Below are 56543 nucleotides of genomic sequence, written 5' to 3'. Positions count from 1 at the left end.
AAGCGCGCTACGTCTCGCGCGAGCGGGCGCTCGATCATGTGGCCGGTTATTGCGTGGTAAACGATGTCTCGGAGCGCGCGTGGCAGATCGAATGCGGCGGTCAATGGGACAAGGGCAAAAGCGCGGATACCTTCGCGCCGCTCGGCCCGTGGCTCGTCACGCGCGACGAAATTCCCGATCCGCAGGCGCTCGACATGTGGCTCGACGTCGACGGCAAGCGTTATCAGCAAGGCAATACGCGCACGATGATTTTCGACGTGGCCACCGTCGTGTCCTATATCAGCCACTTCATGAGCCTGCAACCCGGCGATGTGATTTCCACCGGGACGCCGCCCGGCGTCGGCATGGGCCAGAAGCCCGCGCCGGTCTATCTGCGCGCGGGCCAGGTTATGCGCCTCGGCGTGGAAGGACTCGGCGAGCAGCAGCAGCGCACCGTGGCAAGCACGGCGCAGGCATCGGCATTCACACGATAAAGGGCGGGCGTCATGAATCAACTCGATCTGAAGAACCGCGTCATGGTGATCACCGGCGGCGCGCGCGGCATCGGTTATGCGGTGGCGCAGCGCGCCTTGCGCTCGGGCGCGGCCGTCGCGCTCTGGGATATCGATGCCGAACGGCTCGAACGTTCGCGCAAGGAATTGTCGGAATTGGGCAGCGTCTCCGCGGTGAAAGTCGAACTCACGGACGAGCATTCCGTGGAAGCCGCCGCGCAGCAAACCGTGAAAGATCACGGCGGGATTCACGCGCTCGTGAATAGCGCGGGCATTACGGGCGGCAATGGCCTGATGTGGGAATTGCCGGTCGAGGTCTGGCGGCGCGTGATCGACGTGAATCTGATCGGCAGCTATCTGACCTGCCGCGCCGTGGTGCCGCGCATGCTCGAACAGGGTTATGGGCGCATCGTCAATATTGCTTCGGTGGCGGGCAAGGAAGGCAATCCGAATGCCTCGCACTACAGCGCATCGAAAGCGGGCTTGATCGGTTTGACGAAATCGCTCGGCAAGGAACTCGCCACGAAGAATATTCTCGTGAATGCGGTTACGCCCGCGGCGGCGAAAACCGAAATCTTCGATTCGATGAAACAGGAGCATATCGACTATATGCTCGCGAAAATTCCAATGAACCGTTTCCTGATGCCCGATGAAGCCGCCGCGATGATCGTCTGGCTGTGTTCCGAAGATTGCGCGTTCAGCACCGGGTCGGTATTCGATTTGTCGGGCGGCCGCGCGACGTATTGAAGCGCTGAGCTCGCCAGCCGATGCGCCCGTTTTTCGGGCGTATCACCTTACCGCCGGATCAGGAGAGTTCGATGTCGAGCGAAGCATCGCAGGCGTCATTGCACGCGCAGTCCGCGGTCGGCAAGGCCATGCGCAGGCTGTTGCCGTTCCTGCTCTTGATGTATGTGCTCGCCTTTCTCGATCGCGCGAATATCGGTTTCGCGCAGAAGGCGTTGCAGCACGACACCGGTTTGTCGGATGCGGCATTCGCATTCGGCGCAGGCGTGTTTTTCGCGGGCTATGCGCTGTTCGAGGTGCCGAGCAATCTGCTGTTGCATCGCATGGGCGCGCGCATCTGGATGTGCCGCATCATGGTCACGTGGGGCCTGGTTTCGGCCGCGATGGCATGGGTGCAATCGCCTGCGTCGTTCTACGCGTTGCGCTTTTTGCTGGGCGTCGCCGAAGCGGGCTTCTTTCCCGGCATCATTTTTTACCTCACGCAGTGGTTTCCGCAGTCGTCGCGCGCGCGTGCAATCGGCCTGTTTTATTTCGGCGCACCGCTGGCGTTTATCTTCGGCGGACCTTTGTCGGGATTCCTGATTGATCTACATGGCGTCGGCGGGCTGGCGGGCTGGAAGTGGCTGTTTCTCGTCGAAGGCGCGCTGGCTTCGGTCGTTGGCGTGTGGGCGTTCTGGTATCTGACCGACCGGCCCGACGACGCGCACTGGCTCGACATCGACGAACGGCGCGCGCTGGTGGCGGCGTTGCGCGTCGATGCGGGCGAGGCGATGGCGCACGGTCCGCGCGATGCGCTCGCGGCACTCGTCGACAGGCGCGTGCTCGCTTATGCCGCGATTTACGCGCTGATCCAGATGAGCGTCTACGGCGTGGTGTTTTTCCTGCCGCAGCAAGTGGCTTCGCTGGCGGGCGCGAAGGTCGGCCTGAAAGTCGGGCTGCTCGCGGCGGTGCCCTGGCTGTGCGCCGTGGCGCTCACGTGGATCGTGCCGCGCCGCGCCGATCGTTTCGGCAGCCATCGTGCGTGGACCGTGCGTCTGCTCGTACTGTCCGGGCTCGGCATTGCTGTGTCGGGCGCGGCGGGCGGCGTGGGGTCTACGGCCGGCGCCGTCGTGGCGATGGCGGCGCTCTGTTGCGCGGCAAGCGGCTTTATCGCCGCGCAGCCGCTGTTCTGGACGTTTCCCGCACGCGAACTCGCGGGCACGGCGTCGGCGAGCGGCATCGCGCTCATCAACTCGCTGGGCGGCCTGGGCGGCTTCATCGCGCCGCTGATGCGCGCCGCCGCGGACAAGCATTTCAGCTCGCACGCGGCGGGCCTCGTATTGCTGGGATTCGCGAGCCTCGCCGCGGCGGTGCTCGTACTTATCGTCGTACCTCGCGCGGGCGCACGCACCGCGGCTGCCTTCGAGCGGGCCGCCGGGCGCGCGCGCTGAACGCACGGACATCCACTTTCAGGAGCAACGTCACATGGCCATGCCAACCATCAAGCAGGTGCGCGCGTTCACCGTCCGCGGCGGCGGCGCCGATTATCACGATCAAGCCGACGGTCACTGGATCGACGATCACATTTCCACGCCGATGGCGCGTTATCCCGAGTATCGGCAGAGCCGCCGCTCGTTCGGCATCGACGTGCTCGGCACGCTCGTGGTCGAAGTGGAAGCGAGCGACGGCACGGTGGGTTTCGCGGTGACGACGGGCGGCGAGATTGGCGCGTTCATCGTCGAGAAGCATCTCGCGCGCTTCCTCGAAGGCCAGCGCGTCACCGACATCGAAAAGATGTGGGATCAGATGTATTACGCGACGCTTTATTACGGCCGCAAGGGCGTCGTGCTGAATACGATTTCGGGCGTCGATCTCGCGCTGTGGGACTTGCTCGGCAAATTGCGTCAGGAACCGGTTTATCAATTGCTTGGCGGCCCGGTGCGTGACGAACTCGTGTTCTATGCGACCGGCGCGCGCCCCGATCTCGCGAAGGAAATGGGTTTTATCGGCGGCAAACTGCCTTTGCAACACGGACCGGCGGAAGGTGAGGAAGGCCTCAGAAAGAATATCGAAACGCTTGCGACGATGCGCGAGCGCGTCGGCGACGATTTTTGGCTCATGTACGATTGCTGGATGAGTCTCGACGTGCGTTACGCCACGCGTCTTGCGCAGGCCGCGCAGGAATACAAACTCAAGTGGCTCGAAGAATGCCTGCCGCCCGACGATTACTGGGGCTACGCCGAACTGCGCAAGAACGTGCCGCGCGGCATGCTGGTGACGACGGGTGAGCACGAAGCCACGCGCTGGGGCTTCCGCATGCTGCTCGAAATGGGCTGTTGCGACATCATTCAACCGGACGTGAACTGGTGCGGCGGCATGACGGAACTCATCAAGATCTCCGCGCTCGCGGACGCGCATAACGTGATGGTCGTGCCGCACGGTTCTTCGGTGTACAGCTATCACTTCGTGGTGACGCGCCACAACTCGCCCTTCGCCGAATTCCTGATGATGGCGCCGAAGGCCGACGAAGTGGTGCCGATGTTCACGCCGCTATTGCTCGACGAACCGGTGCCCGAACGCGGCCGCCTGAAAGTGCCGGACACGCCGGGCTTCGGCGTGCGTTTGAATCCCGATTGCAAGCTGACGCGCCCTTACTCGCACTGAACGCATTCAGGCGCCATTCGGGCGTCGTTCAAGCGCGCCTCGCTCGACATAACGAAAGGAGAATGCATCGTGCTGCTCAAGGACAAGGTGGTGATCGTCACCGGCGGTTCGCGCGGCATCGGGCGGGCCATTGCGCTCGCCAGCGCGCGCGAGGGCGCCGACGTCGCGATCAATTACTGGGGCGACAACGACGCCACATATGGCCGGCGTTCGGCGATTTCGGAAGTGCTGGACGAGATCGCGCGTCTGGGACGTCGCGCGATCGCGGTGGAAGGCAATGTGGCCGCGCCGCAAACGGGCGTCGATCTCGTGCGGCAGACGGTCGAGCAATTCGGCAAGGTCGACGTGCTCGCGAGCAATGCGGGCGTGTGCCCGTTCCATTCGTTTCTCGACTTGCCGCCCGCGGTGCTCGAACGCACCATCGGCGTGAATCTGAACGGCGCGTTCTACGTCACGCAGGCCGTGGCGCGCCAAATGAAGGAGCAGGGCACGGGCGGCGCGATTGTCGCGACGAGTTCGATCAGCGCGCTCGTGGGCGGCGGCATGCAGACGCATTACACGCCCACGAAAGCGGGCGTGCATTCGTTGATGCAATCGTGCGCGATCGCGCTCGGGCCGTATGGCATCCGCTGCAATTCGGTCATGCCCGGCACGATCGCCACCGACCTCAACGCGGAAGATCTCGCCGATGAATCGAAGCGCGCGTACTTTGAAAAACGCATTCCGCTGGGCCGTCTCGGTGCGCCCGATGACGTGGCCGAATGCGTGGTGTTCCTGGCTTCGGATCGCGCGCGCTATGTCACGGGCGCGTCGCTATTGGTGGACGGCGGCCTGTTCGTCAATCTTCAGTAATCCGTATGAATCACGAATTGCCCGCGACGGTTGCAGATTTCGTTGATTTCACCGATTTTGCGGCCGGCGTATCGTGAACGGGATCATCGACCTTGAACGGCTGCGAGAAACGGCGCAGCAGCCCGACAAAATGCTCGGCCGGTTCCGCGAGCGCTTCGTTCTTGCGCGTGAGCACGCCGAAACCGGGCAGGCTCTTGCCGATTTCGAGCGGCAGCACCACGAGCAGTTTGCCCCGCACGTGATCGCGCACGACGGACTCGGGCAGCATGGCCACGGCGTCGAAACTTTCGAGCAGTTGCAGCGTGGCGAAGATCGAGGCCGATTCGGTGAGATTCATCGGCGTGGCGAGACCGGCGCGCGCGAGTTCGCCTTCGAACAATTCGCGCGCGGGACTCGTGATGGGCTGGGCGACCCACGGCCAGTCCATCAGTTCGGCGAGCGTGATGTGCTCGTGGCGCGCGAGCGGATGGCGCGCACGCACGACCAGCACGAGGGTTTCGCGCGCGAGCGGCTCGAAGCTGAAATCGTTGTGCTGCAACGGCGTGGTGAGGCGTCCGAGCGCGAGATCGACGTCGCGGCGATGCAGCAGTTGTACGACCTGGTCGCTCGTTTCGCCGAGGATGCGCACGTGCAGCAGCGGGCGCTCGGTTTTGAGCATGGCAACCGCATGCGCGAGCAGATCAGGCGCAGCGCCCATGATGGCGCCCACGGTCAGCTGGCCGTGACCGCCGCGCCGCTTGACGTCGAGATCTTCGGCGAAACGCGTGAGGTCGGAGAGCGCGCGGCGCGCGTAGGCGAGCGTGACGACACCGAGCGCCGTGGGCTGCATGCCGCGTGCATTGCGTTCGAAAAGGCGAAAGCCAAAGGCTTCTTCGATGTCGCTGAGCATGCGGCTCGCGCTGGGCTGCGCCACGTTGATGACGTCGGCCGCCTGATGCACGTTGCGTGCGTCGTCGAGCGCGACGAGCAAGGCCAGATGTTTGAACTTGAGTCGGTTGACGAGCGAGACGACGGCAGTGTGATGGTTCATGGGTCCTGCGATCCGGTTTAAGTATCGCCCGATCCCAACATCGGATTGGTTGGCTATCGATGGGCGAATTATAGTCGTTCGAATCGCTGCGAAACATGGAATAAAGACGGGCCAGGGCAAACGCCAGGGCGCGCGCATAAACAGCGGAACAGCGGAACAGCGGATCGGCGCAAGCACGCTGGACGGAGACACGATCATGGAAACAATGGCGTTTCGCATGCAGCTCAATCCCGGCAAACGGGACGAATACGAGCGGCGTCACCGCGAAATCTGGCCGGAACTCGCACAGGCGTTGCGCGACGCGGGCGTGAGCGATTACTGGATCTTTCTCGACGAAAACACGCATGCACTGTTTGCCGTGCTCAAGCGGCCCGCGGATCACGGCATGGACCGTTTGCCCGAAACGGCCATCATGCGCAAATGGTGGGATTACATGGCCGACATCATGCAGACGGGCGAGGGCAACGTGCCCGTGGCGCATCCGCTCGTGCCGGTGTTTCATTTGCCTTGAAACGGCGCGTAGCGGCTTCGCGCCTTAGCGCCGCTTACCCGTCGTGCCCATTTTCACGCTGCCGTCATGATTCGCCTTGAGGAGCATGCCATGCAGGTCGTCGATCCGCACGTCCACTTCTGGGACCTCGACACGCATCACTATCCGTGGCTCGCGAAGCCGGCCACGTCGTTCGTGTGCGATGCGCGCGAACTCAAGCATAACTATCTGCCCGCCGATCTCGTGCGCGAGGCCGGCGATATCGACGTGCTCAAAGTGGTCCACGTCGAGGCGAATCACGACCCCGCCGATCCGGTGGAGGAAACGCGCTGGCTCGAATCGCTCGCGGATGCCGACGGCAATCCCGCACGCGGTTTGCCCAACGCCATCGTGGCCGCCTGCGATCTGAGCGCCGCCAATGCGGCGGCGATTCTCGCGCAGCATGCGGTATTCAAACGCGTGCGCGGCATTCGCCAGATTCTCAACGTGCACGCTAATCCGCTTTATGACTACGTGGGTCGCCACTATATGCGCGAGGCCGCGTGGCGTGAGCATTTCGCGTTACTGGAGCAGCACGGCTTCTCGTTCGATCTGCAACTGTATCCGGCGCAGATGGAGGAAGCCGCCGCGCTCGCACGCGCGTATCCGGGCATCGCGCTCATCGTCAATCATGGCGGCATGTTCGTCGATCGCAGCAGCGTGGCGGGCTGGCGCGCGTGGCGCGAAGGGCTGCGCCTGCTCGCGGCGTGCCCGAACGTATCGGTGAAGATCAGCGGGCTCGCGATGTTCGATCACACGTGGAGCGTGGAAAGCCTGCGCCCTTACGTGCTCGAAGCCATCGACGCGTTCGGCGCGCAGCGCGCGATGTTCGCATCGAATTTCCCGGTCGATCGTCTGTTCGGCAGTTACGCCGATTTGTGGCACGCCTACGCCGCGATTGTGAACGACGCCAGCGAAAGCGAAAAAGCCGCGCTGTTTCGCGGCAACGCCGAACGCATTTATCGCATCTAGCGACGCCGCGCTCGCGCACGCAAACCGGCGCGAGCGGCGAATCAGGAGACATGCGTGGAATCGAAAACCATGGCCGCCATGGCCGCAGACGTACCACGTCTCGAACTGCGCCGCGCGAGCAAATCCTTCGGGCGCGTGCGCGCGCTCGTCGACGGCTCGCTCGTGCTCAAGGCGGGCGAAGTGCATGCGCTGCTCGGCGAAAACGGCGCCGGAAAGTCGACGCTGGTGAAAATACTCGCGGGCGTGCATCGTCCCGATGGTGGCGAGTTATACGTCGACGGTGAAGTGCGCGAATTCACCTCGCCCGCGCAGGCGCGCGATGCGGGTATCGCGGTGATTTATCAGGAACCCACCTTGTTTTTCGATCTGTCGATCGCGGAAAACATTTACATGGGCCGTCAGCCCGTCGACAAGGTGGGGCGCATCGATTACGACACCATGCATCGCGAGGTCGCGGCGCTGCTCGCATCGCTCGGCGTGGATCTCAAGGCCGAACGCCTCGTGCGCGGTCTGTCGATCGCCGATCAACAGGTGATCGAAATTGCGAAGGCGCTGTCGCTCAACGCGAACGTGCTGATCATGGACGAACCCACGGCGGCGCTTTCGCTGCCCGAAGTCGAGCGGCTCTTCACGATCGCGCGCAAGCTGCGCGAGCGCGGCGTGGCGATTCTGTTCATCACGCACCGGCTCGAAGAAGTGTTCGTGCTCACGCAGCACGTGACCATCATGCGTGACGGCGCGAAAGTGTTCGACGCGCCCACGTCCACGCTGAATACGCAGGATATCGTCGCGAAGATGGTGGGTCGAGATCTCGCGACCTTCTATCCGAAAGCCGAGGTGAAGCCCGGCGACGTGATGCTGCGCGTACGCGGCCTGACGCGGCGCGGCGTCTTCAAGGACATCGCGTTCGATGTGCGTGCGGGCGAGATCGTCGCGCTCGCGGGACTCGTGGGCGCGGGCCGCAGCGAAGTGGCGCGCGCGATTTTCGGCATCGATCCGAGCGACGCCGGGCAGGTGCAGATCGCGGGCAAGCCGCTGAAAATGGGCATGCCGGCGGCAGCCGTGAAGGCGGGCCTCGCGCTCGTGCCCGAAGACCGGCGACAGCAGGGGCTCGCGCTCGAACTCAGCATCGCGCGCAATGCGTCGCTCACGGTGCTCGGTCGTCTGGTGCGATTTGGCCTGATTTCAGCGGGCCGCGAAGTGCAGCTCGCGGGGCAGTGGGGCACGCGGCTGCGTCTCAAGGCCAGCGATCTGAATGCGCCGGTGGGCACCTTGTCGGGCGGCAACCAGCAAAAAGTGGTGCTTGGCAAATGGCTCGCGACGGGGCCGAAAGTATTGATCATCGACGAACCTACGCGCGGTATCGACGTGGGCGCGAAAGCCGAAGTCTATGGCGCGCTCGCCGAACTCGTGCGCGAAGGAATGGCAGTGCTGATGATTTCGAGCGAGTTGCCGGAAGTGCTCGGCATGGCCGATCGCGTGCTGGTGATGCACGAAGGCCGCATCACGGCCGATATCGCGCGCGCCGACGCCAACGAGGAGCGCATCATGAGCGCGGCGCTTGGCCAGACCAACATTCATCTGGGGCATGCAGCATGATGGGTCATTCCACTTCTCCCCATCCCTTGCACGGCGGCGAGCCGCGCGCGCGGCGCAATAGTGCGTCGGCGCTGGTACAAGCGCTCGCGAAAAGCCGCGAGACCACGCTGTTCGTGGTGCTGCTGCTGATTATCGGCGGCACCTCGCTCGCGAAACCGCAATTCCTCAATTTGCAGAATCTGCGCGACGTGTTGCTCAACGTCTCCATCGTGAGCTTGCTCACGGCCGGCATGACCATCGTGATCCTGATGCGCCACATCGATCTCTCGGTGGGCTCGACGGTGGGTGTGAGCGCGTATGCGGTCGGCAGTCTGTACGTGGCGTTTCCGCATATGCCCGTGATCGTCGCGCTGCTCGCGGGGCTGGCGATCGGCGTGGTGGCGGGTTCGATCAACGCGTTGCTCGTGGCGGTGGGACGCGTGCCGTCGCTGGTCGCCACGCTCTCGACGCTGTACATCTTTCGCGGTGCGGATTACGCGTGGGTGCATGGCGGACAGATCAACGCGACGAGTCTGCCCGATGCGTTCTCGCGTCTCGCGACGGGCTCGCTGCTCGGCGTGCCGGTGCTCGCGCTGATTGCCGTCGTGCTGCTGATTGCGCTTTCGGTGTATCTCAAGCAATTCCGTCCCGGCCGCGAATACTATGCGATCGGCTCGAATCCGGAAGCCGCGCGACTCGCAGGTATCAACGTCGAACGCCGCGTGGCGATGGGCTTCATGATCAGCGGCGCGATTGCGGGACTCGCGGGTGCGCTGTGGCTCGCGCGATTCGGCACCGTGGATGCGAGCACGGCGAAGGGCATCGAATTGCAGGTCGTGGCCGCCGCCGTGGTGGGCAGCGTGGCGATCACGGGCGGCGTGGGCACGATACTGGGCGCGACGCTCGGCGCGCTGGTGCTCGGCGTCATCAGCATTGCGCTCGTCGTGCTGCACGTCTCGCCGTTCTGGGAGCAGGCCATTCAGGGCGCGCTGATCGTTGCGGCGATTACCGCCGACACGCTGCTTGCCCGCTCCGTCGCCAAACGCATGATGAGGAAACGCGATCATGGCTAAACCTGCTTCCAAACCCGATTCGGCCTTGCTCACGCGTCGCGCGGGTCTGCCGCTCAGTTGGGAAACGCTGCTGCTGGCGATACTCGCGATCTCGCTGATCGCGGGGCGCGTGCTCTCGAATGTGTTTCTCACGGGCGCGAATCTGAGCAACGTGCTTGCCGATCTCACCGAAGTCGCGCTGATGGCCTTGCCGATGACGCTCATTATCGTGGCGGCCGAAATCGATCTTTCGGTGGCGGCGGTACTCGGCGCGTCGAGTGCGTTGCTTGGTGTGCTCTGGCACATGGGCGTGCCGATGCCGCTCGCGATGGTGCTCGTGATCGTGGCGGGCGGTCTCGCGGGCCTCTTCAACGGGCTCGTGATCGTGAAGCTGAATCTGCCTTCGCTGGCAGTGACGATCGGCACGCTCGCGCTGTTTCGCGGCCTGGCGTATGTGCTGCTCGGCGACCAGGCAATTGCCGATTTTCCGCCGGCCTATACGTTGTTCGGCATGAGCAATCTGGGCAGCACGTTTATTCCGCTGCCGTTTTTGATCGTTGCAGTCTGCGCGGTGATTTTCACCTTGCTGCTGCAAGCCACCGCGTTCGGACGCAGCCTCTACGCGATCGGTGCGAACAGCACGGCCGCCTCGTTTTCGGGCATCGACGTGGCGAAAGTGAAGATTCGCCTTTTCGTGCTGTCCGGTGTGATGAGCGCGCTCGCGGGCATTGTCTATACGCTGCGTTTTACGAGTGCGCGCGGCGACAACGGTGAAGGCTTCGAGTTGTCGGTCATCGCGGCGGTGCTGTTTGGCGGCGTGAGTATTTTCGGCGGACGAGGCTCGATGTACGGCGTGCTGCTTTCGCTGCTGATTGTTGGCGTGCTGAAGAATGCGCTGACGCTCGCCGATGTGTCCAGCGAAACGCTCACTATTGTGACGGGCGCGTTGCTGCTCGCCTCGGTGCTGATTCCGAATCTGGCGGCGCGCTGGCGCACGCTGCGAGACCGTCGCGCGCTTGCGCGTCAGACTGCCTGAAACGTGAATTACAAGCACGCATGCGTAGTTTATGAGGTTGTTGATTCAAGCAAAACCCGCTGGGAAAACACGAAGCAAAAGCGAAGCAACAAGCGCCCGAATCGCTTCGGGCATCCATCGAGGAGACACGTTCATGATGAAGCTAGTACGTCACATGTGCACGGCCCTGCTGTGCGCGACGCTGTTGGGCGCGGGATTGACCGCGCACGCCGCCGGCATCAAGGAAGGCTTGAAGATCGCCTTCGTGCCGAAGCAGATCAACAATCCGTATGAAGTGATCGCCGATAACGGCGGCATGGATGCCATCAAGGAGTTCAAGGGCGACGGCAAGGTTGTCGGCCCGTCCGATGCGGGCGCATCGTCGCAGGTCTCGTACATCAATACGCTGACCACGCAGCGTCAGGACGCCATCGTCATTGCCGCCAACGACGCCAACGCGCTCGTGCCGTATCTGAAGCGCGCGATGGCGCAAGGCATCAAGGTCGTGACCTTCGACTCCGACACGGCGCCCGAAGGCCGGCAGATCTTCGTGAATCAGGCTAACGCGGAAAGCATTGGACGCGGCCAGATTCAACTCGTCGCGAAGTTGATGAACAACGAAGGCGAATTCGCCATTCTTTCGGCCACGCCGAATGCCACGAATCAGAATACGTGGATCAAGTGGATGCAGGAAGAATTGAAGAAGCCCGAATACGCGAAGATGAAACTCGTGAAAATTGCTTACGGCAACGACGACGACCAGAAGTCCTTCGTCGAAACGCAAGGTCTGCTGCAGGCGTATCCGAATCTGAAGGCGATTGTCGCGCCGACTTCGGTGGGCATCGCGGCGGCGGCGCGTTATATCTCGTCGTCGTCGAGCAAGGGCAAGGTGGCAGTCACGGGTCTCGGCACGCCTAACCAGATGCGCGCGTTCGTGAAGAACGGCACCGTGAAGGCGTTCCAGCTCTGGGACCCGGGCGCACTCGGTTATCTCGCGGCTTATGCGGCGGCGAATCTCGCCTCGGGCACGATCACCGGCAAGGAAGGCGATACGTTCGAGGCGGGCAAGCTCGGCAAGCGCACGGTCGGCAAGAGCGGCGAAGTGATTCTCGGACCGCCCACCACGTTCGACGCATCGAACATCGACAATTTCAATTTCTGAAAGATCGATTAGAGGAACACGTCGCGCGATTCAGTGCGATACAAACCGACCCGGCGATGCCGGGTCTTTTTTTCACGCCTTTTCCCCTGATTTCATGCTGCAATTGCGGCCCTTTTTATGATTGTTATCGACTGAGGAAAAGTGTTTTGTCTGACTAAAGAGAATGGCGCAAATAGTCGTCTTTTGCGCGGGCGGGTCCCTTCAGTTTTGCAAACGCCATGCCGATAGCATGGCGTGGCGTTGGCTGTCTGGCGATTCACGTCCGGCGCGCCGCACAAGGCAACTGCAAGGAATAGACGATGAAGCTCACCCTGAAGATTCCGCTCGCGTTTGCAGCGGCGCTGCTCTTGATGTTCGCGGGCGCGTTCTATGGAATCTACTCGCTGAATCAGTCGCTGACCGTTTACGGCACGACGGTGCAAAACAGCGTGGCGAACGAGCGCGCCGTGACGAACACGCTGCTCGCGTTCAAGGTGCAGGTTCAGGAATGGAAGGACACGCTGCTGCGCGGTAAGGACCCGGCGATGCTCGACAGGCATTGGTCTGCGTTTCAAACGCGCGAGCACGAAGTGGATACGCTCGCCGCACAACTCAAGGCGAGTCTGCCCGCAGGCGAAAGCCGCGATCTGATCGATCAATTCGCCAGCGCGCACGCAACGATGGGCGAGGGCTATCGCAACGGTTTCGCGGCATTCAAGGCGGCGGGTTTCGATCCCACGGCCGGCGATCATGCCGTGGCCGGCGTGGACCGCGCGCCCGCTGCGCTGCTCGATCAGGCCGCCCGCAAGATCGCCGCGGACAGCGCGCAGATTTCCGCCGATGCCGAGCAGCAGGCGCACCGCGCGACGGCGATCAGCGCGGTGCTGATGGTAGCCGCGCTGATCGTGTCGATGACGGGTAGCTGGTTATTCAGCCGCACCGTAACGAAGCCGCTCGCACGCGCGCTCGATTGTGCGAGCGCGGTCGCCGACGGCAATCTCGCGTTCGAGGTGCGGGCAAGCGGACGCGATGAAACGGCGCTGCTGCTGGGCGCGCTCAAGGGTATGCAGCGCAGCCTCGTGAACGTGGTGAGCCAGGTGCGTGGACACGCGGAAGGCGTGGCGTCGGCGAGCGGGCAGATTGCGGCGGGCAATCAGGGTTTGTCGTCGCGCACGGAAGAACAGGCGGCCTCGCTCGAGGAAACGGCCGCGAGCATGGAGCAGATCACGGCCACGGTGCGCCAGAACGCGGCGAATGCGAAACAGGCGGCGCTGCTGGCCAGCGACGCGGCGGGCACGGCAGTGCGCGGCAAGGATCTGATGGCCGAAGTGGTCGAGACCATGCGCGGTATTTCGACGAGTTCGGGCGAGATCGTCGATATCATCGCGGTTATCGACGGGATCGCTTTTCAGACCAATATTCTCGCGTTGAATGCCGCGGTCGAAGCCGCGCGTGCGGGCGAGGAAGGGCGCGGATTCGCCGTGGTCGCCTCGGAAGTGCGCACGCTCGCGCAGCGCAGCGGCGCGGCGGCGAAGGAGATCAAGAAGTTGATCGAAGCGTCGGCGCAGCGCATCGAAGCCGGCTCGTCGCTCGTGAACGACGCGGGCAGCGTGATCGAGGACATGGTGGGCGCCGTGCAACGCGTGACGACGATCATCGACGAAATCGCGACGGCTTCGCAGGAGCAAAGCACCGGCATCGAGCAGGTGAATGTGGCGGTCACGCAGATGGACGAAGTCACGCAACAGAATGCGGCGCTCGTGGAAGAGGCGTCGGCGGCCGCGCATGCACTGGCCGAGCAGGCGGTGGAATTGCGCGAGGCGGTGGGCGTGTTCAGACTCGCCTGATACCGCACACGTTCGGTTCGAATAAAAAAACGGCACGGCGATTCGATTCGCCTTGCCGTTTTGTATGTGTGGCGAGTGATCCGCGCATTCACGCCATTACGCAATAAGCGAATGCGATAGCGGCGGACTCACTGCATGCTCACCGCGCGCTCAATGCGGAGCGCGCGGCATCAGTCCCAATGACGATGCTTGTTGCCGTGGTGACGCTTGCCGTGATAGCCGCGCGAGTAATCGTCTGCGTACGAATTCGAGCGCGAGATATTGCCGCCGAGCGCCGAACCTGCGCCGCCGCCGAGCGCCGCGCCAACGAGGCCGCCGGTGCGGCCGCCCATGGCGTTGCCCGCCGCCGTGCCCGCGCCGCCGCCGAGTGCGCCGCCAATGATGGCGCCGGTGCGTTCGCGACGGTTCGACGTCACTGCGCCGCCCGCGCCGCCGCCCACTGCGCCGCCGATCACGGCGCCCGTGCTGCCGCCCACCGCGCCGCCCAGCGCTGCGCCGGCCACGCCGCCGAGCGCGCCGCCCAGCGCATTGTTCATGTCGCCGGCCATTGCCGGAATCGAAGCCGTGGCAGCCAGCGCTGCAATCGCCATCATCGGGAAGAATTTCTTCATGAGTGAGCTCATTGGTTTTAATACGGCGCTGAGTATAACTTCCAACCTGAAAGGCCTCTGTAACGCATGCAAGGTTCGGGGGTAAGAGGTGTAACAAAATGATCGCAAACCCCCGTGCTTTCGCGATTGCGTCTTACGCAAACTGAAATAAATGAAGGCTGTTTATTGGGGCGCTATAGACCGGTAAATTTGTCCGTTTGATGGATTTTTGCGCGCTGCAACAGGTTTGCACGCGCTTTACGTGATAATTGCCGCTGTTTGCTTCTCGCCCCAGATTGATTATGTCGACGCCTGAACGGAGCGCATCCGGTTACGCCTGGTGGGGCGTGCTGGTTCTGGCGCTATCCGCGTTTATTTTCAACACGACTGAATTCGTCCCGGTGGCGCTGCTCAGCGCGATCGGCGACAGCCTTCAAATGAAGGCGACCGACGTTGGCCTCATGCTGACGATTTATGCGTGGACCGTGGCCGTGGCTTCGCTGCCGTTGATGCTGCTGACGCGCCATATCGAACGCCGCAAGTTGCTGACCGGAGTATTCGGTTTATTTATTGCCAGTCACATCCTGACCGGCGTTGCATGGAATTTTCCCGTGCTGGTCGCCGGGAGAATCGGCATTGCGTGCGCGCATGCGATTTTCTGGTCGATTTCGGTTTCGCTGGTCGTTCGGCTCGCGCCGCCCGGTCAGAAAAGTCGCGCGCTCGGCATGCTCGGCATGGGCACATCGATCGCCATGGTGGCGGGCATTCCGCTTGGCCGCGTGATTGGCGAAACGCTCGGCTGGCGCGAGACGTTTCTGGCGATTGCGGCCGCCGCCGCCGCGACGCTGCTCATGCTGCGGTTCGCGTTGCCAAAACTCGAAAGCCAGCAGACCGGTTCGTTTAAAAGCCTGCCGGTGCTGTTCAAAAAACCGATGCTGGTATCGCTTTATCTGATCACGGTGCTCGTGGTGTGCGCGCACTTTACGTCGTACACGTATATCGAGCCGTTCATTCATCATGTGGGGCGCGAGAGCAACGACCGTATTACCTATTTGCTGATTCTGTTTGGCGCTGCCGGCATTCCGGCCGCGATCGGTTTCAATCGCGTGTTTCCGCAGCGTCCCGAACAATTCCTGCGAGCGTCTGTATTCGCAATTTGCGTCTGTCTGCTCGTGCTGTTTCCGTGCGCGCTCAATATCGTGACGCTGTCCGTGCATACGGCCGTGTGGGGTGGCGCCGTCGTGTGTTTCGGGCTGGCCATGCAGGCGTGGGTGCTGCGCCTCGCGCCCGATGCCGCCGATCTCGCGGTGTCGATCTACTCCGGCCTCTATAACGTGGGCATCGGCGCGGGTGCGCTGCTGGGCAACCATATTGCCAACGACTTCGGTATTGCGTGGCTCGGCACTTTTGGCGGCGTGGCGGGCGGCCTGGGTGCGGCGGTGTGTGCGTTGGCGTTGCGCCTGTATGGAAGTCATCATCCGCCGATCGATAAGGACGCGCACGCGATGCATTAAAAGGGCGTAATGCACCCATTTCCGTGTCGTGAATAACGACTCGACGACGCTCCCAGGACGCCCCAAGCGTGTGCTAACCTGTATATATATACAGTATCTGGCGCAGGATTCCACACGCAATCATGGGACGAAATCATCGTCATTTCCCTCCGCTCACGGCAGCCGAGCTGGCCGATATTTACGACCGGCATCCGCTGCCCGTGGTGCTGCGGCTGCTCTGGGAGATTCATCGATTGCGCTCGACCGTCAGCCGCGCGAATCAGGTCCGCATGATGATCGGCACGCGCGTGGGCACGGCCAATACGCCCGCGGGTATCTGGGAGCGCTTCGAGCAGGAACTCGACGCCGAGCCCTGTTTGAACGACCCGCTTACGCCGCGTCAGAAGGGGCTGCTGCACGAAGGCGAATCACAAGGGCGCTTACGGCGTCGGCGGCGCAACGGCGATTGAGCGGGCGTGCAGGGCGCCGTGAAAAGTGCTGCGAATGTTGCCGTAGGGTTCGCCGAAATTTGGTTGTAAGTGCCGGTTGCTAGAGTCGTCGCTGAAGTCGTGCCCTTCGTGGCTATCTGAACAAGAGCGACCCCTCATGAATAAAGCCCGCGCGTTCCGGCCCCTGCGTGTGTTCTGGCTGTTTCTTGTCGTGTTCTTCAGTGCGCCTGCCTGGGCGTTCCAGACGAAAATCGTCTCGATCCCAAGCGCCGCCATGCATCGTGCGTTCGACGCCACGGTGGTCCTCCCCGCCGATTACGGTCGCGGCAACGGCACCACGCGTTATCCGGTCGTTTATGTGCTGCACGGTTCCGGTGGCAATTACGCGGACTGGACCTCGAATACACAGATCGGCAAACTCGCGGACCGCTATCACGTCATTCTCGTGATGCCCGACGGCGGTCACGAAAGCTGGTATATCGACAGTCCCTTCGATCAGGCCAGCCGCTACGAAACCTATATCGGCACCGAAGTCGTGTCGTGGATCGACACGCATTTCCGCACGATCGCCACGCGTCAAACGCGCGCGATCACGGGCCTGAGCATGGGCGGCTTTGGTGCGCTGCGTATCGCGCTCGACCGGCGGGACACCTTCGGCGCGGCGGGCAGCATTAGCGGCGCGGTCGATCCGCGTAATAGCGAAGATGAACCCGGCATCGACCGCGTGTTCGGCAACCCTGCGCACCATGCGGACTTCTGGACTCGCAATGCCATCGTCGAAGACGCAAGCAATTTCGAACACGCGCACATCGCGCTCACGATCGATTGCGGTGTCAGCGACTTCTTCGTGCAATCGAATCGCACGCTGCACGAAAAACTCATTGCGTTGGGCGTGCCACACGATTACGCGGAGCGGCCCGGGGGCCACACCTGGACCTACTGGTCGAATTCGATTCGTTATCAGGTGTTGTTCTTCGCCACCGCGTTTCATCAGAACGGCTGGCATGGGCCCGCGCATCTGGCGTGAATCGCTGAATCTGATTCGTTCGCACACTCATCCTTCCTGCTGTTAATGTGTCCTCGAACGGGCCCCGTCATGCGGGCCCGTTTTTATTTCCGCATTCAACATTCATTTTCTCCGCGAGCTTCCGGGTTGATTCGCGCGGCACATCGTTTGCGCTAGCAAAGGTGTCCGCGCGTCGCGTTGCGCAATGTCTCTGATCGGCAGGCAGCGCGTCGCATATCGGCAAACAACATCGGCAAACAACGCGTTCAAGGAGAACGATGATGAGCAAACCGACGATCAAGGCAGCAGCATGGATTCTTGCGATGGCGATTTCCGGCGCAGCCTGCGCCGCCGGCGGTTCAGGCGGGGCTGGTGTGGGTGCGGGCGGCGGCACGGCGGCGGGCGCGGCGGGCATGGCGCCGAATACCGCCACGGGCAGCACCGGCGCGAACGGCGACACCAGCGGCTACGGCTCGCCTGGCAGCACGGGCGTGGGCGGCGGCATGGGCACCGGCACGGGCTCGACGCCGAACAAGGCACCCGCGACAGCGCCGGGCAGCAAAAACGGCAACAGCGGGAACATGCAGTCGATGCCGCAAAGCACCTCGCCGAACACGACCCAGTGATCCGCGTAACGCCTCACTCAACCTCAGGCATCCGGCTTGCGCTAGTCCATCCATGATGGCGTGAGCCGATGCCCCGGCGACACCGTCGAAGGAGTGCGTGATGACGAGCGAATTGAAGCATTGCAAGGTGGCGATACTCGCCGTGGATGGATTCGAGGAAGTGGAACTCACCGAGCCGCAAAGGGCGCTGACCGAAGCGGGCGCGCGGGTCGAGGTCATATCGAGCGAGCCTGGCGAAATTCAGGGCTTTCGTCACGTCGATAAAGGTACGCGCGTGAAAGTCGATCGCACGTTCGCCCAGGCGAAGCCCGACGACTACGACGCCGTGGTGCTGCCCGGTGGCGTTATCAACGGCGACGCGATTCGTCTGATTCCCGAAGCGCAGGCGTTCGTGAAATCGGCCAATGCTGCGCACAAGCCCATCGCGGCGATCTGCCATGGCGGCTGGCTACCGGTGTCCGCGGGCATCGTGAAGGGGCACACCATGACGAGCTGGCCTTCTCTGCAAGATGATATTCGCAACGCGGGCGGCACGTGGGTCGATCAGCGCGTGGTGCGCGACGGCAATCTCGTCACCAGCCGCAAGCCGGACGATCTGCCGGCCTTCAATGCCGAATTGATCGCGTGCCTCACCGCGTCGCTCAAGAGCGAGGGCGCGCGCGGGCAAGCGGGCCGTGAAGCCGGCAAGTCGCATCGCTGATTATCGATAAGGATGCCGTTATGAATATCCACTACCGCAACGATGCGCCGCAATTCGACGGTGCGAACCTGCTGATGCATTTCGTCGCCGAAGTGGACGGCGAACTGCTCGATTGCGCGATCACCGCCGAAGCACTCGAAGATCACTTCGGCGCGGAATCGGCGCTCGAAGGGCCGCTGCAGGACGCCTACGCGCGCGGCCGTGCGCGAATTCGCACGGTGTGCAGCGAGGCGATCGAACAGACCGGCGGCAGTGTGGTGCTGCATAGCGGACGCTTCCGCATGTCGGATTGATCGAGCAAGGAGAACGGCCATGTCTCTGATCGTTGCAAGCCGCTTTACGACGTTCAACGACGCCGAAGCGGCTATCGGACGGTTGCACAATAGCGGTTTCGTCGACGACGACGTCTCGCTGTTCTACGTGAATCCAGGCGGTCAACACGCTCGCTTTCCCGTGGGCGGCGACCGCTTTGCCGATCCCCAGTCACGCTGGGCCTCGCTTGGCGCAGGAGCGGGAGCAGGCGTAGGCGCGCTTGCAGGCGTGGTCATCGCCATCGTGCTTTCGCTCCTCTTTTTACGTTCGCTGCTCGTGCTGGCCGTCGCGGCCGGCGTGGGGGCCTATGTGGGCACGCTCGCGGGCGCGCTGCTGGAAACGCGAGGCGGCGGACGCGGTAAGCGTCCCGACATCAGTCATGACCCGGACGGCACGCCACGCGGACGCGAATCGGGCGTGCTCGTGGCCGTGCATGTGAGTGCGGAGACGCAGTGCGAAGCCGCCGACGTATTGGACGCGGCTGGCGGCGTGGAAGTCGAGCGCGCGCACGGCCGCTGGCAACAAGGCAAATGGGCCGACTTCGATCCGACTCGAACCGTCGAGCCCATGCATTCTGCGCCGCGATGATTGCGCGGCGGTGACTTTCTAAATCGCTTTATCGAAGACCGGAGGACGTCATGCTTCAATACGCAGTCATTTTCTTCATCATCGCAATCATTGCCGCTGTGTTCGGGTTCGGCGGCATTGCAGCGGGCGCGGCATCCATTGCGAAGATTCTGTTCTTCATCTTCATCGTTGTGTTTCTCGTTACGCTGGTGCTGGGTGTCGTGCGGCGCGGGTGAAGCTTTCCCGCCACTTCGTTTTGGAAAAAAGCCCGCAGAATCTGCGGGCTTTTTTCTTCGCGTCACACCTTGCGTAGCGTGGCGATCGCGAGTTCGCGAAACCAGCGATTGCCGTCGTCGTTGTCGAAGGTTTCGTGCCAGTGCACGGTGACTTCGACCTGAGGCATTTCCAGCGGCAGCGGAAAAATCGCGAACTGATCGAGTTCGTTGAAAAAACGCGCGACGCGTTGCGGCAGCGTCACCATCCAGTTCGTGCGCAGAAGAATCTGCGGTACGACGGAAAAATGCGGCACGCGCAGCGCAATCTTGCGATTGAGGCCTGCCGTACGCATCGAATCGTTGATCGTGCGGTGGCTGCTTTCGCTCGACACGACCATGATGTGCTGCATGTCGAGAAAGCGCTCGCGCGACATACGCCGCGCGGGCAGGCCGGCGCGGCGGCGCGTCATGCAGACATAGGGCTCGTCGAAGAGTAGCGCGTGACGCGTATGCGGCTTGAGCGCCGGGAGATTGCCGATGGCGAGATCGAGCTGGCCGAGGCGCAGTTGCTCGGTGACGTCGGCGACCGGCGACTGGCGCGCTTCGAGCGTCACGTTCGGCGCGACTCGCTGGAGCATTTCGCACAACGGCGGCAGAAAAAATTGCTCGCCCGCATCGGTCATCGACAAATGGAATTCGCGCGAACTGGTGCCCGGATCGAACGGTTCGGCATGCCGCAACGCTTCGCGTATCGAGGCAATCGCGCGCCCGAGCGGCAGGGCGAGTTGCTGGGCCGTGGGCGTGGGCAACATGCCATCAGGAGAGCGAACGAATAACGGATCGTCGAATAGCGCACGCAGGCGGCCCAGCGCATAACTGATGGCGGGTTGCGAAAGACCGAGACGTTCGCCCGCGCGCGTGAGACTGCGTTCCTCGAGGATCGCCTGAAACACGCGCACGAGGTTCAGATCGGCATCGTTGAAATCCGCCATATTTATGCACTTGATAATATTGATGAATTTGACAGATATCTTAGCCCAAACCTAGACTCGTCTCATCCATTTCAAGGGGACGGTCTTATGGGTTGCATGGACCAGGGTGCCGCGCTGTCGAGCGAGGCCCGGCAGTCGGCACAGCGTCTCGCGTTGCCGGCCTTGCTGCAAGCACGCGCCGCACGCGATGGCGACGCGCCGCTGTTCTCGGATCGACGCACGCGCTGGAGCGCCGCGCAGGCGCTCGAGATTGCGGCCAGGCGCGCGGGATCGCTGGCGGCGCAAGGGATTCGACGCGGCGACCGTGTCGCCCTGCTGTGCAGCAATCGCAGCGAATTCATGGAGATCGTGCTGGGATGCGGCTGGCTCGGCGCGGTGGTGGTGCCGATCAACACAGCTTCGCGCGGCATGCAGTTGGAACACATTCTCGCCAATTCGGGCGCGCGCTTGCTGGTCGCCGAAACGCAGTTAGTGAGCGCCGTGTACGCGCTCGACGCCGCGCGCATTGCGCTTGAATCGATCTGGCTGATCAACAGTCACGAAGACGGCGAAGCAGACGAAATAGCGCGACGCACCGCATCGCCGGTTCAACGACAAACGCTGCCGCCGCTCGCGGAGCCGATTGCCGCGGCCGATCTCGGGGACGGCGATCCGCTGGCGATTCTCTACACCTCGGGCACTTCGGGGCTCTCCAAGGGCGTAATTTGCCCGCACGCGCAGTTCTTCTGGTGGGCGCGTTACACGGCGGCCAATCTCGGCGTCGTGCGTGGCGACGTGCTTTACACCTGCCTGCCGCTATTTCATACAAATGCGCTCAACGCGTTTTTTCAGGCGTTGACTTACGACGCCGAACTGGTCGCCGATCGTCGTTTTTCAGCGAGCGGGTTCTTCAACGCACTCATCGAAACAAACGCGACCGTGACCTATGTGCTCGGCGCAATGGTGCCGATATTGCTGGGTCGCGCGGCGACGGCGCAGGAACGCGCGCATCGTGTGCGGATCGCGCTCGCGCCCGGCGTACCCGGGCATTTTCAGCAGGCATTCACCGACCGTTGCGGCATTGCTTTGCTCGACGGCTATGGATCGACGGAAACCAATTTTGTTCTGGGTGGCGGCATCGACGAGCAGCGCCCCGGTTTGATGGGCAAACTCGCGGCGGGTTTCGACGCTCGCGTGGTGGATGAAAACGACCATCCGCTGCCCGACGGCGTCGCGGGCGAATTAATCGTTCGCGCCGATACGCCTTTCGCTTTCGCGAGCGGGTATTTCGGCATGCCCGACAAGACCGTGGAAGCGTGGCGCAATCTCTGGTTTCATACTGGCGACCGCGTGGTGCGCGAAGCCGACGGCTACTATCGTTTCGTCGATCGCCTCAAGGATGCCATTCGCAGACGCGGTGAAAATATTTCTTCATATGAAGTGGAGCAGGTATTGCTGAGCCATCCCGCAGTGGAAACAGCGGCGGTGTTCGCGGTGCAATCCGAATTCGCCGAAGACGAGGTCATGGCGTCGCTCGTGCTGCGCGAAGGCGCGCTGCTCGAAGCGCTCGAACTGATTCGCTTTTGCGAGCCACGTCTGCCGTATTTCGCCGTGCCGCGTTTTCTCGATTTCGTCGGCGACCTGCCGCGCACGGAGAACGGCAAGATCCAGAAATACAAACTGCGCGAACGCGGTATCACCGCGACCGCATGGGATCTGGAAAAGACGGGCTATAAATTGAAGCGCACATAACGGGCGCTAAACAGCGCATTAAACAAGCGGCGAACGTTCGCCCGTCTCGCATCGAACGAGAACGGAATCATCCCGGCGCGCGGGACATGTGCGCCCCATAAATGCAGCACCCCATCGGATGTGCCGTCACTCGGCACTGGAGGCAGCATGGCAAGCACCTCGACCTGCCGCGCGGACGCGCCCGGCGCTTCACAAACAAACGCACACGAACACGGCGTCATTCACGCCGACGCCGTCGCGCGCGATCCACGCGCGCTGCGTCGCATCGTCATGGCTTCTGTCGCGGGCAACGCGCTTGAATGGTACGACTTTTTTCTTTACAGCACGGCGGCCGCGCTGGTATTCGGCGAATTGTTCTTTCCCAAGGGCACCGATCCGCTGATCGGCACGCTCGCGGCTTTCGCAGGCTTTGCCGTGGGTTTCGCGGCGCGGCCATTCGGTGGCGTGTTGTTCGGCCATATCGGCGACCGCTATGGACGCAAGGGCGCGCTCGTCTGGACGCTTTCGCTGATGGGCGGCGCGACGTTCCTGATCGGCCTGCTGCCCACTTACGGCCAGGTCGGCATGTGGGCGCCCGCGCTGCTCGTGGTGCTGCGCGTGGTGCAGGGCGTGGCGTCGGGCGGCGAGTGGGGCGGCGGCGTGCTCATGATCAGCGAATCGGCGCCGCCGGAAAAGCGCGGCTTTTACGCGTCGTGGAGCCAGATTGGCGTGGGTGGTGGCTTCGTGTTGTCGGCGGCCGTGTTCTTCGCCGTGCAGATGTTGCCGCACGACAGCTTCATGAGCTGGGGCTGGCGCGTGCCGTTTCTGCTGTCCATCGTGATCTTCGGCGTGGGCGTCTATATTCGCTCGACGCTGCCGGAAAGCGCGGAGTTCGCGAAGTCCGAAGCCGCTGGCAAGACCTCGCATATGCCCGTGCTCGATGCGATCCGCAAGCATCCGCGCGCGATTCTGGTGGCGATGGGCCTGCGCGTTGCGGAAAACGGCGGCTCGTATATCTTTCTCGCGTTCTCGCTCGTCTATGGAAAATTCATCGGCATTCCGGGCCCGGTGATGCTGGCGGGCGTGATGGTCTCGATGACGGTCGAACTCGTCACGATGCTGCTCTGGGGACGGCTTTCGGATCGCATCGGCCGCAAGCCGGTTTATCTGATCGGCGCGGTGGGACTTATGGTGGTCGCGTTCCCGTTCTTCTGGCTGCTCGACACCCAGGTGCCCGCGCTCGTCTGGCTCGCGTTGCTGCTCGGCAATGCGGTTTGTCATGGCGCGATGATCGGCACGCAACCGAGCCTGATGGGCGAACTCTTCAGCACGGAGGTGCGTTACTCCGGTATGGCGCTCGGGCATGAAATTGCCTCGGTGTTCGCGGGCGGTCTTTCGCCGCTCGTCGCGACTGCGCTGCTCGCGAAGTATCACGCTGCCTGGCCCGTTGCGCTGATGTTGATGGCGATGGGCGCGATTACCGTCATCGCACTGATCTGCACGCGCGAAACCGTGCGCCGTGACGCGCGATGATGCTGGTCGATAAGGATATCGAATCAATGCGATCGAGTGCTTATGATGGCGCGCTGTTGTGTGCGGGCGTGGAAGTGCCGTATTGCCGTCAGGCTCCGGAAGGCACGACCGGCGATCTGCTGGCGCGAGCGTTCGACGCCGCGCTCGCGCAATCGGGATTCACGGCGCTCGAGGTGGACGGCCTCGGCGTGGCGTCGTTCACGCTCGCGCCCGATCACGCGATCGACATGGCGTGGCGTCTCGGCCTGAGTCCGCGCTGGTGCATGGACGACTGTCATGGCGGGGCGAGTGCGATCAATCTGCTTCAGCATGCAATACGCGCGATCCAGAGCGGCGATGCGAATGTCATCGTGCTGTTGTCGGGCGATCGTTTCGAGCCTGCCGATTTCAAGCGCCTCGTCGAACACTACAACCTGACCACGCGCACATGGCTGCGTCCGCTCGAAAGCGGCGGCCCGAATGCGCTGTTCGCGATGCTCACGCAGCGCCACGCGCAACGACACGGCTTGTCGCGCGCCGATTACGGTGCACTTTGCGTGGCGCAGCGTGAATGGGCCGCGCGCAATCCACAGGCTGTGTATCGCACGCCGCTTTCACTGGACGACTATCTGCACGCGCCTGTCGTGGCCGAACCGTTGGGCCGCTACGACTGTGTGCCGGTCGTGTGCGGCGCGAATGCGGTCGTGGTCGTGCGCGCCGATCTCGCGAAGCCGGGTCATCATGTGGCCGTGCGCGCGTTGCAGTGCCGCTATAACACGGATCATCAGGCCGGAGACGGTTTGCAGACTTCGCTCGCGACGCTCGCGCCGGAGCTTTGGCGCGCGGCGAATGCCACGCCGAATGATATGGATCTCGCCTGTGTCTACGACGATTATCCCATGATGACGCTGGTGCAACTCGCCGATCTCGGCTTCGCGCCCGATGGCGATCTGCGCGCGCTGATCGCACGCATTGCCACGCATGCGTTCCCCGTCAACACCTCGGGCGGCCAGTTGTCGGCGGGGCAAGCGGGGGCGGCGGGCGGCATGCACGGACTCGTGGAAGCCATCACGCAATTGCGGGGCGCGGCGGGCGAACGCCAGGTCGCGCGTGCGCGGCTGGCGCTGGTGAGCGGCTATGGCATGGTCGAATACCGCTACGGCATGTGCGCGAACGCGGTCGTGCTCGAAGCCGTGCAAGGCGAAGTGCACGGAGAAGCACAAGGAGAAGCGCCATGACGCTCGACGTATTTCGCTGCACGGCGTGCGGCACGACACTCTTTCCCGCGCGCTATCGGTGCCCCGCATGCGGCGGCGCGCAGTGGGCGACGCTGGCAGCGACGCGCGGCAAGGTCGTCGCGGCCACGACGGTGACGCATCGTGTCGGCGTCGCCGGAGCGGGTGAGGTTTATCTCGCGAGCGTCGAGACCGACGCCGGCCCGATGGTCATCGCCCGCCTCGACTCGGCCGCGCGCGAGGGCGACACCGTTTTGCTCGACATCGACGACGAACACCGTATCGTGGCGCGTACGCGCTCTGCATCGAACCCGCAAGTCCGCTAACCAGTTCAAAGGGGAAGTCGTGAGGAAGCCGTTCGCTTATACCATGTATTTCGGAATGCTTACGTTATCGGGAATCTCCGGAATCGCGCACGCGCAGAGCAGCGTGACGATCTACGGCATCATCGACGACGGTCTGACCTGGAGCAGCAATCAAGGTGGTCACAGTGCGGTTCAACTGCACAGCAGCATCTCGCAGGGCAATCGCTGGGGTCTGCGTGGCAACGAGGATCTGGGCGGTGGCACGAGCGCGATATTTCGGCTGGAAAACGGCTTCAACGTCAATACCGGTGCGATGAGCCAAGGCGGCCGCCTGTTCGGTCGACTCGCCTACGTGGGCCTCGCGAACGAGCACTACGGCACGCTCACGCTGGGCCGCCAGGGCGAGGCGATCGGCGACTATATCGGCACGCTGTCGGCCAACGGCAGTTTGCCGGGCGGCATCCTGTTTCCGCATCCGGGCGATCTCGACAACAACGGCATCGATTTTCACCTGAACAACGCGGTGCGCTACGTCACGCCGACGGTGGCCGGTTTCAGCGGCATGGCCACGTACAGCTTCGGCGGCGTGGCGGGCAATATGGCGCAGAACAGTGCGAAGTCGTTCGCGCTGCAATACATCAACGGCAGTCTGCAACTGGTGGGCGCGTTCACGTCGATCGATCATCCCGCGCAAGCCGTGCCGGAAGGCGTGTGGACCGCATCGAATACCGTGAGCGGCAATTACGGGCTCGCGGCGGGCAGCTACAAGGTGTTTGGACTTGGCGCGGCATATACGATCGGCTCGTTCAAACTCAGCGCGGACTGGACGCATACACAGTTCGCCGATCTCGATCCCACGCTCGGTGCGAAGATCGGCGGCCACGTGACTTTCAATATCGGCGAAATTGTCGCGAGCTATATGCTCACGCCGACTTTGCAACTGGGCGCGGCTTATAGCTATACGGAGGGCAATGTGTCCGCCACGGGGCAGGCGCCGCATTATCACGAAGCCGATGCCAGCGTGGATTACTACCTCTCGAAGAGCACCGACGTCTACGCGAGTGCAACCTATATGCGTGCGGGCGGGGGCGCGGTGGCGGATCTCGCGCCGGTGCTGTCCGCGTCGAGTTCGATTAATCAGGTGGCGTTGCGGCTGGGGATTCGCAAGCGGTTTTAAATGAAACCGCGCGTGGCACGACCGAAGCGAGCGTGCCACGCGATTTAATCAGGATTTCGAATCAATTTCACGCGATGGTGTCGACCACGCCGCCATCCACGCGAAGCGCCGCGCCCGTGGTGGCGGAAGCCTGCGTCGAGCACGCGTAGACGACCATGTTCGCCACCTCCTCCACGCTCGCGGCGCGGCGGATGATCGACGAAGCGCGATGCTGCTGCACGAACGCCGCCGCCACTTCTTCCACGAGTTTGCCGGTTTTCGCCACTTCGTCCTTCAGCATCGCTTCCACGCCTTCCGAAAGCGTCGGTCCGGGCAGCACCGAATTCACCGTCACGCCGGTGCCGGCGAGTCGTTTGGCGAGCCCACGCGCAACGGCGAGTTGCGCGGTCTTGGTCATGCCGTAGTGAACCATGTCGGCGGGAATATTGAGTCCCGATTCCGACGAAATAAACACGATGCGCCCCCAGCCCTGCTTGGCCATCGCGCCCGCATACGCGCGCGAAAGACGCACGCCCGACATGACGTTGGTTTCGAAAAAGCGCAGCCACTCGCTATCGGGAATCTCGAAGAAGTCCTGCTGCTGAAATACGCCGAGATTGTTCACGAGGATGTCGACTTTCGGATGCGCTTTCACGAGCGCCTCGCAGCCCTGAGCATTCGAGAGGTCGCCGACGAAACCCTGCACCTGCGCGCCCGGCACCGCGGCGCGTACGGCGGCTTCGGCTTCGCTTACGTTGCCGGCGTGGCGGCTGCTCACGATCACGCTCGCGCCGCTCTCCGCGAGTCCTTTGGCGGTGGCGAGGCCGATGCCGGCCGCCGAGCCGGTTACGAGCGCGAGCTTTCCAGACAGGTCGATCTTCATCGTGGCTCCTTGCAATCGATGGGGGATGAACGGAACGGGCAGTGTACTGCGCGGATTTTTCGGCTGCGCTGAGGGCTTGCATTTTATTTCGATCGATATAGAATTCGTCGTTACTGTATCGATTGATATAAAACGAATTCGTCCGAAAGGAAAGCAAACATGTCAGCCCAGCCCTCCACGCTCGGTGTCCGCGCGCCCGAGCGGCTCGACGCCGCGGCCCTGTTCGCAACGCTTGCGGGCCTGTGTGGCAGTTTCGTCGCCATCGGTCTCGCGCGTTTCGCGTACACGCCGCTGATTCCGCCATTGATCCAGGCGCACTGGTTCACGGCTTCGCAGGCCGTCACGCTCGGCGCGGCCAACTTCGCCGGGTATTTGCTGGGCGCGTTGCTCGGGCGGCCCATCGCGCACGCGCTCACAAACCGGCACGCGCTGCGCGTGCTCATGGCGACCGCCACGATCGCGTTTTTCGCGTGCGCGTTCCCGCTGTCCGTGGCGTGGTTTTTTGCGTGGCGACTCGCGTCCGGCGTGGCGGGCGGCGCGATCATGGTGCTGGTGGCCACGTCGATTCTTCCGCACGTGCCGCCCGCGCGCCGCGGCTTCGTGAGCGGGATGATCTTTCTCGGGCTCGGTTTGGGTATCGCCGCCTCGGGCACGCTCATTCCTTCGTTGCTGCACTATGGTTTGCGCGCGGCGTGGTTCGGGCTGGGTGTGCTCGCGTTGCTGCTCACGGCGATCAGCTGGTTCGGCTGGCCGCGCACCGACGCGCCGGTTGCTGCCGCGTCCGCGCCGGCGCATCGTGCCGCGTTGCCGGCGCAAGCAGCGTTGCGCGTGCTGTACGCACAGTACGCGGCCAATGCGCTCGGCCTCGTGCCGGCCATGGTGCTGCTCGTCGATTATGTGGCGCGCGGGCTCGGGCGCGGTGCGTCGACGGGCGCGCATATCTGGGTGCTGTATGGCATGGCGGCCATCGCGGGGCCGATTGTTTGCGGACAACTCGCCGATCGCATCGGCTTCAAACTCGCGTGGCGTTTCGCGTTGGCGATTCAGACGTTTGCTGTCGCGTTGCTCGCCATGTCGAATCACACAGCGGCGATTTTTGTAGCCACGCTGATCCTCGGTGCGTTGACGCCGGGCGTGGTGCCGCTCGCGCTCGGCCGCATTCACGAACTGGTGCCGCACGATCATCTCGAGCAACGAGCCGCATGGAGCCGCGCCACGACGGCGTTCGCACTCTTTCAGGCGCTGGGCGGCTACGGATATTCCTTCCTCTTTTCGCACACGCACGAAAACTACGCACTGATATTCGCGTGCGGCGCGGTGGCGCTGGCACTCGCTTTTATGGCGGATCTGGCGACCCATCGTTTATCCAGACGATGATGCGCGAATAACTGCGCCGTCGATTCCATGCGCCCGCATGCTTTGAAGCATGCGGGCGTTTTTACGTGTGATTGATCGGAGGAATGTGCGTGGACTTGTTTTCGCTCAGCCCGGACAACAGTGTGTTTCGTTAACGTGCATTGTCGGGTTAAACTACGACTCATAGAATCCGAGTTACACGTTGCGACGGTGCAACGATCCACAGGAGCAGCAGCATGTCCAAGCGTATTTTGATTATCGGGGCCGGTTTCGCCGGCATGTGGAGCGCACTGAGCGCGGCGCGTTTGATCGACGAAGCGGGTCGCACGGATGTCGAAGTCGCGCTGATCGCGCCGGAGCCGCATCTGCACGTGCGTCCGCGTCTGTATGAAGAAGGACCGGAAAACATGAAGGCGCCGCTCACGGACATCTTCCGCGAAGCGGGCGTGAAGTTCGTGCAGGGCAGTGTGGCGCGCATCGATCTCGCGGCTCATGCCGTGCATGGCGCCGACGCGAATCAGCGCGCCTTCACGATGTCCTATGACCGGCTCGTGCTCGCCACGGGCAGCAAGCTGTTCCGCCCGGCCATCGCGGGCCTTGCGGAGCACGCGTTCAGCGTCGATCAGATCGACGAGGCGGCGGTGCTCGAAGCGCATATCCGCAACCTGGCGCAGCAGCCCGACACGCCCGCGCGCAACACGGTCGTAGTAGCGGGCGGCGGCTTTACCGGTATCGAAACGGCCGCGGAAATGCCGGCGCGTTTGCGCGCCGCGTTAGGCGAGCAGGCCAACGTGCGCGTGGTGGTCGTGGAGCGCAACGAGGCGATCGGTCCGGATCTCGGCCCGGGTCCGCGTCCGGTGATCGAGCAGGCGCTGAGCGAACTCGGTGTGCAGTGGAAACTGGGGCAAGGCGTGAGCGCGGTCGACGCACAGGGCGTGACCCTGGCCGATGGCGAGCGCATCGCGTCGAATACGGTGATCTGGACGGCGGGCGTCCGCGCGAGCGCATTGACCGAGCAGATTCCCGCGCGTCGCGACGCGGCGGGCCGCCTGTATGTGGATCGCCATCTCGCGGTCGAGGGCGTGCCGGGCGTGTATGCAACGGGAGACGTCGCGAGCGCGGCCACCGACGACGAAGGCAACCGCACGCTCATGTCGTGTCAGCACGCGATGAATCTCGGCCGCTCGGCGGGGCATAATGCCGCCGCCGATCTGCTCGGTCTCGACGCGCTGCCGTACAGCCAGCCGAAATACGTGACCTGTCTCGATCTCGGCCCGTGGGGCGCGGTCTATACGGAAGGCTGGGAGCGCGAAGTGAAGATGAGCGGCCAGGAAGCGAAGGCGCTCAAGCATCGCATCAACACGGAATGGATCTATCCGCCGCGTGCGGAGCGTGAAGAGGTGTTTGCGTCCGCCGATCCGCGCCGGATCGTGGTGGCCTGAGCCTGCTGCGCTGAATATAGGAAACGAAAAAGGCCCTTGAAAAAGGGCCTTTTTCATGATTTCCGCCAACGCGAAAATTAACGCGCGAGTGAGGTATGTATTTAAGCCCGATCGCTGCGGCGATTGGCGGCGCGGTCGGTGAACCACTCGACGACGTGATGCGCGTGGCTCGCGGGCGCCTTGGAATGCGCGCGGGAAGCGAGATCGGCTAGCGTGTGCTTTTCGAGTTCCGCGCGCATGCTGCGCTCGGCGGCCTGCATGACGGCGTGGATCGAGCACGTTCCGCGCGTGGCCCAGGCGGGCGCTTCGCCCTCGAACAGCGCGCATTGCGAGCGTATTTCGCGGCAGTCGAACAGACGCTTGTCGCCGTCGATGGCGTCGACCACGTCTTGCACCGTGATGTGTTCCGGCGCACGCGCCAGCGCGAAGCCGCCGCGCACACCTTCCGTGGCGGAGACGATGCCCGCCTTCGACAGACGCGTGAACAGTTTGGCCGCGTAATCGACCGAGACGCCCTGCATCTCGGCGAGATCGCGCACGCTCGCCTCGCGCACGCCCGAAGGGTTGGCGAGATAGAGCAGGCAATGCAAACCGTATTCGACACCGGTGCTGATAAAAGACATGACGATACCGCGACTGACTGAATCGGAGTTACAAGATTAACACAGGCGAGTGGGGCGCGTCAGGCAGTCTTGCCAGGCAATAAACCCAGCAGCGTGAGCGCGGGCGCGACGGCATTCACGAGCCAGTCGCGCTCCGGTCGAATTCGCGCGATCACGCGCAGGCCCAGCAAGACGGCCAGCAGATGTTGTGCGGCCTCTTGCGCGCCGACTGTCTGCGCGATTTCGCCGCTGGCCTGACCGGCTTGCACGCAGCGCAGGAAGAAATCGCGGATCTGCACAATTTCGGCGGCGAGCGCGTCGCGCAGTTCTTCGTCGTCGGGCGTGGCTTCGAGGACGGAATTGACCATCAGGCAGCCGCGTTTGCCCGGATCGTCGAGCGAGCGCTGCACGGTTTCCGCGAAAAAACCGGCAATGGCGGTGCCCGGCGTGCCCGCGGCTTCGTGGCGTGCGATGCGCTCGCGCAGCGACTGCTGCAAATAGTGATCGAGCACGCGTAAAAACAGGGCGCGCTTGTCGCCGAACGCGTTATAGAGGCTCGGCTGCGTGAGTCCGGTGGCCTTGACGAGATCGCGCGTGGAAGTGGCTTCGTAGCCGCGCGACCAGAAGGCGTCGCACGCGGCGTTCAGCACGTCGGTTTCGTCGAATTCGCGAGGGCGGCCCATCGATGGCTCCGTGGCGGGGAAGCCATCATTTTAGATCAATCGATATGAAACGGGGGCTCAGCTTGGCGTGCCCATTTCCGGATCGCTGATGCTGTCCCGACCGGTTTCCACGCGGCCCGCGAAACGGCGCACGGTGGCCTCCGCGCCATTCGCGGCGCTCAGCGTGAAGTCGTACCAGCCGCCCGACGCGTCGAGCGGCCAGTTCTGCGCGACGCGCGCGCCGGGCGCGACGGTGAAAACCCACGGTCCGTCGTGCCGATAGGCGTTCGAGATCACGTTGCAGGTGGCGGGCTCGCGGCCTGCGTTGACGATCGCGATGCCGATGCCCGTTCCGCCGCCGTTCGTCGCCACGTCATAGCTCACCTGAATTTCCACGCTCGCATCGTGTTGCGTGCGATCGACGTTGCCCGCGAAGCTGCGATGAAAGCCGTTGGGGCCGAGCACCCAGAGGTCGTAGGCGCCCGCGTCGGTGGAAACGGGCGTCCAGGTATCGGCGAGATGCTTGCCCGCTTCGACGGTATAGCGTCGCGGCGCGCGGTCGAGATGACGCTTGTCGTAGACGTGAAAGACCGCGCCCGCGCTGCCTTCGTTGCTGAAGACGAGATGCACTTCGCGATGTTTCGCATCGACGCTCGCATGCGTATGCAGCCGATACGGCAGCGCGCGCGACGGGCGGACGACGCGCGCCTGATGCGGCATCGTCTGTTCGCTTTCGGCGGGCGCGCGCACGGTTTTGAGCGCGCTTTGCTGGGCGTTGAGCGCATCGGCGGCGGCGCGCGTGGGCGCGGGAAACGTCGTGGCGGGTTGCTCGTTGGGCGTACGGAAATTGAAGGCGGAGGTCAGGTCGCCGCAAACGGCGCGCCGCCATGCGCTGATGTTCGGCTCCTGCACGCCGAAGCGCTGCTCGATGAAACGCAGCACCGACGTGTGATCGAACACCTGCGAATTGACGTAGCCGCCCGTGCTCCACGGCGAGATCACGAACATCGGCACGCGCGGGCCGGGGCCGTAGGGCTGGCCGTCGGGCGGCAGCGGCTGTTTGTCGCCGGGCGGATTCGGCACGGTGAAATAGTCGTGCTCGGTGCTGACCGTCGACTTGCCCGCATAGCCGCCGCCTTCGAGCGGCGAGGGCACGGCGGGCGGCGGCATGTGATCGAAGAAACAGTCGTTCTCGTCGTAGTTCACGAACAGCACGGTCTTGCTCCAGACCTCGGGATTCGCGGTGAGCGCGTCGAGGATCTGCTGGATGTACCACGCGCCCTGGCCCGGCGTGGAGATCGCCGGATGCTCGCAATAGGCTTGCGGCGAGACGATCCAGCTGACTTGCGGCAGCCGGTTCGCCTTGACGTCGTCCTTGAGCGCCTGCAGGAAGCCGCCGTCGGGCATCGTGTTGCCGATGCCTTTGTAGAGCGGCGATTGCGCTTCGATCTCCGGCGTCCACGGCCGGTTCGGCGAGCCTTCGATCGACTCGTGCACCTTGCGGTACGCCGCGAATCCCGCGAGCGGATTGTCGTTGTAGTTGTCGGGCTTGTTTTCGTAGACCTTCCAGCTCACGCCGGCCTGTTGCAGACGCTCGGGGTAGGTGGTCCAGGACAGGCCCTTCGCGGATTTATCGAGCCAGTCCCAGTCATTGTTGTTGACCACCGCATAAGGCGCGCCGCCGGGGCCGTTCGTGCCGGTCCACAGGAAGAGTCGATTCGAATTGGTGCCGCCGTGCAGCGAGCAATGGTAGGCGTCGCAGATCGTGAAGGCATTCGCGAGCGCGAAATGAAACGGCAGGTCGGCGGCCTGCAGATAGCCCATTGACACGTTGCCCTTCGCGCGCGGCCAGTGCGTCATGCGGCCCGCGTCCCACGCGGCGTGCGCGTCGAGCCATTCGTGCGCGCCGCCCGCGAGCAGCGCGTTGCCCTTGTTCCTGTCGAGGTAGAACGGCAGCAGCGTGCGTTCCCCGTCGCTCTGCTGCCAGACGCTCGCGTCCTGCGGCTGCGGAATCGTGATGCGGTCGCCAAAGCCGCGTACGCCAGGCAGCGTGCCGAGGTAGTGATCGAACGAGCGGTTTTCCTGCATGAAGATCACGACGTGCTCGACGTCGCGAATCGTGCCGGTAGCGTTGTGCGCGGGGATGGCGAGCGCGCGCCGGATCGCGGGCGGAAACAGGCTCAGTGCGGCGCCGGCCGCGGCGCTGCGCAGAAAGTGACGGCGGTCCTTCGAGGTCATGGTGCGGCGTGTGGTGATCGTGATGGGCGTGTGCGGGACGTGTCGCGCCTGGTTTAGCCGCCGACATCGCAAGTTTAAGCCACCGGACGGCCGACGCGGCATGCAAGCTGCTGCTAATCGGGCAGACGCGCCATCGACACGAAGGACATGAAGGACACGAAGCGCGCCATGACTGGAGGTGTGCCATGAACGATCATCGCAAGCGTACTGAGGATCATCGCAAGCGTACTGAGGAACGGGCGCGCGAGGCATCGCAGCCCGCGACGCCTGAATCGCAGGAGGAGGCGCAGAGCGTGAAGCATCCGCGTCACGAAGGAGGCGAGCCGGTGGGCAGCCGCCATCCGCATGAGCCGCGTTCCGTGGGCGTGCAGGGGCATCGCGACCTCGAACGCGGTCTGGAGGATACGGACCGGAGGGGCGGCGATGCGTATCAGTCGCGCACGCAAAACGACGCGCAGGCGAACCGCAATGCGAAACCCAGGCGCGGCTGAATGCGCGTAAAAGAACCGGACGGGAGGGAAAGCGAAGACGACGCGTGCGGCAATGCGCGGCACGCGTCGTCTTCACAATCGTCAGCGTTATGTAATCAGCCGGACTTGCCGCCGCCGTCGAGCCCCGCGCCCTTGCGCCAGACTTCCTTGCCTTGCTCGGAAAGTTCGCCGCTACTGTGCGTGGCATCCGGTTGGGTGCCGTGAACGGCCATATCGCCGCCGGGCGGCTCCTGGGAAGGCTGCTTGTGCTGCTTGCGTTGCGCGACCCGGTCGTCCTGCGAGCGTCCTGCGTAGTCGGTCATGATGGCCTCCTGAGTGGCGTCGTCATGCTTCGTCATGGCGCAATGCGCGTGCCCCGCATCTCATCTGAAATCGATCAGGATGGCGAAATAACGAGGGTCAAGGCGAGGGCTCAAGGCGAGGCCACGCGGCGCAGGATATCGAGCAACTGGGATACCGCGAAGGGCTTGCGCAGGAAGCCGACCACATCGGCGTCGGCGGGCGGCGTGACGAGCGCGGAGACGAGCACGAGTGGCACGGCCGCGAGCTTGTGGTTGCGGCGCATCGCGCGCATCAACTCGAGCCCGTCCATGCGGGGCATCATGCAGTCGGAAATCACCACGTCGGGTGGGTCGGCGAGCGCGCTCTTGAGCGCGTCCGAGCCGTCGGCCGCGGTTCTGACCCGATAGCCTTCCTGCCCGACCAGCTCCTTGAGCGCATCCAGTGCGTTGCTGTCGTCGTCGACGAGTAATACGGTTGCCATACGTCGTTTACCTGTGCTGCGCGCTGCGACCGCGTCGGCGGTTCTCACATCGCGCACGCCCTTGTTGTTGCCGTGGCTGCGCCCCTGCTCCGGGCGGCCCGTTGCCGGAGACTGTCCGGCACGCCCGGCGGGGCCAGCAAGATTCGTTCCCGGTTGGCTCGAAGGTGTCGTGGTCTGTCCGCGCATAGGCTTTCTCCGCGCTCAACCGGCGCTCAGCGCGCGCGGACGGGCCTGCCGGTCATGCGAGGCGACGATCGATGCCGACACCTCCGAAAAGCTGCCGAAGGCTTCGTCCGGCAACGCGCGCAATGCGTCGATTACGTCAGCGCGCGCGCCCGAGTGTTCGGCGCAGTCGAGCAGCGTGCCGGGATGGGCGGGAAAGGTCACGGCGTCGAGCGCGCGCTCGACGCGCAAGATCAGCGCCTCGCGAGCGACGTCCGGAATCGATGCGGGCATGGCAGTCTCCCTCAAGTTCATTTGCGCTTATTCCAGCAGACGGCGTTCCCGTCGATCCGTGCAGGCGCATCGAATTGCGGCGGGTCATGCCGAATAAAAGCTTGTCCGCGGTGAATATTGACGGCGGCGACTAAAAACCATGCAAGCTTTATGCAATTCGTGCCCTAAACTGACGTGTCCCTTTATCGATCAACACGCCAGTAGCGGCCGCGCGCAGTCCATGCTCAATCCGGTCAATATTCTTCTCGTCACGGTGCTTTCGAGCATTATGAGTCTCGCGATTCTCGGTTCGCTGCGGCCCGCGGGCATTCCGGGCGTGAGCCGCTGGATCGGCGCGTATGTGATGGCGAGCATCGCGATCGTGCTCGCGGGCATGCAGCGCATGGGCATGCCGTTCCTCACGGTGCTCGTATCGAACACGCTGCTCGCGATTGCCGTCACGCGCGCGCTCGAAGGCTGCCGCGAGTTTTTCGGCCTTGCGCCGCGCGTGCCGCTCGCGTGGGCGGGATGTGCGGCCGTGGCGGCGGGCATTGCGTGGTGGTACTGGGTGGAACCGGATCTCGGCGCGCGCATTGCGCTCATATCGGTGTTTCATGCGTCGATTTATGGCGCGATCGGCTGGCTCGCGCTGCACGGCCGGCCGTCGGGACGGCCGCGCTACAGCTATCGCTTTGTTACGTGGTCGGCATGGTTGGGCGCGCTGGCGCATGGCATGCGCGGCATCATCTACGGCTGCGGATTCGTGCATCAGACCACGCTGCTCGATTCCACGCCGTTCAACGTCGCGTATCTGGCGCTCGGCATTCTGGTGTTGCCCGCGTTGTCGATCGGCATGGTGCTGCTCGCGCACGACCGCATGGCGGAGCGGCTCGAACGGCTCGCCAATCGCGACGAACTGACCGGCGCGCTCACGCGCCGCGCCTTCGTGACGCAAGCCGACGCCTTGCTCGGCGCCGCGCGCGCGGCCCGCGTGCCGCTCGCGCTCGCGATCATCGACATCGATCACTTCAAGGCCGTCAACGATCTGTATGGTCACGCGGCGGGCGACCGCGTGCTGGCGCATTTCGGGCGCGTGATGGCGGCGGGTGTGCGCGAAACCGATTTATTCGGACGGCTCGGCGGCGAGGAATTCGCGCTGCTGTTTCCGGCGACGGTGCGTGAACACGCCGCCGCGCGCGTCGACGCGCTGCGCGTGGCCGCGCTTTCGGTCCGCCGCACGGCGGATCATGCCGCGCCGGTTCACAACATGCCCGGTGTCGACGCCGTGCAACCGGTGCACGACGGTTTGACGTTCAGCGCGGGCGTGGACGCGCTTGATGACGGCGACACCTTGACTTCGCTGATGGCGCGCGCCGACGCGGCGCTCTACGAAGCGAAAATGCGCGGACGCAATCAGGTCGTGAGCGCACGCGCCGCCGTGCCGCGCGACGCCATTTCCGCCGCCGACGACACGAAAATTTCATAACGGCATCGGCAAGATTATTTTTTGCCGTATCGCCCATGCCTGCGTCCCGAATGACGAATTATTTCGTCACTGCGTTTTTCTTTTTCTTTCCCCCATTCGATTGTTGCAGTTTTTTATCTGCCGACAGCAGGTAATTCATGCCGCCTGCATGAATTACCTGCTGTCGAGATGACGTTTCGACGATGGCAAAACCATTTCGGAATGCAAAGCGCATCGAAGCCCGTGAAATGCATCACACCGCTGTTTTTAAAGGATAATTATCGAAGGTGCGATAAACGTTCCTCGCAACGTTTGTTCCAGCTTGCGGTGCGCCATCGTGCGCGCGCCGTGCGGAACGGCACCCCATTCATCGGGCGAGCGTCTTTTCAATGAACCCGTGGCGGTCGCGCGTAGCGTCCGTCGCGCGGGTGTCGGGACGCTCGTTCAAGGCGTAACGCGCCCGCATCCGCCTTTCAATTCGCAGCCGTTTGCGCGCGTCCGGGGGGATGCGTGGCGCGTCGACGGGAGGTCGCGCCACGGGGAGATCAGCGCACCATCGCAGCGCGCCGCGTGCACGTTGCCCGTGCCTGCCCGCGGCTGCTCGTGTCCGTTTTGCGTGCATGAGGCGCAGCCGCCACGCGCTGTCCGTGCGCACACGTTTGCGCCCGCCGCGCGCCCTCGTCGCCACGCGCGCGCCAGCCTTCTTATTCGCCATTCATTACCAGCCTGTTGCCTGGATGTCTCGCCATGCCGTTGTGCGCGTGGTGTCCAGGCTCGGGTGTATCACCGGCCAGCTATCGCAGTCGATCTCGACCGAGAAGTCGTTCGCGGGGGGCGGCCATCCACCACCAAGGAGCCTGAGATGAAAGCAGTGAATAACACGAATAACAACTGGCGTGACGCACACAACAACGACGCGGGCCTGCCCGCGTTTCTCGCGGCGCGCGTCGACCGCTATTACGAGGCGCGCGTGCAGCAGACGTGGGCGGGCGGTCACATCATGATGGGCCGCGAGCCGGACGCGCAGGCGCTGCATCTGTCGAGCAACGACTATCTGTCGATCGCGCGCCATCCGGAGATTCTCGACGCGATGTGCACGAGCATCCGTTCGGACGGTAACGGTCTGCTGATGTCGGGCATTTTTCTGCACGGCGACGCGTGCCCGCAATTGCTGCTCGAAGACCGTTTCGCGCGCTATATGGGTACGGAAGCGAGCGTGCTGTGTCAGTCCGGCTTCGCGGCGAATACGGGGCTGATCCAGTCGATCGCCAATGCGCAGACGCCGGTGTACGTCGACATGATGGCGCATATGTCGCTGTGGGAAGGCATTCGCAGCGCGGGCGCGAAGCCGATCAGCTTCATGCATAACGACGCCGAGCATCTGGAGCAGCGCATTCGCCGTTACGGGCCGGGGATTGTGATGGTCGATTCCGTGTACAGCACGAACGGCAGTGTCTGTCCGTTGCAGGCTTTCGCCGACGTATGCGCCGCGCACGATTGCGTGTTCGTGGTCGACGAGTCGCATTCGCTCGGCACGCACGGGCCGCATGGCGCGGGCCTCGTGGCGGAACTGGGTCTCGGCGATCGCGTGCATTTTCGCACCGCGAGTCTGGCGAAAGCGTTTGCGGGGCGCGCCGGCATCATCAGTTGCTCGCGGCGCTTTCAGGAGTATTTCAAGTTCGAGGCGCTGCCGGCCATTTTCAGCTCGACGCTGCTGCCGCACGAAACCGCCGGTCTTGCCGCCACGCTCGACGTCATCGAGCGCGACGACTGGCGCCGCACGCGTCTCGCGTCGAATGCGGCTTACGTGCGGTCGAGTCTGGCCGGCTTCGGCTACAACCTCAACGGCAGCGAAACGCAGATCGTCGCGCTCGAAGCGGGGCCGGAAACGCAGACCATCGTGCTGCGCGATGCGCTGGAGGCGCGCGGTATTTTCGGCTCGGTGTTTTGCGCGCCCGCCACGGCGCAGAATCGCTCGCTGATTCGCCTGTCGATCAACGCGGCCATGAGCGATGCGGATCTCGAACGGCTCGTGGAGGCGTGCAAGGCGATACGCGACGAAGTGCAGATGTGGAACTGGCCGTCGACGCGGCGTCTGCTGGAGCGTGGCGAAGGCCGTTCGCGCACGCGTCAGGCTCCCGCGCTGATCGAGTTGCCGGAAGCGGCGTGATGCAGCCGCAGGCGCGTTAGGGATCTACCGCCTTAAAACCGGCGTGGGGCGTTCAGTGCGTGCCCCACGCCGCCTGGATTTCGCGGTCGAGGCGCTGTAGATAGCCGTCGTACGGCGCGATGCCGTCGAGCGTGAGCCCGGGCGGCTGCTTGACGATGGAATAGACGTAGCGGCGCTCGCCTTCGAATACCGATGCGGGATGCATGTAGAGCCGCCAGTCCGCGCATTGCGCCGGATAGTAGCCTTCGGTGCGCCAGAAGTAGGGCACGCTGCCGTGGCTGTCGAGTTCGGCGAGGAAATTGGCGGGCGCGCTTTGTTCGACGGCGATCTCGCGCACGCCGCGCAGCGATTCCTCGGTATGGATGATGAGCAGATAGGCCGTGCCTTCCGCGTCGAACATCAGGAGGCCGTGCGGCTGCCACGAAAGATAATGCTCGACAATGCCGAGCGAATGAAAAATGCCTTGCACATGCGTGGCGAGCGCGCCGTCCTTGAGAAACGCATATTCCGACACCGCGAGCGCATCGAGCACGCTGCCGCTGGTTTTATCGAAATGCGCGAGCTGCATGTCGTGAATTGCCTGATTCAGAGTTTCTACTGCATCGGCTTCATGCTTGCGAATAAAGCGGTCAATCAGCCCTTCGTTGAAACTTTTCACCGCCACGTGTTCGTCGGCCTTGCCCGTGAGCATGATTTTCTTGATCGCGGGATTCGTGAGGCGGCGGCAGAATTCAATACCGTTGAGTTCAGGCATATCGTAATCCACCACCACGACCGAAATGGATTCGAAACGCGCCGGCCGGTTCACGAGGCTGCGAATGGCGTCCACGCGCATGGCGATTACCTGATGCGCATCGTTTTCCTCGGTGCGGTCGAGATAGGGGCTGAAGATGGGCGAGACGGGATGATCCTGCGCCGCGCGCGCGTTGAGATACTTCAGGCCCTCGCCGGGCGAGCTGAACATCCGGAACGCCAGCTCCGGGTCGAGTTGCAGGCTCAGATTCGAAAGGAATGCCGCACTGTCGTCGACGAAGGCGACCGTGGTTGGCCAGGAAAATGGCTGAATGGCTTTCGTCATGGCGTTGGGAATGTCAAAACGAACTCGGTATATTGGCCTTTGACTGAAGAGCAGGTAATCGCTCCCCCCATCGCTTGCATGACATCGCGGCAAAATGCCAGGCCGATTCCCGCGCCGAGCGATACGTCATCGGTGATGGTGCTTGAAGTATAAAAGCGGGTAAAGATGTGCGGCAAGGCTTCGGATGAAATACCCGTTCCGGTATCGCTGAAAATCAAGCGGTTGGCACGTTTTCCTGATTCAAGACGAATAGAAATATGCGCGCCTTCGATACTGCCCATATGGCGGAAGGCGTTCTTGATCAGATTGAACAGCACGTGCACGGTGAGCATTTCCGATCCGGTGAATTCGAAATCGGGCCGCAGATTGCAATGCACGCGCGCGCGGTCGCCTTCGCGAAACGGATAGCGCGCCAATGCCGTTTCCACGCAATGCGCGATCGAACACGGACTTGCGTTTTGCATCGGTCCGCCGGTAAAGCGCGCGGTGGCCAGCAGCATGTCGATGATGGCGTTCGAATGCAGCGCTTCCTGCTCGATGCGGCCGACCACGCCTTGCATCGAATGTAGATGCGCGACGCGTATTTTGGGCACCGGCAGACTGTTGCGCTGGGCCAGCAGATAGGTGTCGAGCAGTGCGGGCAAATAGCGCATGAGGCCGGCCGCGCCCACGCGAATGGCGACGAGCGGCGTGCGCAACTCGTGCGCGACGCTGCCTGCCGTGGCCAGCATGGCGCGCTCCTGTTCGATCTGGATGCGGTCCTGATCGTAATTGGCAATCGCGCCGATCGCCACGGCGAACGAGAAAATCGCCAGATGGGTGAGGTAAATGCCGCTCAGCGAGAAGCTGTCGCTCGTGAGCGTATAGGCGAGCAGCGCCAGCCCGATGCCGACGAGAAACTGCAGCACGAGCATCAGCCAGTCGAGCAGCAGCACCATGACGAAGGCGGCGATCAACGCGCTTTCCACCCACACTTCATTACCGTTGTTCTTGAACAGCATGAAAGTGAAGAAGAACGGCAATCCGTAGAGGGTGCAGAAATACCAGTACCACGGCAGGTATTTCTTTATCGCGGTGGGCCAGCGATCCGGAAACAGAAATGGCGCGAACAGTGCGGAACCAATCAGACGCAGCGTGAGATTTTCATACGGCTGCGGAAACAGGACTTTCCAGACATAGTAATAAAGCGGGAAGCCGAGGGTGGCGACCACGGCGAACGGCCGCATGCGCCGCTTCACGTATTGCATGTTGCGCAGCGCGGGTGCGAAGGCGTGCGCCATGAACGCCCTCAGCGCAGCCCATTCGCGCCGCGCGCGCAGCGAGATTCTCGATACGTTCATCAGGATGGAGTCGCTCATCGTTGGGTACCGGACCGCCGGCTGCGCGGCTGTGCGTGTGCACACGTTGCGGCGTGTTGCAGCGCCGCGCGCCGTGCCGCGCGTCCCCGTGGCGGTCAGGCGGCGCTCGCGGCCAGAGCAAACGATACCATCATTGCGATGCGCCGTTCGAGCTGTGCGGGGTCCGAACAGTTGCCGTTGAACGGATGGCTTTGCGCGGTGTAAGCATTCGATGCCGGGCGCATCGTTTTGCAGCGCCGTGGTGCATGAATAGCCGGCCGCAGCCGTGCGATGAGATTGAGCGCGTTGTTCAGCTGTTATTCAGCGTGTTATTCAGCGCCCATGTGGATACGCACGAAGCGCTCGATGGCGTCGTCGAGCGTGGCGCGGGCATCGCGATGAGGAGAATGGCCGCCCGAGTCGAGCGTTAGCACCTCGGCGTGCGCTACGGCCTCGCCGATCGCTTCGATTTGTGCGAGCGTGCCGTACTGATCGTCGCGCGCCTGTATGGCGAGCAATGGCACGGTGATGGGTGCAATGATCTCGACGATATTCCACGCGCGAAATGTCGGATCGAGCCAGATGTCATTCCAGCCGTAGAACGCCGAATCCACATCGTCGTGATAGCGCGCGAGCTTCGCACGCAGAGTCGATTGTGAATCGGTCGCTTCGTAGGCACGTTTCGTTTCGGCGATGCTCGTGACCGAAATCGTTTCCACGAAGACATGCGGAGCGATCACGACCGCGCCTGCGAGCGCATGCGGATAAAACGCCGCGTAGAGCAGCGCGATCGAGGCGCCGTCGCTGTGCCCGATGAGCCACATTCGCGCGCGTTCGGCTTCGCTCACGCCGAGCGTGTCGAGCAGTGCGGGCAACACGTCCCGCGCCTGCTCCGACATGAAATCGACGGGCCATTTTTCTGCGGGCGCGCGCGGCGTGGAGCGGCCATAACCGGGTCGCGAATACAGCAGCCCGCGCAGACCGAGACGTTCGCAGAGTTCGTGTGGCCAGTCTTTCCACATCGCGATCGAGCCGAGTCCTTCGTGCAGAAACACGGCGAGCGGCGCATGCGGATCGCGCACGCCGACCCGGCGATATTCGATGGTCAGCGTGCCGCGTCGGGCGGCAAGGTTGGCGCTGGCGGGCAAGACGGCGAATTCGCTGCTGTTCATGAGTTCAAGGCGGAGCGTGAAAATGTTCGCGCAGACGGAAGCGCTGGATTTTGCCGGTCGCGGTCTTCGGCAAATCGTCGACGAAGAGAATATCGCGCGGCGTTTTATGGGGCGCCAGACGTGTTTTCACGAAGGCCTTGAGCGTCGCGGTCATGGCTTCGGTTTCGGCGCATTGCGCGCGCCGCCCGCGTTTGAGTACGACGAAGGCGCAGGTTTTCACGAGCCCGTTCTGTTCGACGCCGATCACCGCCGCTTCGAGCACCGCTTCGTGCTGCACGAGTACCATTTCCACTTCGATCGGCGAAACGTATTGACCGCTGACCTTGAGCATGTCGTCGCTGCGGCCCGCGTAGACGTAGCAGCCGCCCGGCAGGCGCCGGTATTTGTCGCCGCTGCGGACCCAGTCGCCGAGAAAGGTCGCGCGGGTTTTCTCGCGATTGTTCCAGTACATCAGCGCGGCGCTCGGGCCGCGAATATAAAGGTCGCCGATTTCGCCATCGGCGACGAGCTGGCCGGTTTCGTCGCGCAACTCGATGTCGTAGCCGGGTACAGGGCGGCCCGTGGTGCCGTATTCGACTTCGCCGGGACGATTCGACAGAAAGATATGCAGCATTTCCGTGGAGCCGAGTCCGTCGAGAATATCGCTGCCGAAATGCTGGTGAAAACGCTCGCCGATTTCGCGTGGCAACGCTTCGCCGGCCGACGTGCAGATACGCAGCGCGACCTCCGCGCGTGCGGGCAAACCGGGCGAGGCCATCATGCTGGCGTAGAGCGTGGGCACGCCGTAAAAGACCGTGGGGCGATGCTGCACGAGACGTGCGAAGACCGCGTCGGCGGTCGGGCGCTCGGCCATCAACACGGTGGTCGCGCCGACCGAAAGCGGAAATGAAAGGCCATTGCCGAGTCCATACGCGAAAAAGAGTTTGGCTGCTGAAAATACAATATCGGTTTCGCGGATGCCGAGTATCGGCTTTGCGTAGGTTTCAACGGTCCAGTAAAGATTCGCGTGCGTATGGACGGTGCCTTTCGGTTTGCCGGTCGAGCCCGACGAATAGAGCCAGAAAGCGATATCGTCGGCGTGGGTGGGTGCGATGCGAGTGAGCGGTGGCGAGGCGTCGATGAGCGCGTTCAGTGCATGATCGACGTGCTGATCCGTGAGCGGATGCGAAACGATCAGCGTGCAATCCGTGCAGCCCGCCTGTTCGAGTGCGGCCGTCACGGCGGGCAGCACCGCACCCGATGCGATCACGACACGCGCGCGGCTATGCGTGAGCATATAGGCGTAGTCGGCGGCAGTGAGCAGCGTGTTGACGATCACGGGCACCACGCCCGCAAGCAGTGCGCCGAGAAAGGCCACGGGCAATTCCACGGTGTCGAGCATCACGAGCAGGATGCGTTGCTCGGCATGCGCGCCCAGCGTGCGCAACGCGCCAGCGAAGCGGCGCGCGCGTGTTTCGAGTTCACCGTAAGCGAGCGTGGCGTCGTCGTCGATATAAGCGGTTTTATTGGCGCGCGAGGCATTCAATGCGAAGAGATGCGCGGCGAAATTGAATTGCGTGGGCGGGGGAGCGATCGATGCGGTTGCCCGTGCCGGTGACGCGGCGCTTTCGAATGACGCTGCCTGAGTGTCCACGATGCTGTCTCCGCTCTGTCCGGCTCGATTGCGCGTCGCCGCTGGCCGGTGGTGCTATCGGTCGTTATATTGGTGTGGATTGCTAACTATTGCTTTGGCTTCCGTGCGGATTTTTCGTGTGTCGGCCGTTTCGATGCTGCCGCTCGCATCGTTCCGCACGTTGCTCGGTCGGTCAACTCGATGTGCATAATTTTGCATGAAATCGCGCTGACGCTCGCCCGGGACGATCTGTCCGAGCCACCAGACTATCGCCGCGGAGCCATTTGGCGGAAAATTAGCCGGTAGCAAAGTCTGTGTCAAGCACTATAGTACATAAAATCGCGCTGAGAGGTTCTGAAGATGAAGCAAACATACGTTGCCGAACCGCAGGCGGACGAGGCCGCCGAGGTTGCCGAGACGCAGGAGGGCGCGCGCGGCGAACGGGCGGAACGCGATCCGTTTCTCACGGCGATGGGCGAGCGCGTGCGCATGCTGCGCGCGCGCCGTGGCATGACGCGCAAGGCGCTGGCGGCGGAAACCGGCTTGTCCGAGCGTCACCTCGCGAATCTGGAGTCGGGCGTGGGCAACGCCTCCGTGCTGGTGCTGCGCCAGATCGCGCTCACGCTCAATTGCTCGCTCGCCGAAGTGACCGGCGACGTCACCACGTCGTCGGCGGAATGGCTTTTGATTCGCGAACTGCTGCAAGGACGCGACCCGGCCGCGCTGCATCGCGCGCGCGTCGCGCTCGCGGAGATGTTTGCGCAGGCGCCCGCCGACCCGCATCGCAATGAACGTATCGCGCTGATTGGCCTGCGCGGCGCGGGCAAATCCACGCTCGGCCGCATGCTCGCGCAGGAGCGCAAGGTGCCGTTCGTCGAACTCACGCGCGTGATCGAGCAGATGGCGGGCTGCCCGCCGTCGGAAATCCATTCGCTCTATGGCGCGAGTGCGTACCGACGTTACGAGCAGCGCGCGCTCGAGGCGGTGATCGCGGAGCATCCGCGCGCGGTGATCGCTTCGCCCGGCGGCCTCGTTTCCGAGCCCGCGACTTTCAACGCGTTGCTCGCGCATTGCTTCACGGTCTGGCTGCAGGCCGCGCCCGAGGACCACATGCGTCGCGTGGTGGCGCAAGGCGACCTGCGTCCGATGTCGGGCCACGCGGGCAACAACGAGGCGATGGACGATCTCAAGCGTATTCTCGCGGGCCGCGCCGAGTTATATGGACGCGCGGATATGAGCTTCGACACCAGCGAACGCACGCTGGCCGATGCCTATCTGCAACTGCGCGACCGGCTGGCGGCGCGGTTGGGTGCGGAGTTGCCGGTGCGCGTCGATTGAAGGATTGAGTGGCTCTGTCGCGCGGCGCGCACGAGCTGCGTATTCATCCTGCATTGTAGTTCATGGTTTACCCATCGTGGCGTCTTAATATGCAGTAAAGTGCTTTACTTGGGTGGGGTGTTGCACTATCGTTCATTGAAACGATGAGGCAAACACCCCAGGAGACGCCCATGGCTGCCGCCGAAACCGTCCTCGCCCCGCAAGACGCCGCGCTCCCCGCGCGAGTCGATTACCGGACCGACCCCTCGCAGTATCGACACTGGACGCTCACATTCGACGGCGCGATTGCCACACTCGGCCTTGATATTGCCGAAGACGGTGGCATTCGCGACGGCTACAAGCTCAAACTCAATTCCTATGATCTGGGCGTCGATATCGAATTGCACGACGCGCTCCAGCGCATCCGTTTCGAGCATCCCGAAGTGCGCACGGTGGTGCTCACAAGCCTGAAAGAGCGCGTGTTCTGCTCGGGCGCGAATATCTTCATGCTCGGCCTTTCATCGCATGCGTGGAAGGTCAACTTCTGCAAGTTCACGAACGAAACGCGCAACGGCATGGAAGATGCGTCGCGCCATTCGGGCCTTAAATTCATTGCGGCGGTGAATGGCGCGTGTGCGGGCGGTGGTTATGAACTCGCGCTCGCCTGCGACGAGATCCTGCTCGTGGATGATCGCTCGTCGACGGTCGCGCTGCCCGAGGTGCCGCTGCTGGGCGTGCTGCCCGGCACGGGCGGCCTCACGCGTCTCACCGACAAGCGCAAGGTGCGCCATGATCGCGCGGATATCTTCTGCACGGTGGTGGAAGGCATTCGCGGCGAGCGTGCGAAAGCGTGGCGTCTCGTCGACGATGTCGTGAAGCCGAACCAGTTTCGCCAGGCCGTGCAGGCGCGCGCGCTCGAACTGGCCGCAACGAGTGATCGTCCCGTGGATGCCGAGGGCGTCGCGCTGACGCGTGTGGCGCGCGTCGAGCACGAGAACGGCTTGAGTTATGCCTGTCTCGACGTGACGATCGATCGCGCGAAACGCACGGCCACTTTTACGACGAAAGCGCCGGTCGAACCGCTGCCCGAAGGCATCGATGCGATCGTGGCGGCGGGTGCGGCCTGGTGGCCGCTTCAATTCGCGCGCGAGCTGGACGACGCAATCCTGTCGATGCGTAGCAACGAACTCGACGTCGGCACGTGGCTGCTCAAGACCGAAGGCGATGCGCGCGCCGTGCTGGCCGCCGACGCCGCGCTGCTGGCCCATCGCGATCATTGGTTCGTGCGCGAAACCATCGGCATGTTGCGCAGAACGCTGGCGCGCCTCGACGTGTCGTCGCGTTCGCTGTTCGCGCTGATCGAACCGGGATCGTGTTTCGCGGGCACCTTCGCGGAATTCGCTTTTGCCGCCGACCGGACCTATATGTCGGCGCTGCCGTCGAACGAAGACGAAGAGCCAGTTATTACGGTATCCGAAGCAAATTTCGGACTCTATCCGATGATTACGCATGAGTCGCGGCTCGCGCGGCGTTTCTACGGCGAAGCGGAATCGCTCGATGCGGTGCGCGAAAAGATCGGCCAACCGGTCAATCCCGCGGACGCCGAGCGGCTCGGGATTGTGACCGCCGCGCCGGACGATATCGACTGGGCCGACGAAATTCGTATCGCACTGGAAGAACGCGCGGCGATGTCGCCCGATGCGCTCACGGGACTCGAAGCCAATCTGCGCTTCAACGGACCGGAGACGATGGAAACACGCATCTTTGGCCGCCTCTCCGCATGGCAGAACTGGATCTTCAATCGCCCGAATGCGGTGGGTGAAAAGGGCGCGCTCAAGGTGTACGGCAAGGGCAGCAAGGCGCAGTTCGATGCGTCGCGCGTTTGATTCGTTTTTGACATGCGCGTGATTCGTCTTGTATTCACGCCCGATTCGAAACAGATCGCCGCAAGGAACCGATATGTCCACCATTAACTACAGCGAAAAGATTCCGAACAATGTCAATCTCGCCGACGACCGTACGCTTCAGCGCGCGCTCGAACAATGGCAGCCGAATTTTCTTTCGTGGTGGGGCGACATGGGGCCGGACGGCTCGCACGGTTTCGACGTGTATCTGCGTACGGCCGTGAGTGTGGATGCGGGTGGTTGGGCGCATTTCGATCACGTGAAAATGCCCGATTATCGCTGGGGTATTTTTCTCACGCCGGGCGAAGCGGATCGCAAGATTCATTTCGGCGCGCACAAGGGCGAGCCCGCGTGGCAGGAGGTGCCGGGCGAGCATCGCGCGAACCTGCGCCGCATTATCGTCACGCAGGGCGATACGGAGCCGGCTTCGGTCGAGCAGCAGCGTCATCTGGGCCTGACCGCGCCGTCGATGTACGACCTGCGGAACCTGTTTCAGGTGAACGTGGAGGAAGGACGGCATCTGTGGGCAATGGTGTATCTGCTGCATCGCTACTTTGGTCGCGATGGTCGTGAGGAAGCCGAAGCATTGCTGGAGCGCCGTTCGGGCGACGAGGACAATCCGCGCATTCTGGGCGCATTCAATGAGCGAACGCCCGACTGGCTGGCGTTTTTCATGTTCACGTATTTCACTGACCGCGACGGCAAATTCCAGCTTTCCGCACTCGCGGAATCGGGATTCGATCCGCTCGCGCGCACCACGAAATTCATGCTGACCGAAGAAGCGCATCACATGTTCGTCGGCGAATCGGGCGTGTCGCGTGTGGTGCAGCGCACGGCGCAGGCAATCAACGAACTGGGCACCGACGACGCGGCGCGTCTGCGAGCGGCGGGTGTGATCGACCTCGATACGATCCAGCGGTATCTGAACTTCCATTATTCGGTGACGATCGACCTGTTCGGCGCCGATCATTCGTCGAATGCCGCGACGTTCTACAGCTCCGGTCTCAAGGGCCGCTACGAGGAAACGAAGCGCGACGACGATCACCGTCTCGAAGGCCAGCATTATCGTCTGCTCGACGTTCAGGAGGGAAAGCTCGTCGAGCGCGAGGTGCCGATGCTCAACGCCATGAATGAAGTGCTGCGCGACGATTACATCAAGGACTCGGTGGCGGGCGTGAATCGCTGGAACAAGGTGCTGGAAAAGGCGGGTATCGGCTTTCGCCTGAGCGTGCCGCACAAAGCGTTCAATCGGCAGATCGGCACATTCGCTGGCTTGCGCGTGGCGCCCGACGGCCGCGTGATCGACGAGGCGCAATGGGCCGCGAACGAGGCGAACTGGCTGCCCACGGCGGAGGATCGCGCGTATGTGGCTTCGTTGATGGGCCGCGTGGTGGAGCCCGGCAAATTCGCTAACTGGATCGCGCCGCCTGCAATGGGCATCAATCGACAGCCCGTCGATTTCGAGTACGTGCGCTTCAACTGAAAGATGGCGTGGCAGGCAGGGAGACAATCATGAACGGACCGGTTCCCGTGGACATCGTCAGGCAGCATCTGATCGATCCCGAGATCTGCATTCGCTGCAATACCTGCGAAGAAACCTGTCCGATCGATGCGATTACGCACGACGGTACGAATTACGTGGTGAAGGCCGAGGTCTGTAACGGCTGCATGGCGTGCGTGCCGCCGTGCCCGACGGGCGCAATCGATAATTGGCGCAACGTGTTCAAGGCGAACGCGTATACCGTCGACGAGCAATATTCGTGGGACGAATTGCCTGCGCAGAATCCCACGGTCAGCGCGCCCGCGTCGGCGTCGCCGGACCATGCGGCACGAGACCTTGTGGATGAAGCATCCGCGGCGCTGCCTGCCAGTTCGGATTTCGTGCGCGGTTCGACCGTGCCGCCGTGGTCGGCGGCGCGTCCTTATGTAAATCTCTACACGCACAAGGCGCCGACGACCGCGACCGTGGTCGGCAACTATCGTCTCACCGACGACTCCACGCCGGGCGATATTCATCACATCGTGCTCGATTTCGGCGCGCTGCCGTTTCCGGTGCTCGAAGGCCAGTCGATCGGCATTCTCCCGCCCGGCACGAACGCCGATGGCCGCGCGCATCACGCGCGCCAGTATTCGATCGCAAGTCCGCGCGACGGCGAGCGGCCCGGCTACAACAACGTCTCGCTCACCGTGAAGCGCGTGACGCACGATCACGCTGGAAATGCCGCGCGCGGCGTGTGCTCGAATTATCTCTGCGATTTGAAAAAGGGCGAGGTGGTGAGCGTCATCGGGCCATTCGGCAATACCTTCCTGATGCCGAATCATCCTAACTCGCATTTGCTGATGATTTGTACCGGCACCGGTTCTGCGCCGATGCGCGCGATGACGGAGTATCGCCGCCGCGGCCGGCTCAAGGGCGCGACCGGAAAACTGATGCTGTTCTTCGGCGCACGCACCCAGGCGGAATTGCCTTACTTCGGCCCGCTGATGAATTTGCCGAAGGATTTCATCGATACGAATCTGGCTTTTTCGCGCACGCCTGGCCAACCGAGACGCTATGTGCAGGACGCCATGCGCGAACGGGCGACCGACGTCGCGCCGCTGCTCGCGGACGGCAATACGCATGTGTATGTCTGCGGACTCAAGGGCATGGAAGACGGCGTGTTGCAGGCGCTCGCCGAGATCGCGGAGGCGCATGGCATCGGTTGGGAGCGTTTGTGGGAGCGGCTCAAGCGGGAAGGGCGGCTGCACCTCGAAACGTATTGACGGATTGGAGGGCGGTTGCCGCCTGGAATGGAGCATCGGTTCAGGTCGAAAACGATTTGTGCACGATCGTTCGCAACGCGGTAGGATGTCGGGACGGCGGCGCGCGCATCGCATTGCGCAATGAATGCAATACGTCAGGCGCGCGCCGTCCACTTTTTTGGGCGCATCTGTGCATACGCACGCATAAGCTCGCGCAACCCGACGGAGACCGGACTGCCATGAACCTCGTTGCTGAATTGCCCGCCGACCTGAGCGGCCTCGAACAACTCCAGCGCATGCTCGCAAGCGGGCGCAGCGCGCCCATCGGCGAAACGCTCGGCTTCAAGCTTGTCGAAGTCGACGAAGGCCGCGTGGTGTTCGAAGGCGTGCCGGGACTGCACGCGTACAACCCCATCGGCACGGTGCACGGCGGCTACGCGGCCACGCTGCTCGATTCCGCTTGCGGTTGCGCGGCGCATTCGCGCCTCGCGCCGAATCAGGGCTATACCACGCTCGAACTCAAGGTGGCGTACCACCGCCCCATGACCGCAAACACAGGCCCGGTGCGCGCGGAAGGGCGCGTGCTGAGCATCGGCCGCCGCGCGGCCTTCGCGGAGGCGTCGATTACCGATGCGGCCGGCAAGCTCTACGCATCGGCGACCTCGACGCTGCTTGTTTTCGAACGTGAAACGCCGAAGGACTGATGTCACGCGGATAAAGACGGGCACGGCATTCGCTCACTGCGGATTTCAAGGGAACCAACACGGCCTCGCGGCTGCCACATGATCAGCGAGGGCCGTGCAGGCGCACGGTTTCCCAACCGCGAGGAGACAGCATGGACGCCGTGCATTCCTTCCTGCGCTCGCGCAGACGCTTTGTCGCCGGGCTGGGCGCCGCGGTTTATAGCGCGGCTTTCCCCGCTTTGCTGTCCGCCAATGCGGCGCACGCAGCAAGCGCTGCGAATCCGGCGGATGCAAAACAGCCCGCGCCCACTGGTGCGAAACTCGAAACAGTCGCGACCTTCGGTGACGATTTTCGTCTCGTCGGTATTGGTGTGTCGAAAGCGGGGCGCGTCTTTGCGACTGCGCCGTCCTCGGTGCATCGCTCGCGTTTCAGTGTTGTCGAAGTCGATCTGCGCAGCGGCAGTCTGCTGCCGTTTCCCGACACGCGCTGGAACACGTACCAGCCGAATCGCTCGGGTGAGCGTCAGTGGATTTCCGCGCAGGCGCTCTGGGTGGATGAGCGCGATCGCCTGTGGGTGCTCGATTCGTCGCTGCCCTCGGTCGATCAGCGCCTGCAACCGCCCAAACTCGTGCAGTTCGATATCGGCAAGGCCACGCCTGTGCGCACGTATACGTTCGAGTCGGCCATCACGCCCGCCGATTCGATCAACGACGTGCGCATCGATCTGCAGCATGGCTACGCGTTCATCAGCAACGCGGGCAATCGCGGCGGCGTGGTGGTTGCGCGATTGAGCGACGGACGCGCCCGCCTCGTGCTCGCGGGCGACCGGTCCAGCGTGTCCGATCCGCAGCAGCATCTGATGTTCGGCGATCGCGTGGCGCGCAAGCTCGACGGCCAGGTGCTCGTGCTGCAAACCGACGGCATCGCGCTGTCGCCGCAGCGCGACTGGCTCTATTACCGCCCGCTCACCGATCATCACTATTGGCGCGCGCCGATTGAAGCGCTCATCGACGAATCGCTCTCGCCGCAAGCGCTCGCGAAGCGCGTGCAGTATCTCGGCGATTACGCGCTCACCGGTGGTCTGCTAATGGGCGCGGACGGCACGCTTTATGGCGGCGACCTCGAAAAGCGCACGGTGGTGGCGCTCACGCTCGTCGCGCGCAACGGCAAGCCGGCCTTTACTCAACGCACGCTCGTCGATGAACCCGGCAAGGTGTCATGGGCCGATGGATTCGCACTTCAGAACGATTATCTGTATTTCGCGGATTCACATCTGCACGAATTGAACTTTTCGAATGGCTATCCGCGCAAAGGGCGCTTCGCGATTTTTCGCGTGAAGCTGCCGCCGCAGCCGCCTGGCTTGTTCGCAGGCTGATGCGGCCGCGCAGAGGACGTGAGCGGGACACTCAAAGCGCGCCGTGCGCCTTGTCCTCGATAAGTTTGACGAGCGTGTGAAGCAGGCGGTTCGCGGGCGTGGCCACGCCGAGCGCCGTGCCGCGCCGCACGATCAGACCGTTCAGATGATCGATCTCGCTGCGCTTGCCGCGCGCAAGATCCTGCGCGGTGGAGGAGAACTGGCCCGGCATGGTTTCGGCGATGCGGCGCACCGCGGCTTCCACATCGGGCGGCAGCGTCACGCCATCGGCATGCGCCACGGCCTTGCATTCTTCGACGACGTCGTGCATCGCGTCGCGCACGCCCGTGCCTTCCACGAGGCGTCCATACGGCAATTGCGTGATCGCCGAGAGCGCGTTGTACGCGCAATTCAGAATCAGCTTCGCCCAGAGCGCGCCGCGTACGTTCGCCGAGATTTCGGTGGGGACGTCGGCGGCGATCAGCGTTTGCGCGATGGCTTCGCTGCTGCGCGAAGGCTCGATCACGAGTTCGCCGCGACCATGATGGCGCACGTGGCCGGGGCCGGCCATTTCCGTCGCCACGTACACCACGGCGGCGGCAACGTCCTGCGCGATCACCGTGCGCAAACGCTCGGCGTTATCGACGCCGTTCTGCAGCGTGAGCACCAGCGTGTCCGCGCCGAGATGCGGTTTGATCGACTCGCCCGCGCTTTCCGTATCGGGCGACTTCACGCAGAACAGTACGAGTTGCGCGCCCGCCACCGCATCGGGGCGCGTGCTGGCGCGCAGATGCGGCGCGCCGATGCGCTCGTCGAAGGTCTGCGTTTCCAGACGCAAACCTTCGCGTTCGATCACCTCGACGTGCTGCTCGCGGCCGATCAGCACGACGTCGTGTCCCGCGCGCGCAAGCATGCCGCCGTAATAGCAGCCGACCGCGCCCGCACCCATGATGGCGACTTTCATCTTCCTGGCTCCTTCATTCAAATGCTTCGGTATGCTGATGATTTAGACACGGTCGTCCGCGCGGCGCGGCTTAACGCAGTTCGAAGCCGAGCGCCTGGAGGGCGTCGCGCAGACGGTCGCGGCCATGCAACGACTCGCGGCTACGCCAGCGCGCGAGCGAACGCGAGGTCCAGCCGGCAGCGCTGAGGCCTTGCGCGGTCTGGAACGCGCCCATCACTTCATCGTAGTGCGCGATGCCTTCGGTTTGCGTCGGCGCGTCGTATTGCTCGCGATGCAGCACCACGCTTTGCGGCAGACGCGGCTTGACCTGCGCCGGGCGCGACTCGTCCGCGTAGCCCACACAGAGGCCGAACACGGGCATCACGCGCGGCGGCAAACCGAGTTCGGCGGCGACCTGTTCGGGCTGATTGCGGATCGCACCGATATACACCGAGCTCAGGCCGAGCGATTCGAGCGCGACCACGGCGTTCTGCGCGGCGAGGGCGGCATCGATCACGCCGACCAGCAGCGTTTCCATATAGTGCAGACCTTCGGCGCTCGCGGACGTGCGTTGCGCGGCGGCTTCCAGACGGTTGAGGTCGGCGAGCCAGACGAGAAAGAGCGGCGCTTCGCGGACCTGCGACTGGTCGGCGGCGAGCTTCGACAGACGCGCCTTGCGTTCCGGGTCCTCGACAGCGACGACGCTCCACGTTTGCAGATTCGATGACGTGGAGGCCGACTGCGCTGCGGCGATCAGCGTTTCCAGCGTGCCTTCGGGCAGCGGCTTTTGGGCGTAATTGCGGACTGAACGATGCGCGAGCAGCGTGTCGAGCGTGGCGTTCCAGGCGGGCAGCGGCGCGTTCCAGGGCGTGCCGTAACGCGCGTCGAGTGCTTCGGTGGCGTTCTGGGCGGCGGTCTCGGGCGTGCTGAGGGTGGACATCGGTTTGACTCCGGCGAATACGTTGAATGCAGACGGGTTAAGCGGGGCGCGTGGGCGCGAGCGCCGTATGGTACATGGCCTCGCGATTTGGCGCTGGGGGGCGAGTGGGTGGCATGCGCGCTGCGCTCTGCACAGTCGGCGCGTTGCCGTTATCATCATTGCGCGCACGCGCCGCGGCATTCGACCTTCCGCCCGGCCGCGCACGCCTTCCGATTGCCTTTCGCGCGCTGAGCTGGCGCGCGTTCACGTGCAGTGTCAACGTCTGCGAGGCCCTGTTATGTCGGCGAATTCTTCGAATGCTTTCCCGAACGCAACACCCGTCTGGTTCATCACCGGCTGCTCGATCGGCTTCGGCCGCGAGTTCGCGCGCGCCGTGCTCGCGCGCGGCTGGCGCTGCATCGCGACCGCACGCAACAAGGCCGCGCTCGACGATCTCGCGCCCGAGGCGGGCGAGCGTTTGCTGTGTGTCTCGCTGGACGTGACCGATCCGGTGCAGATTGCTGCGGCCGTTGCGCAGGCGCGAGAACGTTTTGGCGCGATCGACGTGCTCGTGAATAACGCGGGTTATGGTTATCAAAGCTCGATTGAAGAAGGTGAAGAGACTCAGATTCGCGCGCAATTCGATGCAAATGTGTTCGGTCTGTTTGCGCTGACGCGCGCGGTGCTGCCGGTCATGCGCGAGCAGAAACGCGGGCACGTGATCAACATTACGTCGGTGGCGGGGCTCGCGGGCTTTCCGGGGTCGGGCTATTACGCGGCCAGCAAGCACGCCGTAGAGGGCTTCTCCGACGCCTTGCTCGCGGAGGCGGGGCCGCTCGGCATCAAGGTGACCTGCGTGGAGCCGGGACCGTTCCGCACCGAATGGGCGGGGCGCTCGCTCGTGCAGACGCCGAATCGAATTGCCGATTACGCGGAAACCGCGGGCGCGCGCATGCAGCGCACGGCCGAAGGCAGCGGCCATCAGCCGGGCGATCCGGCGCGCGCCGCGCAGGCGATTATCCGCATCGCGGAAGTGGAGTCGCCGCCGCGTCACTTCGTGCTCGGCGCGTTCGGCGTGGATGCGGTGGCGGCGCGTTTGCGCGCCGCGCTCGCCGATATCGAAACGTGGCGCGAGGCGGGACTGGCGACGGATTTTCCGGCGGGGGAATGAAGGTGGGATGTTTGCGCCATAAGGGTGCTGCAAAAATTGGTGAGGCATGCTTCGGGGCATCCTTCGCTGCATTCCCATTCGCTCATCCCGTCGCCATCACCAACGTCCCTGTCGCGACCAGTGCGCCGCGCCATAACCAGTCGAAGTTAATCCAGCCGCGCTTTAGTATTCCCAGCCCGACGTATTCATAAGCGACGAGTGCGATGACCGCCGTCGTCGCGAGCGTGACGAGCGTATGCAGCGCGGTGAAGCCAAACGACACGGCCAGCGGATTGACGCCGCCCGCGCCGCACAACGACAGCATAGCGGGCATGAGCATGAGACCCGCGCCGTGCAGCGTCGCCATCAACGCGGACCACGCTGCGAGACCGAGAAATCCGGCGGTCATGCCTACGCGCGCGCGATGCCGATGCCCATACACATGCTGCCAGATCGCCCAGCCGATCAGCAGCGCGCCCAGCACCCAATGCAGGCCGCCTTGCGCGAAACGCGGCACCCACGCGCCGAGCAGCGCAATCGAACTCGTGAACAGCAGCACGGAAGCCGCATGCCCGAGCGCGATCGGCGGCAACGCCATCAACAGCGCGCCGCGATTGCGCCGTTGCAGGCCCAGCGCCGTCGCGAACAGCCAGCCCATCGCCGGATTCGCGCCGTGAAAGACGCCGCTGCCCACCACGGCGCTCCACGCCGCCCAGTGCGCGTCAAAGCCGCCGAAGATGCCGTTCATCGCACCGCACGCTCACGGGTAGCAATACGAGTCCGACGAACAATCGCCGCCTTCCAGCCGGATCTGATGCGGTCGATGCGTCTTGGGCCATTGCACGAAAAAGCGCTCGTCGAAGGCGAGGCCGCCGTCCGGACCGGCGTCGAGCTTCACCATCCATCCGTCGATTCCCTCGGGATAAAACTGGCCGTCAATCGCGCCATACAGCGAATTGGTGAAATAGACGCGCCGCCCGTCGCGGCTCACTTCGACCATCTGCGGGCCGCCGTTTAGCGCGCGTCCGCCCGCGAGCGGATGCGTCGCGCGCGAAACGATGC

General features: G+C 63.4%; 55 protein-coding genes (2 of these 55 cut by a window edge). 37 read left to right on the top strand and 18 right to left on the bottom strand.

The window, feature by feature from the left end; all coding sequences use genetic code 11:
- The 5 genes from SB764_RS05475 to SB764_RS05455 all read left to right on the top strand — a co-directional run.
- Positions 1-473 carry the 3' portion of a fumarylacetoacetate hydrolase family protein gene (locus SB764_RS05475; protein ID WP_321868298.1) on the top strand. The gene continues 400 nt to the left of window position 1, outside the view, so the window shows 473 of its 873 coding nt (coding positions 401-873); its start codon lies beyond the left edge, outside the window; its stop codon occupies positions 471-473.
- 12 nt (positions 474-485) lie between these two features.
- Positions 486-1238, top strand: coding sequence for an SDR family NAD(P)-dependent oxidoreductase (locus tag SB764_RS05470; RefSeq protein ID WP_065065453.1), 753 nt, complete (start codon positions 486-488; stop codon positions 1236-1238).
- A 71-nt stretch (positions 1239-1309) separates the two neighbouring features.
- Complete coding sequence (locus SB764_RS05465; protein WP_110326979.1) at positions 1310-2665, top strand: MFS transporter; 1356 nt, start codon at positions 1310-1312, stop codon at positions 2663-2665.
- A 34-nt stretch (positions 2666-2699) separates the two neighbouring features.
- Positions 2700-3878 carry an L-rhamnonate dehydratase gene (rhmD, locus tag SB764_RS05460; RefSeq protein ID WP_110326769.1) on the top strand — a complete coding sequence of 393 codons (1179 nt, stop codon included), beginning with the start codon at positions 2700-2702 and terminating at the stop codon, positions 3876-3878.
- 69 nt (positions 3879-3947) lie between these two features.
- The gene (locus SB764_RS05455) at positions 3948-4730 is read left to right on the top strand and encodes an SDR family NAD(P)-dependent oxidoreductase (RefSeq protein ID WP_110326771.1); all 783 of its coding nucleotides are present in this window, start codon (positions 3948-3950) and stop codon (positions 4728-4730) included.
- Between the two features lie 10 nt (positions 4731-4740).
- Here the strand turns inward: SB764_RS05455 and SB764_RS05450 are convergent, their stop codons facing one another.
- Complete coding sequence (locus SB764_RS05450) at positions 4741-5760, bottom strand: LysR family transcriptional regulator (protein WP_321868296.1); 1020 nt, start codon at positions 5758-5760, stop codon at positions 4741-4743.
- 196 nt (positions 5761-5956) lie between these two features.
- Between SB764_RS05450 and rhaM the strand changes: the two genes are divergently transcribed.
- From rhaM to SB764_RS05415, 7 genes are all read left to right on the top strand, one after another.
- Positions 5957-6271, top strand: a complete 315-nt coding sequence (gene rhaM, locus SB764_RS05445; protein WP_065065449.1) for an L-rhamnose mutarotase — start codon at positions 5957-5959, stop codon at positions 6269-6271.
- Positions 6272-6361: 90 nt separating this feature from the next.
- Positions 6362-7261 carry an amidohydrolase family protein gene (locus SB764_RS05440; protein WP_065065448.1) on the top strand — a complete coding sequence of 300 codons (900 nt, stop codon included), beginning with the start codon at positions 6362-6364 and terminating at the stop codon, positions 7259-7261.
- A 69-nt stretch (positions 7262-7330) separates the two neighbouring features.
- Positions 7331-8860: a sugar ABC transporter ATP-binding protein gene (locus tag SB764_RS05435; RefSeq protein WP_074982490.1), complete on the top strand. Its 1530-nt coding sequence runs from the start codon at positions 7331-7333 to the stop codon at positions 8858-8860.
- On the top strand, positions 8857-9912 hold the full coding sequence (locus SB764_RS05430; RefSeq protein WP_205992126.1) for an ABC transporter permease: 1056 nt from the start codon (positions 8857-8859) through the stop codon (positions 9910-9912). Before SB764_RS05435 ends, SB764_RS05430 begins: the two co-directional genes overlap by 4 nt.
- Positions 9905-10927 (top strand): ABC transporter permease, encoded by a 1023-nt coding sequence (locus SB764_RS05425; protein WP_410862858.1) that lies wholly within the window; start codon positions 9905-9907, stop codon positions 10925-10927. The genes SB764_RS05430 and SB764_RS05425 overlap by 8 nt, the downstream gene beginning before the upstream one ends.
- Positions 10928-11060: 133 nt before the next feature.
- The gene (gene rhaS, locus SB764_RS05420) at positions 11061-12068 is read left to right on the top strand and encodes a rhamnose ABC transporter substrate-binding protein (RefSeq protein ID WP_321904323.1); all 1008 of its coding nucleotides are present in this window, start codon (positions 11061-11063) and stop codon (positions 12066-12068) included.
- Positions 12069-12367: 299 nt separating this feature from the next.
- A complete protein-coding gene (locus tag SB764_RS05415; RefSeq protein WP_183713746.1) occupies positions 12368-13894 on the top strand; it encodes a methyl-accepting chemotaxis protein in 1527 nt (508 codons plus the stop codon).
- Between the two features lie 170 nt (positions 13895-14064).
- Here SB764_RS05415 and SB764_RS05410 read toward each other — a convergent pair whose 3' ends face one another.
- On the bottom strand, positions 14065-14505 hold the full coding sequence (locus SB764_RS05410) for a hypothetical protein (protein ID WP_110326782.1): 441 nt from the start codon (positions 14503-14505) through the stop codon (positions 14065-14067).
- A 281-nt stretch (positions 14506-14786) separates the two neighbouring features.
- Between SB764_RS05410 and SB764_RS05405 the strand changes: the two genes are divergently transcribed.
- From SB764_RS05405 to SB764_RS05370, 8 genes are all read left to right on the top strand, one after another.
- Positions 14787-15998 (top strand): sugar transporter, encoded by a 1212-nt coding sequence (locus SB764_RS05405; protein ID WP_065065441.1) that lies wholly within the window; start codon positions 14787-14789, stop codon positions 15996-15998.
- Positions 15999-16120: 122 nt separating this feature from the next.
- Positions 16121-16447, top strand: coding sequence for a hypothetical protein (locus SB764_RS05400; RefSeq protein ID WP_065065440.1), 327 nt, complete (start codon positions 16121-16123; stop codon positions 16445-16447).
- A 136-nt stretch (positions 16448-16583) separates the two neighbouring features.
- Positions 16584-17453, top strand: a complete 870-nt coding sequence (locus SB764_RS05395; RefSeq protein WP_410862855.1) for an alpha/beta hydrolase — start codon at positions 16584-16586, stop codon at positions 17451-17453.
- Positions 17454-17710: 257 nt separating this feature from the next.
- The gene (locus tag SB764_RS05390) at positions 17711-18058 is read left to right on the top strand and encodes a hypothetical protein (protein WP_065065438.1); all 348 of its coding nucleotides are present in this window, start codon (positions 17711-17713) and stop codon (positions 18056-18058) included.
- Positions 18059-18158: 100 nt separating this feature from the next.
- A complete protein-coding gene (locus SB764_RS05385; RefSeq protein ID WP_074982483.1) occupies positions 18159-18758 on the top strand; it encodes a type 1 glutamine amidotransferase domain-containing protein in 600 nt (199 codons plus the stop codon).
- Between the two features lie 20 nt (positions 18759-18778).
- Complete coding sequence (locus SB764_RS05380) at positions 18779-19051, top strand: DUF1488 domain-containing protein (protein ID WP_065065436.1); 273 nt, start codon at positions 18779-18781, stop codon at positions 19049-19051.
- 19 nt (positions 19052-19070) lie between these two features.
- On the top strand, positions 19071-19658 hold the full coding sequence (locus tag SB764_RS05375; protein WP_065065435.1) for a hypothetical protein: 588 nt from the start codon (positions 19071-19073) through the stop codon (positions 19656-19658).
- Positions 19659-19708: 50 nt separating this feature from the next.
- Positions 19709-19873: a DUF1328 family protein gene (locus SB764_RS05370; protein ID WP_065065434.1), complete on the top strand. Its 165-nt coding sequence runs from the start codon at positions 19709-19711 to the stop codon at positions 19871-19873.
- 62 nt (positions 19874-19935) lie between these two features.
- On the opposite strand, the gene SB764_RS05365 is transcribed toward SB764_RS05370, so the two are convergent.
- On the bottom strand, positions 19936-20844 hold the full coding sequence (locus SB764_RS05365) for a LysR family transcriptional regulator (RefSeq protein WP_065065433.1): 909 nt from the start codon (positions 20842-20844) through the stop codon (positions 19936-19938).
- Positions 20845-20940: 96 nt separating this feature from the next.
- On the opposite strand from SB764_RS05365, the gene SB764_RS05360 reads away from it, so the two are divergent.
- The 5 genes from SB764_RS05360 (at position 20941) to SB764_RS05340 (ending at position 26783) form a co-directional block, all read left to right on the top strand.
- Complete coding sequence (locus tag SB764_RS05360; RefSeq protein ID WP_321904324.1) at positions 20941-22575, top strand: ATP-dependent acyl-CoA ligase; 1635 nt, start codon at positions 20941-20943, stop codon at positions 22573-22575.
- Between the two features lie 270 nt (positions 22576-22845).
- A complete protein-coding gene (locus SB764_RS05355) occupies positions 22846-24087 on the top strand; it encodes an MFS transporter (protein WP_231957786.1) in 1242 nt (413 codons plus the stop codon).
- Positions 24088-24113: 26 nt separating this feature from the next.
- Complete coding sequence (locus tag SB764_RS05350) at positions 24114-25304, top strand: thiolase family protein (RefSeq protein ID WP_410862852.1); 1191 nt, start codon at positions 24114-24116, stop codon at positions 25302-25304.
- A complete protein-coding gene (locus SB764_RS05345) occupies positions 25301-25627 on the top strand; it encodes a Zn-ribbon domain-containing OB-fold protein (protein WP_065065430.1) in 327 nt (108 codons plus the stop codon). Before SB764_RS05350 ends, SB764_RS05345 begins: the two co-directional genes overlap by 4 nt.
- A 55-nt stretch (positions 25628-25682) precedes the next feature.
- Complete coding sequence (locus tag SB764_RS05340) at positions 25683-26783, top strand: porin (protein ID WP_110326981.1); 1101 nt, start codon at positions 25683-25685, stop codon at positions 26781-26783.
- Between the two features lie 67 nt (positions 26784-26850).
- Here SB764_RS05340 and SB764_RS05335 read toward each other — a convergent pair whose 3' ends face one another.
- The gene (locus SB764_RS05335; protein WP_410862850.1) at positions 26851-27645 is read right to left on the bottom strand and encodes an SDR family NAD(P)-dependent oxidoreductase; all 795 of its coding nucleotides are present in this window, start codon (positions 27643-27645) and stop codon (positions 26851-26853) included.
- A 159-nt stretch (positions 27646-27804) separates the two neighbouring features.
- On the opposite strand from SB764_RS05335, the gene SB764_RS05330 reads away from it, so the two are divergent.
- Positions 27805-29022: a YbfB/YjiJ family MFS transporter gene (locus tag SB764_RS05330; protein ID WP_321865790.1), complete on the top strand. Its 1218-nt coding sequence runs from the start codon at positions 27805-27807 to the stop codon at positions 29020-29022.
- Positions 29023-29237: 215 nt separating this feature from the next.
- The gene (locus SB764_RS05325) at positions 29238-30443 is read left to right on the top strand and encodes an NAD(P)/FAD-dependent oxidoreductase (RefSeq protein WP_124260494.1); all 1206 of its coding nucleotides are present in this window, start codon (positions 29238-29240) and stop codon (positions 30441-30443) included.
- A 101-nt stretch (positions 30444-30544) separates the two neighbouring features.
- Here SB764_RS05325 and SB764_RS05320 read toward each other — a convergent pair whose 3' ends face one another.
- The 3 genes from SB764_RS05320 to SB764_RS05310 are packed head-to-tail and all read right to left on the bottom strand — an operon-like array spanning position 30545 to position 33945.
- A complete protein-coding gene (locus tag SB764_RS05320) occupies positions 30545-31066 on the bottom strand; it encodes an RrF2 family transcriptional regulator (protein ID WP_065065426.1) in 522 nt (173 codons plus the stop codon).
- A 59-nt stretch (positions 31067-31125) separates the two neighbouring features.
- Entirely contained in the window at positions 31126-31728 is a 603-nt protein-coding gene (locus SB764_RS05315) for a TetR/AcrR family transcriptional regulator (protein ID WP_065065425.1), read from the bottom strand.
- A gap of 57 nt (positions 31729-31785) precedes the next feature.
- Complete coding sequence (locus tag SB764_RS05310) at positions 31786-33945, bottom strand: phosphocholine-specific phospholipase C (RefSeq protein ID WP_321868281.1); 2160 nt, start codon at positions 33943-33945, stop codon at positions 31786-31788.
- Between the two features lie 185 nt (positions 33946-34130).
- Here SB764_RS05310 and SB764_RS05305 point away from each other — a divergent pair, with 185 nt between their 5' ends.
- Positions 34131-34436 (top strand): hypothetical protein, encoded by a 306-nt coding sequence (locus tag SB764_RS05305; protein WP_110326806.1) that lies wholly within the window; start codon positions 34131-34133, stop codon positions 34434-34436.
- A gap of 95 nt (positions 34437-34531) precedes the next feature.
- On the opposite strand, the gene SB764_RS05300 is transcribed toward SB764_RS05305, so the two are convergent.
- The 3 genes from SB764_RS05300 to SB764_RS05290 form a co-directional block, all read right to left on the bottom strand.
- Entirely contained in the window at positions 34532-34774 is a 243-nt protein-coding gene (locus SB764_RS05300; RefSeq protein ID WP_234774711.1) for a hypothetical protein, read from the bottom strand.
- A 74-nt stretch (positions 34775-34848) separates the two neighbouring features.
- Positions 34849-35199, bottom strand: a complete 351-nt coding sequence (locus SB764_RS05295) for a response regulator (protein ID WP_065065422.1) — start codon at positions 35197-35199, stop codon at positions 34849-34851.
- Positions 35200-35400: 201 nt separating this feature from the next.
- Complete coding sequence (locus tag SB764_RS05290; RefSeq protein WP_183039101.1) at positions 35401-35655, bottom strand: DUF2795 domain-containing protein; 255 nt, start codon at positions 35653-35655, stop codon at positions 35401-35403.
- A gap of 220 nt (positions 35656-35875) precedes the next feature.
- On the opposite strand from SB764_RS05290, the gene SB764_RS05285 reads away from it, so the two are divergent.
- Both SB764_RS05285 and cqsA read left to right on the top strand, forming a co-directional pair.
- Positions 35876-37120 carry a GGDEF domain-containing protein gene (locus SB764_RS05285; RefSeq protein ID WP_110326810.1) on the top strand — a complete coding sequence of 415 codons (1245 nt, stop codon included), beginning with the start codon at positions 35876-35878 and terminating at the stop codon, positions 37118-37120.
- Positions 37121-37961: 841 nt separating this feature from the next.
- Positions 37962-39269: an alpha-hydroxyketone-type quorum-sensing autoinducer synthase gene (gene cqsA, locus SB764_RS05280; protein ID WP_110326812.1), complete on the top strand. Its 1308-nt coding sequence runs from the start codon at positions 37962-37964 to the stop codon at positions 39267-39269.
- A gap of 52 nt (positions 39270-39321) precedes the next feature.
- On the opposite strand, the gene SB764_RS05275 is transcribed toward cqsA, so the two are convergent.
- From SB764_RS05275 to SB764_RS05260, 4 genes are all read right to left on the bottom strand, one after another.
- Positions 39322-40347: a response regulator gene (locus SB764_RS05275; protein WP_065065418.1), complete on the bottom strand. Its 1026-nt coding sequence runs from the start codon at positions 40345-40347 to the stop codon at positions 39322-39324.
- Entirely contained in the window at positions 40344-41705 is a 1362-nt protein-coding gene (locus SB764_RS05270; RefSeq protein WP_410862845.1) for a sensor histidine kinase, read from the bottom strand. Before SB764_RS05270 ends, SB764_RS05275 begins: the two co-directional genes overlap by 4 nt.
- Before the next feature lie 308 nt (positions 41706-42013).
- Positions 42014-42856, bottom strand: a complete 843-nt coding sequence (locus SB764_RS05265) for an alpha/beta fold hydrolase (RefSeq protein WP_110326814.1) — start codon at positions 42854-42856, stop codon at positions 42014-42016.
- A gap of 4 nt (positions 42857-42860) precedes the next feature.
- A complete protein-coding gene (locus SB764_RS05260) occupies positions 42861-44489 on the bottom strand; it encodes a benzoate-CoA ligase family protein (protein ID WP_410862843.1) in 1629 nt (542 codons plus the stop codon).
- 339 nt (positions 44490-44828) lie between these two features.
- On the opposite strand from SB764_RS05260, the gene SB764_RS05255 reads away from it, so the two are divergent.
- From SB764_RS05255 to SB764_RS05230, 6 genes are all read left to right on the top strand, one after another.
- Complete coding sequence (locus SB764_RS05255) at positions 44829-45806, top strand: helix-turn-helix transcriptional regulator (RefSeq protein ID WP_065065415.1); 978 nt, start codon at positions 44829-44831, stop codon at positions 45804-45806.
- 170 nt (positions 45807-45976) lie between these two features.
- Positions 45977-47671, top strand: a complete 1695-nt coding sequence (boxC, locus tag SB764_RS05250; protein WP_410862841.1) for a 2,3-epoxybenzoyl-CoA dihydrolase — start codon at positions 45977-45979, stop codon at positions 47669-47671.
- A gap of 73 nt (positions 47672-47744) precedes the next feature.
- Positions 47745-49172 carry a benzoyl-CoA 2,3-epoxidase subunit BoxB gene (gene boxB / locus SB764_RS05245; RefSeq protein ID WP_410862839.1) on the top strand — a complete coding sequence of 476 codons (1428 nt, stop codon included), beginning with the start codon at positions 47745-47747 and terminating at the stop codon, positions 49170-49172.
- A 29-nt stretch (positions 49173-49201) separates the two neighbouring features.
- Positions 49202-50452: a benzoyl-CoA 2,3-epoxidase subunit BoxA gene (gene boxA, locus SB764_RS05240; protein WP_110326822.1), complete on the top strand. Its 1251-nt coding sequence runs from the start codon at positions 49202-49204 to the stop codon at positions 50450-50452.
- Between the two features lie 218 nt (positions 50453-50670).
- Positions 50671-51135, top strand: coding sequence for a PaaI family thioesterase (locus tag SB764_RS05235; RefSeq protein WP_183713705.1), 465 nt, complete (start codon positions 50671-50673; stop codon positions 51133-51135).
- A gap of 131 nt (positions 51136-51266) precedes the next feature.
- Positions 51267-52490 carry an L-dopachrome tautomerase-related protein gene (locus SB764_RS05230; RefSeq protein ID WP_321892969.1) on the top strand — a complete coding sequence of 408 codons (1224 nt, stop codon included), beginning with the start codon at positions 51267-51269 and terminating at the stop codon, positions 52488-52490.
- Between the two features lie 31 nt (positions 52491-52521).
- On the opposite strand, the gene SB764_RS05225 is transcribed toward SB764_RS05230, so the two are convergent.
- Together SB764_RS05225 and SB764_RS05220 are read right to left on the bottom strand one after the other, a co-directional pair.
- Positions 52522-53433, bottom strand: coding sequence for a ketopantoate reductase family protein (locus SB764_RS05225; RefSeq protein WP_065065409.1), 912 nt, complete (start codon positions 53431-53433; stop codon positions 52522-52524).
- A 70-nt stretch (positions 53434-53503) separates the two neighbouring features.
- The gene (locus SB764_RS05220) at positions 53504-54352 is read right to left on the bottom strand and encodes an NADPH-dependent oxidoreductase (protein ID WP_321892967.1); all 849 of its coding nucleotides are present in this window, start codon (positions 54350-54352) and stop codon (positions 53504-53506) included.
- A gap of 277 nt (positions 54353-54629) precedes the next feature.
- On the opposite strand from SB764_RS05220, the gene SB764_RS05215 reads away from it, so the two are divergent.
- A complete protein-coding gene (locus SB764_RS05215; protein WP_410862836.1) occupies positions 54630-55502 on the top strand; it encodes an oxidoreductase in 873 nt (290 codons plus the stop codon).
- 82 nt (positions 55503-55584) lie between these two features.
- Here the strand turns inward: SB764_RS05215 and SB764_RS05210 are convergent, their stop codons facing one another.
- Positions 55585-56229, bottom strand: a complete 645-nt coding sequence (locus SB764_RS05210) for a hypothetical protein (protein WP_336751499.1) — start codon at positions 56227-56229, stop codon at positions 55585-55587.
- 12 nt (positions 56230-56241) lie between these two features.
- Positions 56242-56543 carry the final stretch of a selenium-binding family protein gene (locus SB764_RS05205; protein ID WP_410862834.1) on the bottom strand. 1093 nt of this gene lie beyond the right edge of the window, so the window shows 302 of its 1395 coding nt (coding positions 1094-1395); the start codon falls outside the window, past its right edge; the stop codon is at positions 56242-56244.

Origin of the sequence: Paraburkholderia sp. SIMBA_027 (assembly GCF_046535315.1) — a bacterium.
GTDB classification, from domain to species: domain Bacteria; phylum Pseudomonadota; class Gammaproteobacteria; order Burkholderiales; family Burkholderiaceae; genus Paraburkholderia; species Paraburkholderia tropica.
Note: the sequence above shows the minus strand (reverse complement) of the source record. Positions and strands in the feature narration are given on the sequence as shown.

Bases quoted from the DNA above. Each gene is read 5' to 3' on its own strand.
- SB764_RS05330 (WP_321865790.1), top strand. From the start codon at position 27,805: ATGTCAGCCCAGCCCTCCACGCTCGGTGTCCGCGCGCCCGAGCGGCTC.
- SB764_RS05290 (WP_183039101.1), bottom strand. From the start codon at position 35,655: ATGCCCGCATCGATTCCGGACGTCGCTCGCGAGGCGCTGATCTTGCGC.
- SB764_RS05355 (WP_231957786.1), top strand. From the start codon at position 22,846: ATGGCTTCTGTCGCGGGCAACGCGCTTGAATGGTACGACTTTTTTCTT.
- SB764_RS05375 (WP_065065435.1), top strand. From the start codon at position 19,071: ATGTCTCTGATCGTTGCAAGCCGCTTTACGACGTTCAACGACGCCGAA.
- SB764_RS05230 (WP_321892969.1), top strand. From the start codon at position 51,267: ATGGACGCCGTGCATTCCTTCCTGCGCTCGCGCAGACGCTTTGTCGCC.
- SB764_RS05350 (WP_410862852.1), top strand. From the start codon at position 24,114: ATGCGATCGAGTGCTTATGATGGCGCGCTGTTGTGTGCGGGCGTGGAA.
- SB764_RS05335 (WP_410862850.1), bottom strand. From the start codon at position 27,645: ATGAAGATCGACCTGTCTGGAAAGCTCGCGCTCGTAACCGGCTCGGCG.
- SB764_RS05430 (WP_205992126.1), top strand. From the start codon at position 8,857: ATGATGGGTCATTCCACTTCTCCCCATCCCTTGCACGGCGGCGAGCCG.
- SB764_RS05270 (WP_410862845.1), bottom strand. From the start codon at position 41,705: ATGAGCGACTCCATCCTGATGAACGTATCGAGAATCTCGCTGCGCGCG.
- SB764_RS05365 (WP_065065433.1), bottom strand. From the start codon at position 20,844: ATGGCGGATTTCAACGATGCCGATCTGAACCTCGTGCGCGTGTTTCAG.
- SB764_RS05320 (WP_065065426.1), bottom strand. From the start codon at position 31,066: ATGTCTTTTATCAGCACCGGTGTCGAATACGGTTTGCATTGCCTGCTC.
- SB764_RS05440 (WP_065065448.1), top strand. From the start codon at position 6,362: ATGCAGGTCGTCGATCCGCACGTCCACTTCTGGGACCTCGACACGCAT.
- SB764_RS05295 (WP_065065422.1), bottom strand. From the start codon at position 35,199: ATGGCAACCGTATTACTCGTCGACGACGACAGCAACGCACTGGATGCG.
- SB764_RS05300 (WP_234774711.1), bottom strand. From the start codon at position 34,774: ATGACGAAGCATGACGACGCCACTCAGGAGGCCATCATGACCGACTAC.
- SB764_RS05425 (WP_410862858.1), top strand. From the start codon at position 9,905: ATGGCTAAACCTGCTTCCAAACCCGATTCGGCCTTGCTCACGCGTCGC.
- boxC (WP_410862841.1), top strand. From the start codon at position 45,977: ATGGCTGCCGCCGAAACCGTCCTCGCCCCGCAAGACGCCGCGCTCCCC.
- SB764_RS05310 (WP_321868281.1), bottom strand. From the start codon at position 33,945: ATGACCTCGAAGGACCGCCGTCACTTTCTGCGCAGCGCCGCGGCCGGC.
- SB764_RS05400 (WP_065065440.1), top strand. From the start codon at position 16,121: ATGGGACGAAATCATCGTCATTTCCCTCCGCTCACGGCAGCCGAGCTG.
- SB764_RS05435 (WP_074982490.1), top strand. From the start codon at position 7,331: ATGGCCGCCATGGCCGCAGACGTACCACGTCTCGAACTGCGCCGCGCG.
- SB764_RS05275 (WP_065065418.1), bottom strand. From the start codon at position 40,347: ATGACGAAAGCCATTCAGCCATTTTCCTGGCCAACCACGGTCGCCTTC.
- SB764_RS05370 (WP_065065434.1), top strand. From the start codon at position 19,709: ATGCTTCAATACGCAGTCATTTTCTTCATCATCGCAATCATTGCCGCT.
- SB764_RS05385 (WP_074982483.1), top strand. From the start codon at position 18,159: ATGACGAGCGAATTGAAGCATTGCAAGGTGGCGATACTCGCCGTGGAT.
- SB764_RS05470 (WP_065065453.1), top strand. From the start codon at position 486: ATGAATCAACTCGATCTGAAGAACCGCGTCATGGTGATCACCGGCGGC.
- SB764_RS05390 (WP_065065438.1), top strand. From the start codon at position 17,711: ATGATGAGCAAACCGACGATCAAGGCAGCAGCATGGATTCTTGCGATG.
- boxA (WP_110326822.1), top strand. From the start codon at position 49,202: ATGAACGGACCGGTTCCCGTGGACATCGTCAGGCAGCATCTGATCGAT.
- SB764_RS05380 (WP_065065436.1), top strand. From the start codon at position 18,779: ATGAATATCCACTACCGCAACGATGCGCCGCAATTCGACGGTGCGAAC.
- rhaM (WP_065065449.1), top strand. From the start codon at position 5,957: ATGGAAACAATGGCGTTTCGCATGCAGCTCAATCCCGGCAAACGGGAC.
- SB764_RS05220 (WP_321892967.1), bottom strand. From the start codon at position 54,352: ATGTCCACCCTCAGCACGCCCGAGACCGCCGCCCAGAACGCCACCGAA.
- SB764_RS05255 (WP_065065415.1), top strand. From the start codon at position 44,829: ATGAAGCAAACATACGTTGCCGAACCGCAGGCGGACGAGGCCGCCGAG.
- SB764_RS05465 (WP_110326979.1), top strand. From the start codon at position 1,310: ATGTCGAGCGAAGCATCGCAGGCGTCATTGCACGCGCAGTCCGCGGTC.
- SB764_RS05415 (WP_183713746.1), top strand. From the start codon at position 12,368: ATGAAGCTCACCCTGAAGATTCCGCTCGCGTTTGCAGCGGCGCTGCTC.
- SB764_RS05315 (WP_065065425.1), bottom strand. From the start codon at position 31,728: ATGGGCCGCCCTCGCGAATTCGACGAAACCGACGTGCTGAACGCCGCG.
- SB764_RS05405 (WP_065065441.1), top strand. From the start codon at position 14,787: ATGTCGACGCCTGAACGGAGCGCATCCGGTTACGCCTGGTGGGGCGTG.
- SB764_RS05215 (WP_410862836.1), top strand. From the start codon at position 54,630: ATGTCGGCGAATTCTTCGAATGCTTTCCCGAACGCAACACCCGTCTGG.
- SB764_RS05340 (WP_110326981.1), top strand. From the start codon at position 25,683: ATGCTTACGTTATCGGGAATCTCCGGAATCGCGCACGCGCAGAGCAGC.
- rhmD (WP_110326769.1), top strand. From the start codon at position 2,700: ATGGCCATGCCAACCATCAAGCAGGTGCGCGCGTTCACCGTCCGCGGC.
- SB764_RS05265 (WP_110326814.1), bottom strand. From the start codon at position 42,856: ATGAACAGCAGCGAATTCGCCGTCTTGCCCGCCAGCGCCAACCTTGCC.
- SB764_RS05395 (WP_410862855.1), top strand. From the start codon at position 16,584: ATGAATAAAGCCCGCGCGTTCCGGCCCCTGCGTGTGTTCTGGCTGTTT.
- SB764_RS05450 (WP_321868296.1), bottom strand. From the start codon at position 5,760: ATGAACCATCACACTGCCGTCGTCTCGCTCGTCAACCGACTCAAGTTC.
- SB764_RS05360 (WP_321904324.1), top strand. From the start codon at position 20,941: ATGGACCAGGGTGCCGCGCTGTCGAGCGAGGCCCGGCAGTCGGCACAG.
- SB764_RS05345 (WP_065065430.1), top strand. From the start codon at position 25,301: ATGACGCTCGACGTATTTCGCTGCACGGCGTGCGGCACGACACTCTTT.
- cqsA (WP_110326812.1), top strand. From the start codon at position 37,962: ATGAAAGCAGTGAATAACACGAATAACAACTGGCGTGACGCACACAAC.
- SB764_RS05305 (WP_110326806.1), top strand. From the start codon at position 34,131: ATGAACGATCATCGCAAGCGTACTGAGGATCATCGCAAGCGTACTGAG.
- SB764_RS05210 (WP_336751499.1), bottom strand. From the start codon at position 56,229: ATGAACGGCATCTTCGGCGGCTTTGACGCGCACTGGGCGGCGTGGAGC.
- rhaS (WP_321904323.1), top strand. From the start codon at position 11,061: ATGATGAAGCTAGTACGTCACATGTGCACGGCCCTGCTGTGCGCGACG.
- SB764_RS05325 (WP_124260494.1), top strand. From the start codon at position 29,238: ATGTCCAAGCGTATTTTGATTATCGGGGCCGGTTTCGCCGGCATGTGG.
- SB764_RS05235 (WP_183713705.1), top strand. From the start codon at position 50,671: ATGAACCTCGTTGCTGAATTGCCCGCCGACCTGAGCGGCCTCGAACAA.
- boxB (WP_410862839.1), top strand. From the start codon at position 47,745: ATGTCCACCATTAACTACAGCGAAAAGATTCCGAACAATGTCAATCTC.
- SB764_RS05285 (WP_110326810.1), top strand. From the start codon at position 35,876: ATGCTCAATCCGGTCAATATTCTTCTCGTCACGGTGCTTTCGAGCATT.
- SB764_RS05225 (WP_065065409.1), bottom strand. From the start codon at position 53,433: ATGAAAGTCGCCATCATGGGTGCGGGCGCGGTCGGCTGCTATTACGGC.
- SB764_RS05410 (WP_110326782.1), bottom strand. From the start codon at position 14,505: ATGAAGAAATTCTTCCCGATGATGGCGATTGCAGCGCTGGCTGCCACG.